Genomic DNA, 57,671 nt, shown 5'->3' with positions numbered 1-57,671 from the left:
TTATACTGCTCAACATTGACACAAGCATACATCTTCACCAAACCATTATCATCCTTTAATACCATAATATATGTCGGTGTACCATCAACATTGATTAATGATGGGAAAGATGCGTGATATCCCTTCTCTTGTACTTCACCTTCAGCTGAATGCATACCACTTCCTTCATCTGCACCAGAAGCTAGGATAAACTTTGTCTCAGATGTACGTTCATTTGCCATGATAAATCCGATATTACTAGAATCACCATTTACAGAGGTTACACCTGTATAAATCCAAATGTCTCCATCTTTTGCGATATATCCGTAGTCTGTACGATAACTCTTATCACCATCTTCATTCTTAATTTCTACGGTTGTAGTCTGTCTACAATCAATCTGACCAAAGATACTATTCAAGAATCCACGGTGTAATTTAGCAGAGTCGTTATACTGATCTACGATAAGATTTCCTGGGTAAATAATATCTGCCCAACGTGGAACATCTTTCACATCAAGCTTTGTCATTGTGCCATCAATTGGATTAACTAAGATAGCACCTGTAATCTTCTTACCACCAAAAAGAGAAATACTATTTGTATAAGTAGAAGCGATATACCAAGGATTACCTTCTTCATCAATTTCAAAATGAAGATTTGTAAACATTGTTGTTGGATATGTAAAACGAATATGTCTTTCTAAATTCTCGTTGAAATAAGCACTAGGTACATACTTCATCTTGCTTGTCATCGAAACATATTCCGCATCCATTGTGACTGGATTTACTTTTACATAACCAGGAATACCATTTTCATGGTTTCCAAACCATTTAAAGAATCCATCATATTGTAAAGGTGCTACCTTGATTGGACTATTCTGATAGTCAATCTGCATATACTCACCAACATTAAACTGTGAAACAACATCACTTAAGGAACCAATCTTACGATCACCAAGTTTCTCAGCACTTGCAGTATCCATTAAGGCAATGGAACTTGTTCCACTAACAGATGGAATATCTTCCGTACTTCCTTCAGCTACTTTCAAGATGGATGAATATTCCTTCGCGTGGAATAAGCGCATACTTGTAATACTACCTAGCACCATACATACAAAGAGAATACATTCCACAAGCGCAATCCTCTTTAGATTCTCCTTTTCTTTGCGAACAGAGAATACTAGTGCCTGTACGATAAGGTACACTGCACCAACTCCTAATAGAAATGTCCAGAATTGAATACTCTTTAGGTTAATTGCTGGCAAGAAAAAGTAGAATCCAACACATGCGATAACAAGTGTAATAACAATTCCTATCACATAACTCATCACAGTATTATTCTTTAAATTCTCTTGATGAAACTTCATTCTACTAAACTGATGAAACTGTGGGTTCTTCTGTACGTTCATTATTTCATCCCCCTTATTTTGTACATGCATTATATCCCGTAATATTCATTTCCCATTTCATGAATATTACGAAAAAACATTCTATTTTTAGCTATTATTACAAATTGTTAGTTTTTATCAACATAATGTTCAATCCAAAGTTGTAAAGAGTGGATTGTTTCCTCCATTTGTTTTAGTTGGTCTTGAATAATTTTAAAATCGCGGATTTCCTTATCATCGATTTTTCCATCCACTGTCATTTCAATCAATCTTACTTTCTTTTCATCCAAAGATTGTAAAGTCGCAAGCATCTCTAATACAATCTGAGATAAGTTCTTCTCTTTCACAACTTTCATGCCACGTTTAATTCCAACTGGGCATTCTGTTGCGCAGAATGTGCTACATAACTCTTTATCCTTATAGATTTCCGCAAGCTTTACAACTTCTTCAGGATGAATTTCGAGCTTACCAGTTTCAATCTTCTCAAGACGACTCTCATTGAAAAAACCATCTGATAAATCTGCTACTTTATTTCGTGTTAGTTTCAGCTTCATACGAGCTTCTTGAAACATACTTTTCTCTTTATTTTCCATAATGGCTACCCTCATAAATCTAATCTCTTATATAGATGATAGCATACTAATACTCAAACAAATTTATTGTTATTCGCCATCTTAAAATGTATTACTGTATTTTTCGATTTATACAGTGTCTTGAAAATAAACAAAACAGTTTTACAATTAACTTATATAAGTAACTTTAGAAATTATCCCCAGCTGTACATTTTTTTGTACATATCTACAAACTATAATACAAATATCAAAACCAATATCACATACAATTCATTTTGAATGAGGGACCAATCATATGAAGACTGATCGAGCAATTACAATCTGTTTACTACATGTTCTACGTGAGTACTCTGATGAAAATCACATTCTATCCATGCAGGAAATCCGACAAAAAATGCAGCTACTCTATCACATTCAACCTGATAGAAGAACCATTTACTCTTCAATCGCATTGTTAGTAGATCTTGGATATGACATTTCAACATTCGAAGATAACAAGATTGGCTATTATCTTCAAGGTCGTGCATTCGAGCAATCAGAAATTCTACTATTAACAGATGCAGTCTATGCATTCCCTTTTATCTCCAATAAACAGTCTTCTGATCTTATCTCAAAGCTTCAAAACCAACTCAGCATGCATCAAAGAAAGAAATATACACACTTAAAAGTAGTACGTTCGAGTAGAAAATCCGATAATCGACAAGTCTTCTTAAATATCGAAGTACTTGATGAAGCAATCCAAGATAAGAAACAAGTATCATTTTCGTATCTAAATTACGACATCAATAAAACCTTAAAAAAACGTAGAGAAAAGCCCTACATTGTTAATCCATATGGCATGGTATACATGAATGAACATTACTATCTAATATGTAATCTATCAGGAAAAATAAATACCAGTCTTTATCGTATTGATCACATGAAAGATGTTGTGATTCAATCTTCATCTTGGGATAAAGAATATGAAAGAAAAGAGGATGCCATGGATGCAGTCTATGCATTCTCCGGAAAACCCGAAGCTATAACAATGCGATGTGACGACATCATCCTAGATGATGTAATCGACCGCTTCGGAACAAATATCTTCATCAGAAAAACCTCTGACACAGAATTTGAATTTACAGTTCACGCACCACCTCGCGGTATTAAATTCTGGGCATTACAATACTTACAATATGCAGAAGTATTATCACCAAAATGGTTAAGAGAGCAAATCACATCTAGTATCCTTCAGAACAAATACATCACAAGTAAAACACAATAATAGTCAAAACGGAGGAAAATATTATGACTGACAACACAAAAAAATCCAACAACCTATTCAACTTTGCAACATCAGAACTTTCCCAAGATGCCTTTTTCTGCTGGAGTCTTAATTGGCTAGCTGTAAAGGAAGACACAGATGATCCATATTATAAATATGGAAAAGCTATGCTTGATTTATTTCTCGGTGAGAATAAAAAAGATATATATAAAGAGGTGAAAGTATTAAAGCAATTCAACAGAATTGATGTACTCGTACTATTTAAGGATAATCAAGATAATCAATATGCACTCATTATCGAGGATAAAACAAACACATCGGAGCATAATGAGCAAATTGAAAAATATAAGAATCAACTAAACGATGCATTATCCAAAGATGAAAAGATTGGATATAAAAATCTACCAGGAACCCAGATTTATACTGCATATATAAAAACAGGAATTATGTATTCTAAAGATATATTTATGAAGAATACTGTCGATACAGTGGTTGATTTTGATAGGCTATATAGTCTATTAAAGGCCTATTCTCCAGAATCTAAAGAACCGATTACTTCTGATATTTTCCTCGATTATTATCATTACGTAGAAGAAACTCAAGAGAGCCATAAAAAAATCGAAGAAATGATTGAAAAAAATCTATATGTAGAGGCTCTAAAAACTACATATGGTAGATACTGTTTCCTAAAAAAGATATTTTATGAAGAAAATGGAAAAATGGATTTGAATTGCAAAGATAAAACAAATGAAGCAGATATGAATGTAGAAACAATACAGTCTGGAAACAATAATGGGAAAGTGCCTTATGCTGAGTATACCATTTGGCATGCAAAGCATAATGATAAAATGGCGAAAACAGATCAAGATGAATATCATTCTATATTCTGGCGTATAGATTCTCCGAATAGTAAATCAGATGAAGAAATAGATGCACCTTATATTTCTTTACGACATTATGATAAATATACAAAAGTAAATGAAAATACAAGGAAACGGAAAAAGGATAACTATACACCTTTGCGCGAGCATGCAGATAAATTCCCTAATAGAAATTGTTTTAAACAAATTGGAAAAAGATGCAACTATATAGAAAGTGATCTTATATTCATCCCAATGAGTAATCTTCAAAATAAAGACTTTAAGGAGATAAAAAAATTAGTACGAGATATAACTGAGTACTTTATATCTTATTGCAAAGAAAACAAGAATATTTTTAGATAAAAAACACCAACCCCTATACAGATTCACGTACAGGGGTTTTCTTTATGATTAGGGTACCATTGGAGGTACTAGTTATGAGACCAAAATATAAAACTGTTAGAGTAACTAAAGATTATCAGATACGTATTCAGAGAGAAAACTTTGCATCTATCGATGCGTTAAATAATTTGTACTGTAGTGAGAATATTAAGGATTTTGCTATCATATATCACAACGATCAATCACTCACACTAATTAGTGCGTATATTGTATGTCCATATTGTGGATATTTACATCCAATTCGGTGTATCTATAATCCGAATCAATCACAAGTAAATTTAATATGTGATTGGTCTAATCAAGAATTAACCGTTGTACTTTCAAACGAAGAAAAGATAGAAACAAAATTTCAATCGTTAGGGATACATCGTTTTACTTGTCCTTATTGTCATAAAGAATCAAATGATAGACATCAGAAAACTACCATTTCTATTAAACAAGAGAAATATAAGTTAACTATCAAACATGAAATTAACATTCTACATGCCAAAAAACATGGATCTTATCTAGTTGACTTAAATTACATATTCAATGTTCCTATGTATGAACAAGTTGAATTCAATATTCGTAATGGACATTCATGCATACGCTATATTGGAAAAGATGACACTCCATTATATATACAAGACATTACAAATAAACCTACCATTCTATCAAATTGCTTTCTGAAAGAATGGTTTAATCGATTCGATATCATAAAACAAACAATAAAAGAAAGCATGCAAAAAATCACAAAAACAACCTTACCTGTAGATTTATCAAACACTTTAGAAAACTATGTATTTTTCTCTCGCTTTGTAGGATTTGATGCATCATTCTATCTGGCTATGCCATATCATAAAACTACATATATATTCCAGGAATACTTCACAAATCTTAAAAGATTGCATAACCAAAAGACTGCGTTAGAATATCTTGAATCTTTTTCATTTTCAAAGAAGAAATCAATACGAAAATTAATCTTTACAAATCAAGGTTTATTGTTTTATCTCCGCGAATGTACTGTTTTATACAATACAATTCATGATGTAAATGTATTTTGTAATATCCTAGCTAGCAAATATATATTTGATATCTTGATGTTAGTACATCGCCACCCTACTACATATACATTCTTTCGCGACTGTTGTAAGGTAAAGGGAGCTTCTGTACTGTCACATAAATTTTCTTCAACTAACTTTAGCTGGTACGATTTCCAAAATTACGTTATTAATTACTGTTCACTAAATCATATCGAACAAATGTCCGAACAAAAGAAATGGAAGAAAGGTTTTTGCTTCTTTAACGATATGATTTCAACACCATATTCACTGCCTTTGATTCATCGATTATCTAGTAAGGTGAATGCTACTATTCGTGGGTATAAATTTATTGCATTAAATAACACAGCCGAGTGTTATTACGCTGGAGAAGCACTACAAAACTGCTTACAAAGTTGGGGTGATTGTGATAGTGGTGTCGTTGTCGTAAAACAAAATAGTAAGTTTATTGCATCAATCGAAGTATTTAATCATGCGATTGTTCAAGCTCGATCTATCGGCAATCAGCGTATAAGTAAATATGATGGATTAAAAGAAGTAATCATAGACTGGTCCAAATCAAATAATATCAAGTGTCCATTTGATAAAGATGAATAAAGGCATTATCACAATATCGATAATACCTCTTTATTATTTAGTTGCTAAAAGATAATACTGATGGGCAAATCCATGTGCACCGATTTCGGATAATGCATGGATACCTGTCTTACCTAGTTTGAGTTTACCAATCACTAACATAGGTACTTCGTATGATTTGCTGAGTTGTCCTATCACATTCATCTCCATGAAATGGAAATATTCATGACTAAGGATGAGGTTGATTGCGTCATTCATAGATAACTGATTCTCTTCTGCCCACTTTGTAATTGACTTTAGGTAGAGGTTAATTTGATTGGTTCCAGATACATAATCACTGAAGTATCTTTGGTTACCAACAACATAGTCGGTATCTTTATCATTTAACTGTAGTCCTGATTCTGCGCAAATTTTGCGGAAATCATAACTACCATTAAACTTTGCGAATACTTTCTTTGCGGTTTCCTCACCCTTTTTCCAAGCTTCATCTACAATACGCTCCTTATCTTCTTCCTTGATCTTGTTATAACAATAATCATAAGTGAGTTCTTGATATGCAAGATCTTTGGTTGGGAAAGGATATGTAAATCCTGGCATATTAGCCATCAACTCTCTTTGTCGCAATCACAATCAGTTTTGTGTCTGCAGCGATACCGCTTAATTCAACACCACCGATTGACTTTATCTGCTCTGCATTTTGTAAACCAGATAAGTCAATGACACGCTTTCCTAATACGATATATAGGTTTGGTAGGTTTGCACCACCATCGTTATATTCCGTTAGTTCTTCAATCATCCAATCCACATCTGCTTGCCAGCTTGCAGCTGAAGATTGACGTGACCATGCATTCTTCTTTTGAAGACGAATAACACCTTCATCATCAATTAAACGTAGTGGTTTTGTTGTCTTCTTAACAAGACCAAAGAGTTTCTTTTCTGTAATGACTGCTTGTATTGCATACATACTTCCATTTTCCGCAGAAATTTCTAATGTTGATTTATCAACATTTAAGTTATGTGCAACTGCATCGAGTAACTCTTCTTTTGTTAGTTGCTTCTTAAGACGATCTTTACTACGTAATTCTGTAGCACCTACCGCAATTGCACGAATGATATTACGTTGTGTATCTACTTCAACAGATACTTCGACTGTATCTGGTGATGCACCGTTTTGAATTGCTTTTAACTCTGCTTCACGACGTACACTGATGATATCTTCCTCAGTTGGATTGGATACGGAACGTTCTACCATATCACGAACCATCGCTAGTGCGACACCAATTGTTGAGATAACTGGAGCGTTCTTTGCAATCTTGAATTGATGATTCATTGTTTCAGCTAGATGTGGCACAACGCTAGCTGCACCTCCTCCACCTCCAACGAATAATGTCGTACGTGGGTCCATCTGATAGTCATGCATTAAGTCTTTGACTACCTTACCATTCTTTTCTGCTGCGTATGCCATTACCTTCTTCGCAGTTTCTTCCACAGATAATCCCATGTTATCTGCTAGTGGTTGCCATGCTTTACGTGCAGCCTCTACATTACCATATGCATAATCTTCTGGATGTACATAACCTGCAATGTTGGCAGCTCCTGCCATTGTTAAGGATACCTTTGTACCATTACTACATTCAATGTATGCATACTCAGGGTCACCATTCATTGGTTGAATTGTCTTTAATACAGGATCTACGATTAAACTTGGATCTGTATATACTTCATATTCAAGGTTTGCGATATGAGCAGATCTTGGTCCGATATTAATAGCCTTACCATCTTTAATTTCAACCATTGATCCACCACCGATACCTACGGTACGTACATCAAGAGAATTTAAATATGTCTTGTGTCCACCAACTTCAGCGTACTTGATCATAACCTTACCATCTTTTACGCATGAAATATCAGTTGAAGTTCCACCTACTTCAAAGAAGATACCATCTGTTAATTTCTCATACATCAAAGCACCCGCAACACCCGCTGCTGGTCCAGATAGGATTGTTAGGATAGGACGATTTCTTACTTCCTCAACCGTCATAACACCACCATCACAACGCATAACCATCAGTGGATTCTTGATGCTTGCCTTCTTGATTGATTCATCTGTCATTGTGGCAGCTTCTAACATCTTAGGCATGATACTAGCGTTTACAACTGCTGTACGTGTTCTAATCTTTAAGCCATATAACTTGGAGATATCATTTGTGGCAGTTGAAGGAATATTATGTTCTGTACAATGCTTAATCACCAAGTTTTCATTTGTTGGATCATCTACTGAGAACGCTTCAGCTGCTACAATACTCTTACATCCCTTTTCTTGTAGGGATTTGATTGCTGCGATAATTGCTTCATCAATCTTTAATGAATCTGATGTATCTACAAACTCATTTTCAGAGTAGAGATACTTTCCTTTTGCTAATTCGATGTTGTCAATTGCTGTATCACTCTTTGATTTTGCACCTTGTAATCCTTTGCCAAGTGTTACAACACCTACCTTTACAACATCACCTTCTAGCAAGGCATTCGTTGCCTGTGTAGTACCATGGGCAATAAATACAACATCATCTGGTTTGATGTTATATTCCTCCATGATTTTATGTAATACTTGAACGATACCTGCAGCTACACCCTCTGGTGCAAAGTGTGTTGTAGGAATCTTAACAGTTCCAATCAACTCATATGTTTCATTGTTAATCGCAACTGCATCTGTAAATGTTCCACCTACGTCAATACCAATACGAACTTTCATATACCCTCCTCATATGACTATCTAAAATCAACACAAGTTAAACTTGTACTCATTTTAAATAACTGAGGGTACTTAAAGAATAAGCACCCTTCAGTTTTATTTAATTGAAAAATAATACGGCTGATAATACTACACCAAATACTGCGATTACCCATAGGTAAGGTAGTAATTTACGTGTAATGCTGTTGACATCTACTTCACAGAAGTTTGCTGTCCAAACGTTCTGTGTATTTGTTGGGTCACCACAACCCTGGATACGTTCTGCAGATAAGAATGCACCCATAACTGCTAGTGGAGATAATGTTCCTAAACCAATAATTAGTGCTGCGATACCAGAACCCAAACCGAATAAGTTCATTGGTCCACGGTAAAGTGCTAATGGCGCAAGTAGTGAGAAGAATAGGATGTATGCAACCTTAGACTTAGGTGTTACAGCTAATAAGAATGGATTGAGAACTTCTTTTACCATTGGGTGTGTAACTGCTAAGTAAAGGATACCGATACCTACCATTAAGATTACTGCTGGACCAGCATCTGTGATACCGTCGTAGCATGTCTTTGTAAGTGTGTTCATTGCTTTTGCAAAAGATGTTGATGTGAAGATTAATGCCCATGCAATACCAACCATGAATGCAGGACATACCGGAACCTTAAGACCTGCAACAAGAACGATTGGGATTAATGGTGTAAACATTGCTAATCCACCTCTAACACCAGTTAGTTGTGTTGTTTTAGCTTCTTGCTTAGCTGGAGCTGAGAATGCAAACTTGATACCGTTCTTCTTGAATTCAACGAAGATCAAGATTAGCGTAGCTACTGCTGTAGCAACCATGAGGTACATCTCAAAGTTACGAATCTGATCGATTTCAAGTGAGAAGATACCTGCGAACATCTTCCAATTTGCGATGTTGAATGTTAAACCTGTTGTGAATGACATTAAGAAGATTGATGCAGCTGATAAAGCTGGAACACCGATAGAGATCAAGATTGGTAATACGATAGAACCAACCATGATGATGGAACCAAGTCCACTTAATGTTGTGAAGAGTAATGCTACCGCAACACAGAGAATCAGTGTTACTACTAATGGCTTATCGCCACCTAATTCGGCGGATTTCTTAATGATATTTTCTGTAATACCTGTCTTGTTCATTAATTGACCTAACCATGAACCGAAAATAACCGCCATGATAGCTGCGCCCATACGAACAGTTCCAGCTTCTAGAACTGCCTGCAACCATCCGATTGCTACACCATCAGCGTTTACACCAATTGCTGGAACACCAGCAATCAAGCAGATTACAACTGCCATTAAAGGTAATGCTAGTAATGTAGGAATCTTTTTTGTCATCATCAATGCTGCGATGATAACGAAGGCTAAAATAATTAAAATACCTTGAAGCATATTCAAATCCCCTTTCCTATATGAACACGACATTTGTCGTTAGTTCCTAAATAAATAACAATTCATTTCTTACTTTCTCTGCCATACGTGGTGATAAAGTATCTGTTTCTTCTGTGTGAACCTGTATGAGTTCCACATCTTTATTCTGAAGTTTTAGTTTTTGATAGAACTGAAAATCTGTACCCATCATAAAGATTTTTTTGATATCAAACATCGTACATAACGTGTTCAATAACTGACTAACTTCCTTTGTACCTGTGTTTTCTGAGAGTAGTTCTTTACAGAATTCTGAGCGTAGCGGAACTTTCTGTCCATCAATCGTAACAGTTGTAAATACTTTCTCGCCTACCATCACGTGTGCACAGTTTACTTTTTCATGCAGCGTTTCTTCATTGAATGCATTGGTAATCGTAAAACTGCTACATGTCTCTTCACTAACAGGAATGTGTAATTGGCTGTTAAGTGCTCCCTGTAAACTGATTGTTGCTGATGCATATCCTGTATCGTAAATCGTATTTAAGTCACTCGGCTGTACATCATCATGCAGTAACAAACCAATCCCACGTATGTTTTGGTCTGCATGTATCTTTACAGTTTCTACCAACAATTCAAACAAGTCATTACCCGTTACTCTTTGTTTCGCAATGCATGTTGAGACAAGAGTTTCCAAACACATATCGAATAAGCAGAAGAATACTGAACGTCGACTGATTTCAAATACCGCAACACTTCCAAATTCTGCTGCGATAGATAAATCTTTACGACTTCTACCCTTTTCAACTGTCTGTGTACCCGTTTCTACAATGATACCTTTGCCTAGCAAATCTCCAACAATTGAACTGACTGTACTTGGTGATAAGCCAGTTTCCTGTGCAAGTTCAATACGTGAGATACTCCTTGCTTGCATGATCTGTTGCATGACTAAATTGGTATTCTGATTTTTAATGTCTTTTAAACCTTTCTTACCCATGCAAACTCCTTTAATTCGGACTCCGAAATAAATCGCACTTTTAAAATACACCTAACTTTCAATATTTGCAATATTAATTTGTAAACGCTTTCTATTTTTGTATTTAAAAAGTACTCCTGCTAGAGAGTACTTGATTTTAATTAGCGATATTCGCCTAACTTTTCAGCGATATCTTTGCCATCTAATGCATTGAGTGCCATATTCATTTGATTTGCCAATACTGTAGCCATACCCGCTGCTTCACCCATATCAATGCAGGTTGGAATAATTCTGACACTTGCCTGCATTAAGAATGTTGTAGAGATACATCTACCTGCCACAACGAGGTTTTCAACTTCATTTGTGACCATCGCACGATATGGAATTTCATAATAATCACCTGGTTGATAGGAAATCTGGTGTACCAAACTCTTATTTGCGGAATGGACATCGATGTACCAGTCACCACGCGCAACTGCATCTTCGTATCTAGCCTTTCTTGGATAGTCTTCTTCATGCATCAAAAGCTTACCTACGATTTGCCATGATTCACGAACACCTAACATGTTGGCTACCTGAACCAAATAACAATTCTCAAATCCAGGCATCATTTCTTTCAAGAAACGAACCAGACGACGAATGCACTGATGACCATATACGATAGCAGCAGATCTTTCTAGCGCATGCGTATTATTCTTTAAATTCACTAAGTGTGGACAGTTAAATGACATGACGCCTGTCTTATCAGGAATTGTAAAGTTTTGGAAATAATGTAAATCCTGTGGAATTAGAATACCTGCTTCTACACCCTTACGGAATAGTGGTTCCATCGCAAAGTTCTTACCAGCTACCATCGCTGATTCAAACTGGTCACCCTTGATACGATGAATACTGTAAGTATCATCTAGTGAGAATACATATTCACGATATTTTTCAATATCGATACCGCCTACTTCAAAACGTAGTGAAGTAATCTGATTATTTCCCTCTTCATCGCCACACAATACTTCTACACCAGATAGGCGTGATAGCACCGCATCACCACTAGCATCCACAAACTGTCTTCCACCAATCGCAACTAGGCCTTCAATCGTATTTGCGATAACATACTTAATCTTGTGATCTTCTAAAATCACATCACAGACAGACGCATCGTAAAGTAACTCACCACCACAGCTTATATAAAGACTTTCCCACGCATCTGCCATTGCCTCTGCAGAGAACCATCTTTGTGCAGTTCCGTGTTGGTCACGTGTTTCGCCATACTTCTTCATCTCATTTTCCAAATCATAGAAATTTTGATGATGATTTGTAAAAGAGCGCATCATCGGTGTTACAAGTGCGTTTGTGGCACTACCACCAAGACGGATTGCCTTATCAATGATTAATGTAGAAAAGCCATTCTTGGCTGAAGTATAACCTGCAGAACTACCCGCACTACCTCCACCGACAATGACAGTATCGTAGGTCTTTAAAACCTTTATCTCTCTTGTGCCATATTGAATTTTTGTTTCCATAATTTTCCATCCTTGTATTTGTTTTTAGTTATGCCCCAAAAAGAACAGATTGTCAAATACTCTTTGAAGTGTATACAATAAAACCAACAGGAGTAAAAACATATGAACGAAAAAAATAAACAAATTTTAGACGCAATCAAGGGACAATTGATTGTCTCTTGCCAAGCATTACCTAGTGAACCATTACACAGTAGTTATATCATGTCCAGAATGGCTTATGCGGCTTATTTAGGCGGTTCTAAAGGAATCCGCGCTAATAGCGTAGAAGATATTCTAGAGATTAAAAAAACGGTAGATTTACCAGTCATCGGTATTATCAAGATTGACTATGAAGATGCACCAGATGTTTACATCACACCAACGATGAAAGAAGTCGATGCTTTAGTCGAAATTGGTGTTGAAGTCATCGCAATGGATGCCACAAAGCGTACACGTCCTGGACAATTAGATCTAGATACTTTCTTCAAGGCAGTACGTGAAAAATATCCTGACCAGTTATTCATGGCAGATTGTTCCAACATTGAAGAAGGCATGCATGCAGCCGAAATTGGCTTTGACTTAATTGGCACAACAATGGCTGGTTATACAGAATATACAAAGGGATGCAGTTTACCTCCATACAGAATGATTAAGACACTTGTAGAACAGTGTGGTAAACCTGTTATCGCAGAAGGAAATATCTCTACCCCAGAACAATGCCGTCATGCGATGGATATCGGTGTACATGCAGTTGTGGTTGGTTCCGCAATCACTAGACCACTCGAAATTACCAAGAAGTTCAAGGCGGCCCTTGATGCGTAAGATTGTTACTCTAGACATCGGCGGCACAAACATCAAAGTTGGTATTTTCGAAGATGAAGTACTTGTCCAAGAAGCAGAAATTCCAACACTAGCCAAACAAGGCGCAAAAGATGTCATTGATCGCTGTATCACATTTATTAAACAATACATGCCCTGCGATGGCATCGGCATTAGCACCTGTGGACAAGTCAATAACGATGATGGTTCTATCCACTACGCAAACGAAAACATGCCAGGTTACACAGGCATGCAAGTAAAGAAGATATTCGAAAATGAATTCCATGTCAAAGTCACAGTTGAAAATGATGTGTACGCCGCTGCTCGTGGTGAAAATCAATACGGCGCAGGCAAAGGCTACAAAGATTTCATATGTCTAACATATGGCACTGGCATTGGTGGAGGTATATACCTAAATGGTCAGCCATACTATGGAGCAGGTAAATCTGCAGGTGTGATGTTAGGCGGCATGATATTGCAATCATCAACAGTTAAAAAACCATGGGATGGTAGCTACGAATCACTAGCATCCACAACCGCACTCATTCAAAGTGCACAACAAGTTAATCCATGCATTACAAATGGAAGAATCCTATTTGATCACTTAAATGAGCCTGAAATTAAAGCGATTTTAGATGCTTGGATTGAACAGATTGCGATTGGTTTATGTTCTTTAACACACGTATATAACGTACCACTATTCATTCTTGGCGGTGGCATTCTTGAACAAGAATATGTATTTAACAATATTAAAAAGGCATATCAAAAATATGTTATTCCAGGCTTTGATGGTGTACAAATCCATCAAGCAAAGCTTGGTAATAAAGCCGGTATATACGGTGCACTGGCATTAAATATCAGTAGATAAATACAACAAAAGGAGTTAATTCACTCCTTTTGTTGTTTATTCAGCGTGTGTTAAGTTACGTTCTTCTGCATCATAATATACAGGATTTACTAGACGAATATAACATTCATCACCCACTGCCAATACTTGATGGTGTGGTGCCTGAATCTTTAATTCCTGTGTACCTAAACTTACATAGTATTCTGTATATTCAGATAGGATAATACGCTTTGTGATCTTTGTCTTGATTCCCGAGTCATGATTGATTTCAATCTCACTCGGTCTTGTCGCAAGTTTTACAGCCTTATCCATGTGTTGAATTGTACATGGTAATGGTTGTGTTGTATCACCTTCGGCATATACCTTACCATCTCTATATTCAACCTTTGTAAAATTAGATTCGCCTAAGAAATTATGTACGAATAAATTTACTGGCTTGTTATAGAGTTCTTGTGGAGTACCGATTTGGATGATTTCACCCTTATTCATAACAAGTAGACGATCAGATAACGCTAAAGCTTCTGACTGGTCATGCGTTACGAATACGATTGTAAAGTTATATTCCTTTTGTAGACGCTTGATTTCAAAACGCATACTCTCTCTTAACTTTGGATCAAGGTTTGATAAAGGTTCATCTAATAATAAGATACCTGGGTTAACAACGATAGAACGTGCTAACGCAATTCTCTGTTGTTCACCACCAGATAAATCAGATGGGAATACCTTTGCTTGGTCTAATAAGTTCGTCTGTTTAAGCGCAAGATTTACACGTTCCTCAATCTCTGCCTTTGGGCGTTTTTGAACTTGTAACGGGAATGCTACGTTATCAAATACGTTTAAGTGTGGCCAAACAGCGAATGCCTGGAACACCATTCCTAAGTTACGGTGTTCAGGTGGAACGTATAAGTTCTTCGTCTTGTTGGATACAACTTTTCCCTCTAAACGGATTTCACCTTCGCTTAAATCTTCAAAACCTGCAAGCATACGTAGAGTTGTTGTCTTACCACATCCAGAAGGTCCTAAGAACGAGAAACATTCACCCTTCTTGATTGTTAGGTTGAAGTTATTTACTGCTGTCACTGTACCTAATGTTTTGGTCGTATAGTCTTTTCTTACATTTATTAATTCAATCTGATTCATACTTATACGCCCTTTCTTTCCTTCGTAATAAAGTTAATAATCCAGTTTACAACAACGATCAATAAGATTGTTAGGGTTGCAAGTGCTGAAGCTTGTGTAATATATCCATCACTACGTAACATGTAGATAGCTACACCTAATGTTCTTGTATATGGTCCATACAAGAGTGAACTTGTTGTTAATTCACGCATTGCTGGCAAGAAGATTAGGAAGAAACCTGATAACATCGCAGGACGGATGAGTGGAAGGGTAATATCCTTGAGGGATTCTGTATGAGAAGCACCGCAAGAACGTGAAGCCTCTTCCAATGATGGGTGTACCTGTCTTAAGGCAGCAGAAGCTGCGTTCATAGAGAAAGACAAGTAACGTGCGATATAAGCAATGAAGATAATCCATAGTGTGTTATATAGGTTGATATTCAAGATCTTTCCAGACCATGCAAGAATGACACCGATTGCAAGTACTGTACCTGGTAAAGAGTATGGAAGTGTAGCTAAGAATTCCAAAGCACCCTTTCCCTTTGGCTTGATCTTGATGATTACATACGCAATCATTACACCTAGTAACATTGCAAAGATACCTGAGCTTACCGCTAGGATTAAGGAGTTTGATACACCATCACGAACCATCTTGTTGTTGAATAAGATATTAGTATAGTTGCTGAAGTCGAAGTTACTTGGTACAAGTGGTAGACCATAAGACTTCAATAGACCAACTAAGAAGATCATTCCTAATGGTACAACAACGATGATAACTAATGTCACGATAGAGATAATCAAGAGAGGAATCTTAGCAGAACGTAATTTAATTACGGTTGGACGCATACTCTTACCTTTGATAATGTCATAGCTTCCAGACTTCAATATAGCCTTCTGTAATAAAAGTGCTACAGACACAACAACAACTAATAAGATTGATAGAATTGTCGCTTCACGAATACCCTGGAAATCACCAGCGGCACGGTTAATGAGCTGGAAGATTCGTGTTGGTAATGTGTAAATGTTCTGTGAGAATCCTAAGATAGAAGGGACACCGAAGTGTGATAATGATGAAATCATAATCAATAGTGCACCAGATGAAATTGCAGGCTTAACAAGTGGTAATGTAATCTTACGAATAACATATCCCTGTGAAGCACCGGCAATACGTGCAGATTCTTCGAGTGTTGGGTCCATTCTTTCTAATGCACTTACTACCTGCATGAATACAAATGGGAAGTAATAAGAAACTTCAACGAAGATAATTCCCCAGATAGAGTTGATGTTAATAGGTGCCTTTGTTAAATGGAATGTAGACATTAACCAGTTATTTAAATATCCACCTCTTCCTGATAACAATAAGTCCCAAGCCATGGCTCCAAAGAATGGAGGGAACATGTATGGGATACTAAATAATGCACGCATGAATCCCTTCATCGGAATATCACTACGTCCAAGTAACCATGCATAGAACAAACCCATGATAGTACCGAAAATTGTTACCCAGAATGCAATGGTGATTGTATTCCACATCGCACCGATGTTTTCTTTATTCAATAGAACTTTGAAGAAGCTATCCAATGCTAGCTTTCCATCTACGAATAAAGCATTCACAATAATGGAGGCGACCGGAACAATCGCAATAATCGCAAGAATGATAAAGCTTGCGATAATCATAATTTTATCTAAAGAAAACTTACGACCATCTAGCGCAGCTAAATCATTATTTAACGTTTTACGCTTAAACATTATGCCTCCTCCTTTTCATAATAGAACTTACGAACAAATTTCAAGCCAACTTCTTGGCCTTCCTTTGCCTTGCCGTACTTCATTACATCTAAAGCAGATTGTTGAAGACGGATTTGCTTATCACCTAATTGAATAAAGTAGTTTGTAATATTTCCTAGGAAAGTTTCTGTAACTACCTTACCCTTGATAGGACTTTCGTTATCAAATACTGCATCCATTGGTCTAAATGCTAATTGATATGCCTTTGTTGGATTTTCGAGTGCAGACTTTTCATCTAGCTTCACTAAACCATTTTGTGTATTGATGTATACGCCATCCTCCTTCGCAACTACGTCTACGAAGTTAGAAATCCCTACAAATTCAAAGATATAACGATCCTTAGGCTTCATAACGATATCGTAGTCGTTACCTAACTGACGGATGTTACCCTGTTGATCCATAATCGCAAGACGATCGCATAACTCTAAAGAAGCTTCTTGGTCATGTGAGATATAAACGATTGTTGTTCCAATTGTCTTTTGAATCTCACGAATTTCCTTCAACATCTCTTGACGTAGTTTCAAGTCTAAGTTTGTGATAGGTTCATCTAAAACGATTAATTCTTTTGATGATACAAGTGCACGAGCAATCGCAACACGTTGCTGTTGTCCACCGGACAACTGTGAAGGTAAGTGGTTTGCATAAGTTTCCATCTGTACCTGCTTGAGCGCATTCATTGCGATTTCCTGCATTTGTTTCTTATCCATTCTCTTCTTCTTTAATGGATACTTTACATTTTCCAATACTGTTAAATGTGGCCATACCGCATAGTCTTGGAATACAACACCAATATTTCTTCTCTCTGGTGGGATATTAATTCTCTTTTTAGCATCGAAGACACAAGTTTCTCCAATAAAAATGGACCCTGTTTCAGGCTTGATAAAACCACAGAGAAGTCTAATCAATGTAGTTTTACCGCACCCGGAGGGTCCAATTACACCCATAATTTCGCCATCATTTACTTCTAATGATAGGTTTTGGATAATCTTTTTGTCTCCATAGCTAAAAGATACATCGTTAAATTGTACTTTTGCCATGGTTTTCTCCTAGTTGTTTATTTGAAAATCTTGTCGAACTTCTCTAAGATTTCTGCACTCTGTTCAGCGATTGCCTTGTCATCCGCAACCATTGCACGAGCGATAATTTCATCTAATGATAGTGTGCCTTCCTTCTTAACATCTCCACGGATTGGCATTGTGTCATTCTTCGCAAGAATTTCTTGTCCTTCCTTAGAAAGGATGTAGTCATATAAAGCCTTACCACCTTCTGGGTTTGGTGAGTCTTTGAGTAATGCGATTGGACTAGATACAGCAATTAGATCCTTTTCTGGATATGTGAAACGAATTGTAGAACCCTTATCTGCTAGAGATTGTGTAACGTAGTCAACACCAATAGCTACCTTATAAGCAGCCGCAGCTACCTTTGTATGTGTAGAAGTTGTACCTGATTCTAATTCAGCACCGTGTTCCTTTAACTTCTCGAAGAATTCAACACCATATTCTGGGTTATTCATCAAGCTAGCTACTAAGTAGAATGTTGTTCCGGATTCACCTGGGTCTGTCATAACGATTTGGCCCTGGAAGTCATCCTTTAATAAGTCTTTCCAAGTCTTTGGAACTTCATTTTCTGGAACTGTATTTGTATTTGTTGTTAAGCCCATAACTACAAGACGTGCGCCTGTGTAGAAGTGTTCTGGATCTTTGAACTTTTCATCGATATTAGCAGCTTCTGGTGATTCATAAGCTTCTAAGATACCCTGTTCCTTAAATGTTACATAGTTGGATGGGTCACCAATCCATACTAAGTCAGTAGCGATTTGACCAGACTGCTTTTCTGTTGCAATCTTTGTCGCAACCTTAGATGTGCCAGCTGCGTAGTAGTCTAAAGAATACTCTGGGTGAGCAGCTTCAAATCCCTCTTTTAAAGCTTCTAATTGTTGTTCCTTTAATGAGGAGTACAGCATAACCTTTGACTTTCCACCTGAGTTTGTATTTTCAGTTGCTGTTGTGGAAGTTGTTGCAGGTTTATTTGTGCATCCAATTAACATTGCGGATGCCGCAAGTAGTAAGAAAAATTTTTTCATGATTTCTTTCCTCCTGAGTTCACTTACTAATCATATTGTAGGAATACTCAAACATATTTAAAACTTAAAAATTGTGATATTATGTGAATATCAAATATTTAAACATCCAGAAAAGTGCCTATTATATGAATGAATCCACAAAACTGCAAAATAGTATCGATAGATTACGCAAGCGATTAATTCTCATTGTCGCGTTATTTTTTATCTTCGTCAGTCTACTTTTACTCAAAAATATCAATGATTCTAGAAAAAAGAGTCTGATTGATTATCACTTAAGTACCCAAGAAAGCTTTAAAAATCTGATGGCCCACTCATTGGATACAGTTCGTTATGCTGCTTATAATACATTCTACTCCAGTGAAGCTATCAGTCTACGTAACGCAACAGATATCTCGCCTACCCAAGCCGCAAAGTACCTACGTACCCTTCATGCGCTGGATAGTACGAATCCATTTATTCATTCGATTTATCTTTTGAATAAGTCATCCAACACGGTATATACAACCAATGCAGGTTCATCTTCATTTGACCAATTTGACGATCAATCTGCGTTCACTCCAAATAACCATTTATTAAAGTTGCGTCAACTACCAAATCAAGTTTGGGTCTATACATTACAATTCACCGGTATTCGCGATACAGATGTATCCATGGTCGTCAATATTGATACATATCTCTTTAACCGTTCCTTATTTCGAGATACCGATGCGACAGAATTCATCTATGTCCCAGAACAGGATACCTATTTTAGTTCTACAGGAAATGCGTATCTTCCAATTGAAACCCTAAATTTTACATCAGATAATGATAGTCACTTTAAGACTATCGATGATGATGTATACTTCTACTCATATCAACCAGACTACAATCTCTATATCGCAAAACAGGTAAAATCAAACAGTATCATCAACCGTTTCTCTTCCTATGTTCCTTTATTCTTAGAGATTATTGTAATCAACTTTATCTTGATAGTGATACTAGGTTACTTTATTAATAAGTACTACTACACACCACTTTATGAAATTATGGATAAGTTTGAACTGAAGTCTTCTTCAAAAAACTCCGTTAATAACGCAGTTACACTTTGGATTCATGACCAACAACACAAGATGGAAGAAGCGACTCATAAAGCCAAACAGGATTATCTGACCAAGTTGCTCTTAAACCAAAAGCTACCTCTTCTAAGAAACTCCCTCGACTTTGATACAACAAAAGATATTTATATTTGTATCTTAGATAGTTTATCAAACAATCATATTCTCACTCTATTCGGTGAGAAAAAAGAAGTACATTCCATCAATAACCTCTATACTGTTATTACAAATGAAGTAAACGTTGAGGCACTATCGAATTACGCAAAAACACATCATATCAAAGTATTCCTAGGTGATGCTAAACCACTATCAAAAGTCTATACTTCATATCAAAAATTATCGCAATTATATTTCTTGCGTATTCTCGATTCCACAAAATTCTTCTATCGTGAGTCTGATATGCCTCACTTTATGACAAACTTCTCTACAATTCAAGAAACCGAACAACGTTTACTCTATACGGTTGAACACGGACGTGAGGAAGAAATTACCGCAACATTCAACGAGTGGTTTAGTCTCATGAAATCCTTACACTATAATTCCCTACAATTCTTCTATACAAAGTTATATTCTGGCTTACGTGACCGCATCCGTTCTATCTCTTCGATTCCAAGTTTACCAACGTATCAGTTTGAAAATAAACTGAGTACAACCACGGACATCCAAGAGATTAATCAGTATATTCTACATCTCATGCATGCATACAGTCAGTATCTTACGGATATGAAAGAAGAGAAGATACTCGATCTAATCTCTAATGCAAAGAATTATATCGACCAACACTTATGTGATTCTGATTTAACTGCAGATAGCGTCGCATTATCGATGGATTATAACGCAACGTACTTAAATCGAATCTTCAAATCACAGTATGCAATGTCGATGAAAGAATACATCAATGTCAGTCGTGTCGAACTCGCAAAGAAACTACTCGTTGAAACAGATTTATCCACATTAGAAATCTCATCAAAACTAGGTCTTGAAAACTCTAACTACTTCTATACGTTCTTCAAGAAACATACTGGTAGCACACCAAATCAATATCGTATTGACAATAAAGCATAAGAGATAATATTCTTATGCTTTTTTTGTCGTATTAACATATCTATTGTGTCATTTTACAACAATCATCTATTTCTCTTTTTCGTTTTTATTGTAAAATGATACCGAGCTATGAAACAAAAAAGAAGGGGGCTCATTTATGGAACTAAACTATAGAAAATGTGCAGAAGAAATCTTTGCGACACTTGGTGGTAAAGAAAATATTATCAGTGCTGCACACTGTGCTACACGCTTACGTCTCGTCATTGCAGACAACAGTAAAGTTGACGTAAAGACATTAGAGAACGTACAAGGTGTTCAAGGGGTATTTAATTCTAGTGGACAATTACAGATTATTATCGGTACCGGTACTGTGAATAAAGTTTACGATGAATTTATTGCGATCAGTGGAGTGACTGGTGGCAGTAAAGAAGATGTGAAAGCTGCGGCAGCTTCTCAAATGCCATGGTGGAAACAATTAATTAAAACACTCGGTGATGTATTCGTACCTATCCTACCAGCTATCGTAGCTGCAGGTTTAATGATGGGTCTTGTAGAGGCATTAGGTAAGGCAATTCCTTCCTTTGCGTCTACGGACTGGTATGCATTCTTAGACATGGCTTCTAATACATCCTTTGCATTCTTACCAGTGCTTGTTGCGGTATCTGCAGCACATGTATTTGGTGGAAATATCTTCTTAGGTGCAGTTATTGGACTGATGATGGTCCACCCTGCACTTACAAATGGTTGGAATGCCGCAAATGGATATGATGTTTGGTATCTATTTGGCAAGGGAATTAACATCTTTGGCTATACACTTGGACAAGTCAATCAGTTAGGTTACCAAGGACATGTTATTCCTGTTGTTATCGCAGTATGGGTTATGAGTAAGATTGAAATCAAGCTACACAAGATTGTACCTGAGATGATCGACTTATTTGTAACACCACTTACAACTGTTATCGTAACTGCTTTAGCTACATTCATGGTCATCGGTCCAATTTTCGCAACACTTGAAAGTTGGGTATTATCCGCCGCAACAGTGTTAGTTGCTAACCCATTCGGTGCTCTAGCAATGGGTGCTCTTTACCCAATCACAGTTGTCATGGGACTACACCACATGTACAACACAATTGAGTTAGGTATGCTCAGTACTGGTGCATTAAACACATGGATGCCAATTGCGTCTGCCGCAAACTTTGCACAGTTTGGTGCCTGCTTGGCTGTAGGTCTAAAGACAAAGAACGCTAAGCGTAAGACAGTTGCTATCCCATCCGCACTCTCTGCTTCCCTAGGTATTACAGAACCGGCAATCTTCGGCGTTAACCTACGCTTGATGAAGCCATTTGTATTCGCAGCAGTTGGTGGTGCAATCGGTGCCTTAGTTGGAGCTATCTTCCACATTGGCGCAACAGCCAACGGTGTAACTGGTATTCCAGGTTACCTTATCGCATCAAACCCACTTACATATACAATCCTACTATTAGTAGCAGGCGGAACATCCTTTGTACTAACATTCTTATTCTGGAAAGAAAATGATGGTGTAGAGCCAGAAACAACCACAACATCTACTCCTTCTCCAGTGGCACCACAAGCAGAAACAATTATCACAACAGAAAAAGGCATCGTCCTTTCCCCAGTAAAAGGAAAAGTTATTCCTGCAAGTGAAATACCTGATCCAGTCTTTGCAGGTGAAGCAATGGGTCAATCCGTTGGTATTGTCCCAACAGAAGGAACAGTATATGCGCCATTTGATGGAACAGTGATGATGCTATTCCCTACAAAACATGCAATTGGATTACAATCCAAGGATGGTTTAGAAGTACTCATCCACGTAGGTGTTGATACAGTACAGATGAATGGCGAAGGCTTTGAAGCATTTGTAAAACAAGATGATGTTATCCATGCAGGTGATAAACTAATTACTTTCGACCGTGCTAAGATTAAAGACGCAAATCATCCAGATACAGTTATCGTCGTATTAACAAATAGCGCAAATTTCGAAAAGATTGAAAAAGCCGCATAAATACTAAATATTATTTTTGAAAAGATATAGTAATTATTTTCATAAAACTATATCTTTTTTTCATATTTTTTACATTTTATATATAAAACTTCCAAAAGAATTTGGTATGATAAGGGCATTATAAAAAGGGGTATACATTATGGAACGTGAAAAACTCTCATCACGCCTCGGCTTTATCTTATTATCCGCAGGTTGTGCAATCGGCTTAGGCAACGTCTGGAGATTCCCGTACATCGTCGGACAATATGGTGGAGCGGCCTTCGTACTAATCTATATTGCGTGTTTAATATTACTAGGTCTACCAATCATCATTATGGAATACGCTGTCGGTAGAGCTAGCCAAAAAAGCATCGCTCTTGCCTTTAATGAATTAGAGCCAAAAGGAACTAAGTGGCATATCTACAAATGGTTTGGTATGGGTGGTAACTACTTACTTGCAATGTATTACACAACAATTACAGGTTGGTTATTACTATACTTCTTCAAAACATTGCGTGGTGACTTCAATGGTTTAGACGCAACTGCAGTTGGTGAACAGTTCGGTAGTCTAATGAACCAACCACTTACAATGTTTATCTTCATGGCAATTACAGTCATACTCTGTTTTGGCATCTGCTCTATGGGACTACAAAACGGGGTCGAAAAAATCACTTCTAAGATGATGGTCGCCCTACTCATCTTGATGGTAGCACTAGGTATCAATTCCATCTTCTTAAAAGGAGGACAGGCAGGACTTGAATTCTACCTCAAGCCAAACCTAGCAGCCATTCAAGAAGTTGGTATCGGTAAAGTTATCTTCGCAGCGCTAGGACAATCCTTCTTTACACTCAGTATCGGTATTGGTGCAATGACAATCTTCGGCAGCTATATTGATAAAAAACACGCACTCACTGGTGAAGCATTACACGTATTAGGACTCGATACACTTGTGGCAATCATGGCTGGTTTCATTATCTTCCCAGCTTGTTTCGCATTTGGTGTAGAACCATCGCAAGGACCAAAACTCATCTTCGTAACATTACCAAATATCTTCAACCATATGTTTTTAGGACAATTATGGGGAGCACTATTCTTCCTATTTATGGCATTTGCGGCACTCTCTACTGTCATTGCCATCTTCCAAAATATGATTGGCTTTAGTTCCGATCTAACAAAAGTATCCGTAAAGAAATCCTCACTCATTAATGCAATCGTCATTATTGTATTATCACTACCATGTATATTAGGATTTAATGTATTGCAAAACATTACACCGTTAGGTGCAGGCACAAATATTATGGACTTAGAAGACTTTATCGTTAGTAATAACCTACTACCAATTGGCTGTCTAATCTATCTCATATTCTGCACAAGCAAATATGGATGGGGCTTTGGTAACTTCCTTGCAGAAGCAAATGAAGGAAAAGGCATCAAATTCCCTAAATGGGCACGCCTATATGTGACCTATATTATTCCACTTATCATCATGTGGATCTTTATCCAGGGATATATCAGCACATTTATGAAATAAACAAAGATAGTGTAGAATTTTCTCTACACTATCTTTCTTTATGAATACTAATTTTAATACTGCATTAATTGTTTATAACCTTGAGCCCTAAACTATTGGCAGCCTCTTCTGCCTTTGATCCCTTTGGTGTACGAATCTCGACATCTGGATTATTACTTGCTGTGAAATAAAATACATCTGTAATTTCTGTTACACTTGCTGGAATTTCTATATACTTAATTACTTTTGCATTCGCAAATACATTAATTCCAATTTCCTGCATTCCTTCTGGGAACTTAACGAATTCTAGGGAATTGCATCCGTTGAATGCATTATCACCTATACGTTCTAAAGAACTACCTAAATGGATAAATTTTAGATTTACATCAAGAGTAAATGCAGATTTAGAGATAACTCTAACTGTATCTGGTAATACGATTGCCTCACAAGTTTGATTATTTGCTAAGCCACGCTCTGCAATCGCAATGACTGGTTTTCCATTAATGGTTTTTGGTACATTAATTACCTTATCTTCTGAACTACAACCGTAGATAGCATAACCTTCTTGCCACTCTTCATATGTGAAGTACTTTTCATCTGTCTCTGGGAAGTCTTTAAAATTCTTTTCAGTTACTTCAGAGTTGTTTGTAGTTGTTGTGTTATTTTCAGTTTCCTTTGTTTCATTTGTTGATGTACTTGTTGTAGTATCTTGTTTTGACTCCTTAGGTCCACATCCTACTAAACCCGATAAGAGTACCACTGCACATAAGCCTGATAGTAATTTCTTGTTCATACTATTCCCCTTTAGTTATTTACTACTTTAAGACCTAGACTATTCGCAGCTTCTTCTGCAGCCGATCCTTTTGGTGTATGAATTTCTACATTCTTATTTGAATTTTCTGGGAAGTAAAATAAGTCTGTTATTTCAGTTACACTTTCAGGTATTGTGATCGATTTGATTGATGGTGTGTCTGAAAATACCAATTGACCAATTGATTTTGTTCCTTCCGGAAATACAACAGACTCTAGAGAACTTGCTCCTAAAAATGCGTGATCATCTACAGTTTCTAAAGATGTTCCTAAATAAATGTACTTCAATGCTTTATCTCGACCAAAAGATGACTCTCCAACATATCTTACTGTATCTGGTAAGACGATTGCCTCACATTTTTCAAGATTTGCCATACCACGCTGTGCAATCGCTATAACAGGTTTACCATTAATGTTTTTTGGTACACGAACAACCTTATCGTCAGAAGTACAACTATAGATAGCATAACCTTCTTGCCACTCTTCATATGTGAAGTACTTTTCATCTGTCTCAGGGAAGTCTTTGAAGTTCTTCTCTGTTACTTCAGAGTTATTTGTTGTAGCTGTGTTGTTGTTTTCTGTTTCCTTTGTTTCTGTAGTTGAAGTACTTGTTGTAGTATCTTGTTTTGGTTCCTTAGGTCCACATCCTACTAAACCCACAAGCATGATTCCTGCACATAATCCTGTTAATAATTTCTTGTTCATAAGAATACCCCCTATATTTTCATGAATAGTATTAATAATATTTTGTTGTTAATATCAATTAAACTGATTTAATCTTCTCACAATTATATATTGTTGAACATATTGAAATCCTTAAGTCTTTATAATTTTAAGATCATTATTACTTTCATTTTCCTAAAAAATGCCGAAGGCACCACAAATGATATTCACGTGTTTCCTTTCGGCTTTTATTTACGTTTTACTCTTATTGTTTCACAAATTTTAGGATTTCTTCGTACTTATATACACGTAAGTAACATAGAGCACATACCACAATCACAAGTGTGATAATACCACCTACAATACTGTGGATGATTCCTAACACAACACGATAAGCTACCATCGCAAGTACTGTGTAAATCAAACCGTTTGTTATCTTTTGTCTCCCAGTTGCTTGGTATAAGTACCATAGACCACCAATCACTATTACTAAACATGTAATGTTTAAGAACAATCTAATAATCGCTAACCAACCTAGTGGTGTACATAATATAAGTGCTCTAAGGATTGCGGCAGCTACCAACATATTAATTCCAACACGATATTTATCCATATCATTCCCTCTATCTTTCTGTTTCTTTAAACGATTCATGTACTTCTGTCGCAACTTCTCGCCCGTCTTTAATTGCGGTTGCGATAGATTGAGGACCTAAATATGCATCCCCTGTTATTAGTACATTTTCTATTGTACTCTGATGTTGACCGGAAGTCAAATTCAGTTTTTCATCCAGAACACTAAAGTCTACTTTTTGTCCAATCGCTGCAACGACAAGGTCACATGGAATGATATGTTCACTACCTTCTACTTCATGGGTTGATCTTCTTCCACTTTCATCTGGTTCACCTAGTTCCATTGTAATAACCTTCACACCAGTTACTTTTCCCGTCTCGTCACGCAATACTTCTTTAATATTCTCTAAGAAATGGAATGTAACTCCTTCATTGCGTGCATCTTTGATTTCTCCCTTGTGTGCTGGCATCTCTGCTTCGCTACGACGATAGATGATTTTTACATCATCCATGATACGCACAAGACTTCTTGAGCAATCCATCGCAACGTTACCACCACCCCACACAACGGCGTGTTTGTAATTTTCCTTGTAGAAATCATGCATGTGCTTAATGTTTAAATCATGCAGTAAGGTTAACCCTGCAATACAGCCACCCTTCGCTTCTAAACCAAACATATTTTCTACCTGGGCACCGATTGCGACTACAATACGGTCAAACTTCTTTTGTAAGTCACTAAATGGAATATCTTTTCCAATTGTTGTTTGGAAATGAAATTCTACACCTGCAGATGTGAGTTCATCCATCAACTTATCGATAAAACTTGTATTGAAGCGAAACTGTGGAATTCCTGTATAACAAGCCCCACCTGCACGATCATTCATATCAAACACTTCAACATCGTATTCACCAAGTTTTAAAAGTGTCTGAATACTATATAAGGTCGCAGGTCCTGCACCAATATATGCAATTCTTTTCTTTGTCATCGTATATTCCTCTAGTTTCTTACTTTCCCTGTTTTGCGTCTTTAATATCTGTCACAAACCACTTACCATCATCTTGTTGTTCAAGAGTGATAATCGAATCCTCATTGTTATACTTCTTATCTTTTAACTGTTCTGTATAAACAGAATAAATCTTATCTACAAGCTGTTCCATCATATACTTTTTAGCAGCCTCATCACCATCTTTTTTCTGCATTTCCGTCGCTTCAACAGATAGTGTAGATATTAATGCTTTATACTCTTCACCTGTAAAATATTTTCTAATATCAGCTGTATCTAAAAAATCCATTGAGAAAGTAACTTCATACTTTCGATCATTTACTTCTTTCACATCTTTAATTTTTGGATTTTCAAAAGAGGAAGTTCTAATTTCTTTTTCAATTTCAGCTAGCTTTTTCTTCGCATCATCAGATAAATCTGTTGATGAAAAACTTGCTGGTGTTTTAAAGGAAGATTCAATCGCATCGCACATCTTTTGAACATCTTCACTGGATTGTTCCTTCGCTTTTTCTGTATCCCCAGAATCTAATGCATTTATAAATGTCTCTGCGGTTTTCTTAGCTTGTGCTTCAGGTGTTGCCTTACCACATCCTGCTAATACCAATAATACTGCCAACATTAACTTTGTTAATTTCATAGTATACCTCACGTTTTTCTGTATTCTACTGTATCATATTTCTGACTAATATGATTTGAATTCAGTATCGATATTACGTATAATAATAACATCGCCGACATAGCTCAGTTGGTAGAGCAACGCACTCGTAACGCGTAGGTCGCAGGTTCAATTCCTGTTGTCGGCACCATAATACTGATACGCCCTAATCAAAGGGCTTTTTTCATAAAAAGCATCTCCCCCTTGTACGCATAACATGCATAGTATATGGAAGATGCTTTTATTTTATTTCTCGTTATATTTCTTTAATTCAAGATTTACACACTCGACATCCGACATGACCGGAATATACTCTGTACCACGTTTTTGACGTGTTTCTGCGCCCTTACCTGTAATCAAGATAACTGTGTTGCCTTGCACATTTGCGGCGTCTTTAACTGCACTTGCAATAGCTTTTTCACGGTCAATGATGATTTCATATGGTGCCTTTTCTTTTTCAACAGCTCTTGCGATTTCCTGGGCAATTGCGAGTGGATCTTCTTCCCCAGCATCCTCTTCTGTTAAATAAATATAGTCAGCGTACTTACCTGCAATTTCGCCTAAGTCATGACGACGATCTTGTGCCTTTTTACCCGGGCAACCAAAGATAATCGTTACACGATATCCAGGATACTCATTTCGTACAGATTCAAATAATTTCTGAAAAGATAATTGGTTATGTGCATAATCTACGATTGCGGTAATCTTTTTATCATTCGATGTATAGATTTCCATACGTCCAGGAACCTTCGCATGATAAAGACCAGACTGAATATCACTGACAGGAATGTCATATAAACGTGCTATCGCAATCGCACAAAGCGCATTAGATACATTGAATAATCCCGGCATTGATAACTTAAACTCTTCATCAAAGTCACTTCCACGTACTTTAAAGACAATATCATTTCCGACTTTATGAACATCGTAGCCATAGAAGTCGGCAGTATCATTTGCTTCGGAGAATGTAATTACCTTCTCAGCAGCTTTGGCTGCTTCTAGAATCTCTTCACAGTGATCTGAATCTAGATTCACTAGTCCATATGTGCATTGCTCAAAGATACGTAGTTTAGACGCAAAGTAATCTTCCCATGTTGGATGTTCCACGGAAGATACGTGGTCATAGCCAATATTTAGAAATGCCGCAACAGAGAAATTCACGCCTACGACACGGTCATATTTCAACGCTTGCGAAGATACTTCCATCGTTACAAAATCAATCTTCGATTCAACCGCATTTCTGAAGTGTCTTTCAAGGTCGAGTGGCTCTGGTGTTGTTAAGTGTGATTCAAAACGCTCAACACCATCATAGGTGCCAATCGAAGAGATCACTGCACTTTCATTTTTACCAATACGTTCAAGATATGTATCTAGAATTGCCTTTATATAGTATGTAGTCGTTGACTTTCCTTTTGTGCCAGTAAGTCCAATCACATTTAATTCCTTCCATGGATCGTTGTAGTACATCGTCGCAAGGTTTGCCATTGCGTAACGCACATCTGTTAGTGGAATCCACGGAATATTCACTTCTGGATATTCTACTTCACTGAGATATGCAAAGGCACCTTTATTTACCGCATCTTGTAAATACTGTGCTTTAAAGTGTACGCCTTTGCACAAGAATAATGTATTCCTAACAACCTGTTGTGAGTCACAAGACACAAGTTCTACAACAGTATTCATGCATGTATCAGATAAACGAATATCTCCTAATACATTCTTCTCTTGTAAAAAAGAGATATAATCCTTTAATAAATATTTTTTCATCTAAACCTCCTATACATGCAATGGTTCACGGTCAAAGAAGCGAATACATTCCTCTGCTAAAACCTCCATCGCATCGATATAGAATGAAGGTAGTCCATGGTATTCACGGTATACAGATAATTCTGTACAGCCAAGAATTGCACAGTCACAGCCAGCATCTCTAACTGCTCTATCAATTGCCGCAAAAGTATGACGGTTGCCCTTTTCTCCACGTTTGATTTCATCATAGATTAAAGACATTACCTTCTTTTGAATCTCAGCATCCGGTTGCCATGCTTGCATACCTGCCGCTTCGATTTCGCGACGATAAACACCAGTCATAATCGTACCATCAGTCGCAAGAATCGCCACCTTCTTATGATTTGTTTTTACCAAACGCTTTACTGTTTCGCGTGGCATATGAATAATTGGAATAGAGATTTCCTTTTGCAAACGATCCGCGAAGTAGTGTGATGTATTACATGGAATCGCAATACAACAACTACCGCAACCCTCTAATAAATGACAATCATGCAACATGCGTTCATATACGACATTCTCATTACCAGATAGAATCGCAGCTGTACGATCTGGCATCTTTGTATCAGATAGTATCATAGTTGGAATATGATCTTGATCACAAACCGCATCGGTGCGGTCTAGAATCCATTGATATAAGATTTGTGTTGCCTGTGGACCCATTCCACCTAAGATACCTAATTTATCTTTTATCTGTTCCATACATGACACCTCTATGATTTCTTTACTGCGTATGTCTCGTAATTCTTTCTTTGTCGTTTTAAATCATACCAAACCCATAAACGATGGAAGATATTCTTTTCTCCTTTATATACAAGGGAGTTTGTCATCTTGCCTTCTTTTTCTAGTTGTCTCATCTTATCGTGGTATGAAGATACGATAAAGTCTCTTGCGACATCGGATGGTACAACCTGCCATAAGCTTTCATTCTCGCAGATTTCAAATGGAAGTTCTTTATTTTCAATGTAATCTTCCACTAGATAGCGTGCGATATTAAAACCTGCACCTGTTACATAGTAATTACTTCTACCTTGACGGCAGTTAATTTCAAATAGTTTCAACTTACCATCACGTTCATCATATTTCATATCAAAGTTAGAGAATCCAACGTAGTGAATATCCTCGAGGAATTTCTTAAGTTTCATACAGATTTCCTCATTCTTCTCTGTCATGATAACTGCGTGGTTTCCTAATCCATGTGGTGTATGTTCTTCCAGTAAGACATGGCCTAAGCACATCATCTTTACCTTGCCATTCTTATCAGAATAGTTCGTTAATACACGCATGTAGGAATCATCACCAGGAATACAATCCTGAATAATCATCGTATCTGGATAACCAGCCGCATAACAACGATCTAATACATCGTATAATTCTTCCATTGTCTGTAAGAGGAACACTTTATCATTGCCTTCAAACGGATGTTCCCAATAGGTTACAGAATTAGAAGGTTTACAAATGAATGGCCCTGTAAATGGCAGCGTAAAATCATGACCCATCTCTTTATGATAGATAAACGTTGCTGGATGGTCTAAGCCATACTGATCACACATCTCATAAAACTTCTCTTTATTGATAAGGGTATTTAAAAGTTTAGCGTCGATTCCTGCTACGATACAGTTCTTTGGAAATAGATGCTTATTTTCAGCAGCCAATTTTACATACGCATCACCACAACCAATCACAAATACCTTTCCATCTTGATGACTGTTCGCAAAAGTCAAAACATTCTTTACATACGCATCCGCATCTTCATTATTTTCACATGCATGATAATCAATGATAGAACTACGATATGCAGGTCCAGATAAATATTTGCCAAAACATGTAGAACGCAAACCATACGCTTCATGAAACGCTCTTGCGACAGAATATACGTTTATATCACCACCAAATAACAATGGATAGATTTTTTCCTTCATAAATAGCCTCTTTTCTTTCAATATACTTTGTCTATTATACTACACAGTTGTTTAGTTGATTAGAATAGTCCAGAAATCATGATGATAGAAAATAGAATCGCATTAAAGCTTATCACCGCGATCAAAATTCCAACTCCAATCATAGTAGGATTTACCCTCTTTGCGATAAACACACTACAACCATCTAATGGCTGCTCATCCACCCTAAATAGCTTATCAATCAAAGGCATATTCTCCATATCCGTATTACGTTGAATACTCAACAGATAGTTACCTTCTTCTGCCTCAAACCAAAAGTACTGTCGAGCACGATAGGAAAATGAACTGCTTTCAACTTTGAACGTCTCATGATGGATTGGGATTTCCCTACCGGTTTCCACCTCATTTACCACAATATTCAATCTTGGGTAAGAAAATGTACCTCTTGGCACTCTGAGCCAAATCGCATAACTTCCTTGTTCTGTGATTGTAAACTCATCACAATCAAGCGTAGCTTGCATTTCAAAGATACTCTTTTTAAATTGTTTAAAACGTAATACAAACACAATTGTACCAATGAGACACAATATGCCTACTAGTACTATTAATATCACTAGAGTCTTCATGATTCCTCCATAACATCCCCTTTATTTTATCAGTATTATGCCTTTGTTTCATAGTTATTAGCAGAGATATTTTTATACATCTATGCTATACTTGTCCTGTATATCTAAGCATATTGAGATGACGAGGTGAATATATGTCTGCCAGATCAAAACAAGAAAAAAAGAAAGGTGGCGTTGGTAAAGTCCTACTCATACTCTTAGCAGTTGTGAGTATTATCGCCATCGGTATTTATATCGCAGGTGTTATCTATTTCCAACAGCACTTCTTCTACCGCACAACAGTCGGTAATACAGATGTTAGTTTCATGGATGTAGACACAAGTGTTAGTACACTTACCAATGCCACAAACACATACAAAATTAAGATTACTGCTCCTGGAGATAAGGTTTACGAAGTAAAGGGTAAAGATATCTCATTAAGCCTTGCAAGTAATGCGAAGTCTTCTGTTGAAAAAGAAATCAAATCACAAAATGTATTCACTTGGCCACTCTCTTTATTACAGCCAGAGCACAAAGAAATTCAAGTAGAATATAGTGAATCAAAACTTCACAAACAATTAGAAGACTTGTTGTCACTAACAAAAGATCCAGTTAACGCAACGATTACGATTAACGACGATAACTACAAGGTTATCGAGGCTAAGTATGGTGCTGATACAGCAGCTGTACAAAAGGAAATTGATACTGCGATCAATAACCAAAATTATCAATTAACGCTAAATACCGCAAACTTCACTGCCCCAGAAATCACATCAAACTCTGAACAGATTACAAATGCAGTAAAGAAGATTGAAAGTTACTTAAAGAGTGCCGTTTCCTATACGATCGGTTCCTCCAAAAAAGTCATGGATAAAGCATCTGTATTAAAAGTATTAAGTATCTCTGATACATACGATGTAACTGTTGATGACACAAAGTTACAGGCTTACGTAGAAGAGCTAGCCTCAAACTTTAATACCTACGGTAAAGTTCGTACATTTAGAACACAAGCTGGCGATGATATTCAAATCGGTGGTGGTGACTACGGCTACATCCTAGATAAAGATTCTGAATTTACACAATTAAAGTCTGATCTTGAATCTGGAAAGATGGTTGAAAGACAACCAATGTGGTCACAAACAGCACAAGGAACTTTAGAGAATGATATTGGTGATACTTACGTAGAACTTGATTACACAAACCAAGTAATGTACTACGTGCTACATGGCGAACGTGTATTTACATCCGATATCGTATCGGGAAATATCAATATGGGTAGCGGTTCTCCAGATGGAGTCTTCCGTATTAAATACCGTGTCACAAACACAAGTTTAAAAGGTACAGATTACGATGGCTCAGAATATGATTCCCCAGTCAATTACTTCATCGTATTCGCATACAACATTGGCTTCCACGACGCTCCATGGCAACCATGGTTCGGTGGTAACCGTTATACATATGCAGGATCACATGGCTGTATCAACTTACCAAACGACTCCGCTGCATATATGAATGCGAACGTTCCAAATGATATTGCGGTTGTAGCGTACTATCGTAATCCAGTAAATCTAACCGGTACCGCTAACGCCAACTCAAACGCATATTCCTATCACGGATAGTATCAATGCCACTACACAGTGGCATTTTTTAATTCCTACAAAAAAAGTTCTCATTACTGAGAACTCTAATATAACTTCAGTTCAGCTTCCTGCTTATCCCAGATAGCGTAATCCGCCTCTCCACGATGATCAGGAATATGATACTTCTCTTTTAAAATCTTACCAAAATAAGCATTAACTTTCTTTGAGCCATTCATATTCAAATGGTCTCCACGGTCTAAAGTATCTGTTGTCCAATCAAGAGCGAGTACGTTATCCAACTTATTTAAATCATAATACGTAACATCATACTGATTGCATAACTCCTGAATCGTATCATGTCTTGCGTCACTCCAGTTCTTTGGAGATGGGACACTTACCACAATAAGTTCAACGTTATTTTCCTTACACAGCTTCGCAATCTTTTCAAAGTATTCTAGTGTTTCCGGATAGAGAGTCGTATCACGCTTGTTGGTCTTCATATACTGATCAGAGCCACGATATGGACGAATTCTCACACGCGCATAATAGCCTTTACATTGATCCGCATATGCGTTTTCCTTGGTTGCACCAAGTAAATTAACACTAAGATTGATTGTCTTATAGATATTGTGATGATGCAGTACAGGGAATAACTGTTCTGCCCACATCAACACGGAATCATCCTGGTTATAAACCGCATTCTTGCGGAATAAAGTATTGGCTTCTAACACCAATAGTTTTGGTTTCTGATGTTTCAATACGTCTTCTAGAACGGTATAGCAGTCATTTAAACGTTGTGCACTACCACCTAGATTATAGGAAGCGATACCCTGTTCTTTCCAATACTGGAAAGGAGAGAATGTATTACTGGCCTCACTGTCACCCGTAAATAGGACATCCAGCGTATTCTCTTTTTCTTGGCTCACTGCATTAATTTTTCGATTTACCAACTGAATGTCATATACATTTTCATATCCCCTTGGTGTTACAAGATATGAAGTAACCATCAGTAAACATATCAAAACCAATAGAAACGCAACTGGTTTCAATGCTTTCTTCATACATACTCCTTACTGTTTAAAAAATAAGATACAACTTATTCAGCTTGTAATCTTTGTACCATCGCAAGTAACGCAGCGGCACTGTTAAAGTTTGCTGGTACGATGTCAGATGCTGGAATCTGAATGTCATAATGATCATTCAAAGCACTGATGATTGATAAAATATCAAATGAATCTAATACAGCATCATCAATCAATGTTGTGCAGTTTTCAAAATCCGCATCATCTTTAATATCGTTTAAAATCTCTAATAGTTCTTCCATGTTTTTTCTCCTTTTGACGCTAGAATCCAGCGTACATCATTTTGATAATATCATATCCCGGTCCATATGCACCGAAGAATATAATATAGAATATCACAAGATACAAAATACTCCATCGTATAACGAGTGGTTTTGTTTCAAATACTTTACGAATTGGATAACCAATTTCTTTTAAGACATCCACAATCACCACAATCACAAACGCAACCCCAACGGTGATGTAATCCCACGCATCCATGCCAAGATATGGAATGGTTGACCAAGCATCCGCCCAATCAAAGCGTGTAAACAGGGATTGAATCATCGTGATAATCTGTGCTCCAGAAGAAGCCGCAAATACCATCTCACCAAAACATACGATAATCATTAACTTTATAAAACGGAAGATACGATAGCCAAATCCGTTTTGGTTGATATGGAACTTCTTACAGAAGTTCTCGGTTGGTTTCTCCATAAATAATTCTACGAATATCAAGATGAAGTAGTAAATGCCATACAGAATATAATTCCATTGTGGACCGTGCCACAAACCATTTGATATCCACACACAGAATAACGCAATCGCAGGTCCAATATATTTTGCGACGGTCTTACCCAGATGCTTTTTACACCACTTCGTCAGCTTCATCACTGGCTTTGAAAGGGATACTGGATAGAAGATATAGTCTCTAAAGAATGTACCTAATGTTATATGCCAGCGATGCCAGAAATCCGAAGCACCTTTGGCAAAGAATGGCTGTGTAAAGTTCTCTGGTAATACGATACCAAAGATTCTTGCACTACCAATCGCAATATCAATTGATCCTGAAAAGTCCATATACAACTGAATCGTACAGAAGATTGCGACAACTAGTACAAGCCCACCAGATGAATCATGTGAGGCAAAGATGGAAGATACGACAGGTGCCAAATGATCCGCAATCGCAACCTTCTTAAACATACCCCAAAGAATACGCTCAAATCCAATAATCATATTCTCCTGTTCAATCGGCTTTCCTTCTGTCAAAGTTTCACCAATCTCAGAGAAACGCGCAATAGGACCTTCCACCAACGTTGGAAAGAATGTCGCAAACAACAATAACTTTGCATAACATTGTACCGGTTCAATCTTTCCACTATTGATATCCGCAAGATAAGAAACAAGTTGTAATGTATAATAACTAATTCCAATTGGAACCAAAATCTTTAACGGTGTAAATGATTGCTGGAACACCGCAAAAATACCTGTCGCAAAAAAGTTTGTATACTTGAGGGCTAATAACACCGCAAGGTTTAACAAAATTCCAGCTGTTAAAATACGACTCTTCTTTTTCTTAAATACTTTTTTATCTACACCTTCCGGTGCCTTTTTCATCTCACCTAATTTCTTACCGATGAAAAAGGTAATGAGTGTTGTAACCAAACAATATACTACCAACCACTGTGACCAGACCCCGAAGAAGATAAGATTTGCCAGTAACAACACAATCCATCGATACTTCTGTTTTACAATCTGGTATAACAACATCGTAATCGGCAGAAATATAACCAAATAACCTAAAGCGTTATACGATAAATTCATAAGTTAATATCTTTCCATTCCTACAGAATAACATTCAATATTATAAATTAGTTTTCTGAAATTACACTATTTTCTACTGAAAAATTATTAATTTTTTGCATATTTTCACATATTTCCCACTGTCATCACATATTTTGAACTATTTTATAAAAAAAGGGCTATAATATATATAGAGTTAGTCATTGCTAACCAGGAGGTAAGATAATGAATCAACAACAACTAGAACGAATGCATTCAGATTTAGGATTTATTGCTGCCTTGGACCAATCTGGTGGATCAACACCAAAAGCTTTACTCGCATATGGATTAGACCAAACAGCTTATGCAAATGACGAGGAGATGTTCGACTGTGTACATCAAATGCGTACACGTATTATCAAAACACCATCCTTCAACAAAGACGGTATCTTAGCCGCAATTCTATTTGAAAATACAATGGACCGTACAATTGATGGCAAGTATACCGCTGACTATTTATGGCAAGAGAAAGGAATCGTTCCAATCTTAAAGATCGATAAAGGCTTGGCTGAAGAAAAGAATCACGTCAAACTGATGAAGCCAATCCCAAATCTTGCAGAAACACTCAAACACGCCGTTGAAGATCGTCATATCTTTGGAACGAAAGAGCGTTCTGTTATCTACGACTACGATGAACAAGGTATTCGCGATGTCATCGCACAACAGTTTGATATTGCTCTACAAGTATGGCATGCTGGTGCAGTCGCAATCATTGAACCAGAAGTCGATATTCATAACCCACATAAGGCAGAATCTGAAGCCTTTATGTTAGAAGTCATCAAGGAACATCTAGCAAAACTAGGTTCAGATGTAAAAGTGATGTTTAAGTTAACAATTCCAACTGTGAATAACTTATATGCGGATTTAATGAAAGATCCACATGTAGTACGTGTCGTTGCTCTATCAGGTGGATACTCACAAGATGAAGCTTGTCACCTACTATCACTCAACCACGGTATGATTGCGTCCTTCTCACGTGCCTTTGCACAAGATTTACGCTATCAACAGACAGACGAAGAATTTGACGCAACTGTAAAAGCAGCCATCGCCAAAATCTACGCAGCTTCTATTGCATAGTCATCCATTCTATCAGAAACAAAAAGAACTATGGCACAGTTTTGTGTAATAGTTCTTTTTTCATATATGCATGTATAAACTATTTAATCAGTTCTATATAACTGCCGTATCCTTCCGCTTCCATCTTCTCAATTGGAATAAAGCGCAAGGAAGAACTATTGATACAGTAACGTAAGCCACCCTTATCACGCGGCCCATCCGCAAAGACATGTCCTAAATGACTATTCGCATAACGGCTACGCACTTCCGTACGAACCATACCAAACTGTAAATCAATCTTCTCAGTAATCACATCTGGAATAATTGGCTTAGAGAATGCTGGCCATCCACAACCAGACTGAAACTTATCCGTGGACAAAAATAATGGTTCTCCTGAAACAATATCCACATAGATGCCCTTCTGAAATAAATCATCATACTCATTTTGATAAGGGTGTTCTGTCTTTGCATTCTGTGTTACTTCATACTGTAACGCAGTTAACTTCTCTTTCAACTCTTCCTTTGAAGGTTTGTTATATTCCGTTTCTAATATATTTTTTCTAATTTTTTCGTTCATAGGATTACCTATCACTTTCTAACTAATTTTTTGTATAATGAAAATACGAGGTATGATATGGAACTGATTACAGAACTCATGGATCAAGCACAAATCGAGCGTTCCCTAACACGTATCGCTCATGAGATTATCGAACGAGATAGTTCATCTCCAAATGTATGTTTAGTCGGCATCAAGCGTCGCGGTATTCCACTCGCACAAAAGCTAGCTGAAAATATAAAAAAATATACAAGTGTAGAACTTCCTGTTGGGGAAGTGGACATCTCTTTATATCGCGATGATTTAACGGAACTAAGCGAAACCCCAAAAACAACCAACATCATTTTGCCCGAGAATATTCAAGATTATGTTGTAATCCTTGTGGATGATGTTATTTACACTGGCAGAACGATTCGTGCAGCGATTGATGCAGTATTCTCGCATGGTCGTCCAAAGGCAATCCAACTTGCAGTACTGATTGATCGTGGTCATCGCGAATTACCAATACGACCAGACTTCGTAGGCAAGAATGTACCAACCTCTCGTGATGAACTCATTGATGTTTCCATCGATGGTATCGATGATGAAACAGTTGTAAAACTCTATAAACTATAAAACATCGGCGAACCGATGTTTTCTTTTCGTTATAACGCCGCAATTGCAGACTTGATCTTAGCGTGGTCTTCTTCCGTTCCCTGAACATCAACCTTAGCGATTAATACACCACCAAAGTCCTTTACAATCTTATCCCCAGCCAAAGCAAATGTATCCGCATGACGAGCCATAGAACCAGTCGCCACAACACCCTTTAGGCCAGCCTTATTGTTTTCTAGGAAGCTTTCAACTACACCTGGAACTTCACCATAGCCATCCGTATATGTGAAGAGCACATAGTCTCCCTCAACCTTTTCACTACCATCAACGATTAACATCGCATCTGAATAACCTAACTTCTGTCTTACTAATTCATCTGTATTTCCCATTCTTGTCACAAAAACGATTTTCATTTTATATTTCTCCTTCTGTAAGTTATCACTAACTGATGTCTATAACGTACCATCACTCATGAATCTTTGCAAAATATATGCTCATGCCTTCTGGAGAACAATAACTTGTTTTGTACAAATATGATATTGTTTTACAAATGACTCTACATCCTTAAAATAGTTTGACAAATAATTTGTATAATCCGATTGATAATATGCGCACTGGCTAACTAGCTTAATATTTTGATTCCCATTAAGAATAAACTGTTTGATGGATGATTGATCAACCAAATAGGATTCATTACTTTCTCGTAAGATAGACTGTCGACCCCAAGTTACGTGTAATAAGATGTTGTATAAATCATCTACACTTGCTTGCATTATATTTTTCTCCACAACAACTTCAGATAAAAAAACCGCATGTTCAGAAAGTTCCTTGATCCACTGTTTCACTTCGTCTATCTTTGTTGGAATCACTTCAACTCTAGCAAGGGTTTTATCTTCTGGTGCACACCAATCACGAATAATTAACTTTCCATGCTCGCTCAAATGAGAGAGCACCACATTCATCGTACTAGCTGCTTCATTACGAGAAAGATACGAAAGTAATTCATGAAATACGCTCGACATAAAGATAATATCAAACTTTATATCAGTACTCTTCAAAAAAGTAAGGTCGATACAACGAATCCCTTTTTCCTCTAGTAATATCTGTACTTGTCTTGAATTATCTAATGCATAATAATCCGCTTCAAAATATTGTACATACTCATAAACATCTTCACTTGGTCCTGAGCCAAAGTCCAATACACGCATTCCCTTTTTAACTTGCCCATCCAAAGCACGCAACTTATCACTCATCGTTGAACGCATGCGTGCATAGTATGATTGTTCATTATGCATGTACTGATTTTCCTAACTCTAATTTATCTAAAACTGGACGAAGTACACGCATCATTGTCGGAATGATAATACCTGCCACTATCATCTCCAAAATACCATTACTTGTAATGACAGTAATAATCACGGTCGATACCGCTAAGCCTGTTACACTAGCGTAAACTTGCCCAAAGAATAACCAAATTAATCCCATGACCATTAATGTATGCAATAGTGTCATACCAATCGCAATCAATGATTCTACAGCAAAGTTATTCTTCTTTGCTTTCTTAAATATGTTATATAACAAACCAGAAAGATACCCAAGTAGAATACGTGGCGCAAACGCAATGAGTAAGCTCCAGAAATTGCCATGAATATCACCAACGGAATAGAATGGTGAAAAGCAAAAACTCGTTATCATTGGCGCAAAGGTTGCCTTTAAAAAACTAGTCATTCCAAAGACAAATCCTAAAATTGCGCCTTCTGTTGGCCCAAGTAAGATACCCGCAAAGATGACAGGTATGTGCATTGTCGTAATGGAAATTGCACCTAAGTTAAGATAACCGATTGGTGTCATTGCCATAATGAGTTCAATCGCAATAAACATACTGAGAATCGTCATTTTTTGAATTCTTGTTTTATTACCCATTTGAATGCCTTTCTATATCTTATACTCCACCCATTTCCCTTGATGGAAACGAATTCGTAATAATGTAAACCTTGTCAACTGATCCGATAATACGCCTAACCAAATACCCACTAAACCGAGCGAGAATACAGAGGTCAATACCCAAGTTAAAATTGGTCGGATAATTGCGACACTGATCAATGCCACAACCAATGTATATTTTACATCACCGGCACCTCTTAAGCACCCACCATAAATAATTTGTGATATCTGAAATAGTACGATAACTGCCACAAAGCGAGCAATCATAACACCCATTTCAATTACGGATTCATCCGCAAAGAAGAACTGATTTAGTGTTCTTCCACCAACGAATAAGACCATCGCAAATATAACCGATATCACTACACCAATTAACTGGCATGCATGCCCATAGGTCTTTGCTAAGTCTGGTTTCTGTTGTCCAAGACTCTTTCCAATTAACGATACTGCCGCTACTTGCATACCATCCCCAAACGCAAAGCCCAACGATAAGATATTCATACCAACCTGATATGCCGCAAACTGGTCAGTGCCTAGTTTTGCCGCAAGTACAGCAGTCGTCATAAAACCTACACGCATAGCCCAGTTTTCAAACAGAATATTCGCACCCAACTTTTGAATCGCATTAAATGCTTCAAAATCTGGTTTAATCTTCTCCTCAAGAATATAGGGAATCGAAACATAACTATCTTTCTTAAATAATGACTGGATACTCATACCACAAGCAAATACAGTACCTAGTACCGTCGCAAACGCCGCCCCAAATAGCCCCCATTTCGGAAAACCAAAGTTACCACCAATCAATAGATAGTTAAAGATGATATTCACGATGGAAGATGTAACATTTGTGACCATCGCAATCTTTGTGTTACCGGCACCACGTTGTGCAGCGTTAATCACTAGTGATAATACATTGAATATCATTCCGATCTGTATCACCCTAAAATAAATTACTGCACCCTCATGTGTATCCGCATTAGAACCACATAACGCAATGAGCGGATCAGCAAAAATCACTGTTATAACAGTTAACGCAATACATAACAGTATAACGACCGCTACTGATGTCACTAATACCTGATTTGCGTTTCGTCGATTATTCTGTCCAAGTCTTCGTGCAACTAAGGCAGATACTGCGACGTTAATCGCAAAGAAGAAACTAAGACTGAGAAACTTCGGTTGTAGAATCAACCCTGTAGCTGCTACCGCATATGTGCCCATAGAGGAAACCATAAGTGTATCGATAATACCCGCAAGAGACACAAAAACACTTTCCAGCACAGCTGGCCATGCCATACGTATCGCTTCTGTATACTGTTCCCTGGCGATATTCTTCAACATTTCTCATCCCCCCATTGACTTGAAACCTCACTCCAGATGAAGTGAGGTTTTGAATTATGCGTTTAATTTCTTTTCGATATCTTCAATATCGTTCTTTAACTTCTCTAAGAAAGCTTTCTTTTCTTCAACTTGACGTTGAATACTACGAATTCTCTCATAGTCACTTGTTTCATATTCCTGTTCTTGAAGTCTATTGATTTCTTCTCTTACGACTGGAAGTTGTGACTTCTTATAGTCGAAGGCTTCCTGCAGACGCTTTTGACTATCTTCACGCTTACCATTCCAGAATACTTCTTTTTCCTGTGTAAATGTTTCCCACAATGCGTCATTCTGTTCACTACCAGAATATCCAGCAGCACGCCATTCCTTATCAAGCACCTTCATACGATCTGTCTTCTCACGACCATAATCCTTTGTAGCAGCGATTGTCTTCGCTTCTTCAATTAAGGCATTCTTGATACGGATACTTTCCTTCTGCTTTTCATCACGCTCTGTAAAGAACGCTGTTCTTTCATCATAGAAGCCCTGACGTGATGCGTTAAACGCATTCCAAAGTTCATCATCCTTATCACGGCCTGCACTACCGATTGCCTTCCATGCGTCCATAAGACCATTCATCTTTTCAGATGTCTCACGGAAGTTATCAGTCTTCTTTGCTAATTCTTTTGCCTGCTTGATTAAATCAAGTTTCTTCTCTTCATTTTCAGAATGTACTTGTGTTAGATTATCAAAATAGTTACGACGCTTATCATTGAATTGGTTACGATAGCCCTTAAACTGTTCCCATAAGGAATCATCTTCTACACCTGCATTACCAAGTGTTTCCCATTCATCCTGCAGGTTTCTAAATTCTGCCTGTGTTTCTTTCCAGTTTGTGGAATCTGCTAAACTAGCAGCCTTTTCAATTAACTTCTTCTTTTCTTCTGCATTTGCACTTTGACGCTGACTTCTAGCATTGAACTTTTCTAAAGTCTTGCCAAACCAAATTGCATACTCTTCATCTTTTGGAGTATTCCAGTTTTCGATTGTTTCAAATTGCTTACGAATTTCTTCGAACTCTTCTACTGTAGAAATATTCTCTGCTTGGCGGCATAATTCCTGCTTCTTACGAAGATCATTTTCCATATCTTCAAGTGCAGTATCATTATGAGAAGTACCGTATTCTACGCCACCTCCTAAATATGCAGGCTTTTGCCAAGAGAACATTCTGTATTCTCCATTTGTTTCGATACCAAACCATCTACCATGGCCATCATTTTGGTCCTCTTTTGGTAATACAAAATTACCATTTTCGTCTTTTGCACCGTATAGAACTTCCACTACCTTACCATCAAAAGTCTTATGTGCTTTAAAGCTGACCTTTGCTAATTTCTCATCAAATCCTTCTAACGTTTTCCAATTCATTGTAATTCCTCCTATTTGTCGTGTAATACGAAAATCTCTATTAAATATTATACATGATAATTAAAGTGTTTGATGTTCGCGTTTTACATGTTCGTAAACAATTTTCGCGATATCCTCAACATTTTCTTTCTTACCATTGCGCATCCACACAGTATAGATGTTAAATAACGCACCCGAATAATAATACAAGTGATATCTACGCAACTCATCTTCACCCTGTTCAAATACGTAACTGTCGATATAGTAATTTAATCCATCCTGTAAGATTGAAGATAAATTTGATTGATCCAAACACTCAATAAAGCGTTCATAATAACAGAAATATAAAAATCCTGCAAGAATCATCTCATACGATCGTACTTTTAAATCCTTTGCACGTTGCACGCGAACGAATTCATCCACAATCATCTTCATGTAATCACTGAATATCTCGCGTTTACTACTATAGTTTCGATAATACGTCATACGCGATACACCTGCCATACGGCAGATCTCCGTTACTGTAATATCATCGTATGCTTTGGTTTCCATCAAACGTATTAGTGCCTCACTAATACATTGACGATTAAATGCATTTTGTTGTTCCTGTTGCATAAATTCTCCTGATAGTTGTATTTTAACATATTTCGATATCTTCCTACTATGTCCAATCCCCATCAAGCATAAACAAAAAGAATATTGAAACCAATCGATTCCAATATTCTCTCGTTTATTTATAACCAAGAACCATGTTTTTTGATATAGAACTTCTTCACGATTTCAATCGTAGTACTATAGAGTGCCAGGATAATAATCAAATATACAAAGTATTCAAATGGCATTTCTGTAAATACAGTATTCTTCAGATTATCAAATAAATATGGAATTGAAATACCTACAAAGATACCAAACGCAGATGCTAGAGCCAGTCTAGAATCACACTTTGAATCAATGATAGGACGCTTTGATGTACGGATAAACTGTACAATCAAGATCTGAGAAATCAGACCTTCAATAAACCAACCTGTCTGGAAGTAATTCTGCATGGCTAGTGTATTGTATCCTAAGATAAACCACAATACCAAGAACGTCAGTACATCAAATACAGATGAGAAACCACCCATGACATTCATGAATGACACAAGCGAAGCACTATTCCACTTATGCGGTGTCTGTAGGAACTCATCATCGACGTTATCCCATGGAATCGCAATCTGTGTAAAGTCGTAAATCAAATTCTGAATCAAAATCTGTAGTGGCAACATCGGTAAGAATGGCAAGAAGATTGAGGCAATGAGTACCGAGAAAACATTACCAAAGTTACTGGATAATGCCATCTTCATATACTTCAAGATATTTCCATAAATACGTCTACCTTCATAAATACCATTGAGAATAACCGTCAAACTCTTTTCCAACAGGATAATATCCGCACTGGCTTTGGCAACGTCAGTTCCATTATCAACCGAAATACCTACATCCGCATCATGTAGACTTGGTGCATCATTTACACCATCACCCATATAACCAACTACATGACCATTATTGCGTAACGCATCCACAACACGCTTCTTTTGCATTGGCGATAAGCGTGCAAAGATATCATTCTTCTCCACAACAGAAGCTAATTCCGCATCACTCATATTCTCTAAATCAGAACCTGTAACAGCACTCTGATCACCAACCTTCATACCAACAAGCTTGCATACATGTTCAACGACAACAGGCGCATCACCAGATATAACCTTTACATGTACACCAGCATCATACAAACCACGAATTGCTTCTTTTGCGTCTGGTTTTGGTGGATCAAGGAAGGCAATGATTCCTAAGAACGTCATATTTGTTTCATCTTCCGCATGGAAGACTGTTGTATCACCTACATTTTTCTTCTTTGCGGCAACACCGATGACATGCATACCTTCTTTATTTAGTTCTTCCGCAAGAGCGTTGATTTTCGCAAGATCTTCTTCGTGAATATCCATGTATTCCTTCTTCACGCGAATACGACTGCAACACTCTAATACAGACTCCAAAGCACCCTTTGTAATAAGTACCTCATCCTGTGGCATCGGAAGAATTTCTTCAACGTTTCCACCTAGGTGTTCACCACCAGGATTAGAAATCAAAACACTCATTCTACGACGTTCAAAGTCATATGGAATCTCATCAGACTTCACATAACCACCAGCGTATTTATGCGCATCATTCTCTTCGCCATAGGCTAAGATTGCACGGTCAATCAGATTTTTAACTCCCGTAGAGTAGTATGCATTCATCCATGCATAATTCAATACTAAATGTGAATCCTCACCATTTACATCAAGATACTTCTGAAGTACAACATGATCCATCGTTAGTGTACCAGTCTTATCGGTACATAGAACATCAATGGCACCTAAATTCTGAATCGCAGACATATTCTTAACAATTGTCTTCTTCTTCGCTAGGAATTTAGCACCCTTGGCAAGTGTTCCGTTAACAATCATCGGTAACATACCTGGTGTAATACCTACCGCAACAGAGATAGAGAATAAGAACGCTTCTAACCAATTCTTCTTCACCAAACCATTAATCAATAACACGAAGATAACTACTACAACCATGTAAGTAATTAAGATTCTTGTAATCTTCGACAAACTCTTATCAAAATCCGTCTCTTTTTTCTTTGTATGAATTGTAGAAGAAATCTTACCTAGATAAGAACTTTTCCCGGTACGTACTACAACACCAACACCTGTACCGGAATTCACAGTAGAACCACCCAAACAGATATTATTTAACTCTGCCGCATTGACAGTTCTATCATCAACACCTTTATATTTTTCAACTGGAATGGATTCCCCTGTAAAGGCAGAAACAGAAACGAATAAGTCCTTACTTTCAAGAAGATATAAGTCACCACTGACAATATCTCCAGACCCAATCAATTGAATATCACCAGGAACCACTTCTTCCACCGGTACTTCTCTTACCTCAGTACCATCTTCCGTTGGAACCTGGATTCTAACCGTATCGTGCTCCATCTCTTTTAACTTCTGCATATCACGGTAAGAACCATAGTCTTGGAAGAAACGAATTACTGCACTCATACATGCTAGTGCAAGAATAATTGTTCCAGATAAGATATCCGACTCCACAACAAAAGTCACAATCGCTAATACAAGTAAAACGATAATAAACGCATCCGCAAAACTATGTACAAGGAAATACGCCCAACTATGTTTCTGCATCGCAGATAAATCATTATAGCCGTACTTCTCTAATCTCTCTTCTCTTTCTTCATCGCTAATACCATTTCGTGTACAAGCTAATTCCTGTAGAAGACTAGATTCCTCTGTTTTCGCAATCTGTTGAAACTCTTGTTCAACACCAGTCGATTTAGGTGTAGGGCCTAACTTCTTCTCATTATTTAGAATCATATCTCCACCTCCTTTTTCATTTACACAACAATCTTAGTCACTTTCACACTGTACGTCAATGAATAATCCATCAAAAAAGCCACAACAAAGTTGTGACAAATAACGCTATTTTAATGACTCTAAATACCGGTTGGCATCTAAACGAGAACGGAAGATATGAATGTCCTTTTCCTTATATTTTGAAAGAAGATTTAAAACTTCCGGTCTATCTTCCTTCTCATAATTTTTGACAAATTCAATCAAATCTTCATCAACTTCATCTTCTACCCATGGCATATCAGTACGAACCTTACCAACGCGTCCATAAATGCCTTGTATACACACATCCACTGGATAATCCAAGAAGAATACAGTATCACATGCTTGCATACGCATTTCCATAGAAGAACCATAGTTACCATCAATGATCCATGTATCTTTTTGAATCAGTTCTTTAACACGTTTCAAGAATACCGTCTTTTCTACCGTTGTTTTATCCGTATTCCAATTTAACTGATCCAAGTGAAAAAGTGGAATTCCAGTACATGCATGCAGATGTCTTGCAAATGTACTTTTACCACTACCGCAACATCCAATTACAATTACTTTCTTCATCTTACCTACTCATCTTTATCCTTATAATAACATAATAGGTCAATTGGACCATAAACCGCATGATTCAATCCCTTATGTTCCTTCCCCTCATACACAAAGCCTAGCTTTTCAATTAATTTTAGAGAGGCTTTGTTGTAAGGAAAACAGGATACACCAAACATCTGTACTAAATTATGCTCAAAGTAATAATCTATCACAGCCTGTACTGCTTCATATGTATATCCTTTTCTTCGATAGTTTGGATTCATCACAAAACCTAACTCATAAGAAGAAACTGCTCTATCGTCATCTTGAAGGTTAATCATTCCTATCATCTTTTGATTATCCTTCAAGATGATACTGAATCTTTGTTGCCGACATAGAATTTCCATCAAAGCTAGATACTGCTTATCTTGCGACTTACTTGCATGATAACCACCATCATCTAAACTGGTCTGCTCATCCGACATGATTTCAAATAAATCATCTTTATCAGAGAATTCAAACTGGCGAAGAATTAAACGTTCTGTTTCAATTCTATCCATGTTACTTTCCTTTCGCACTTTCATAGCCAGTCTCAAAACTGAAGACACCAGTATTAATCTTAAAGTTCACATTAAATTTGCGTTGGTTAGAGCCTTCTTTATTTTCTCTTTCCATCAGTGCTTTCCCACGTGAGGTAATTTTAGCATTTGGAAGTTTTTTCTCCAGTTGACGTACATCAAAAGAAGAAACCATCGCATTTTCAATCAGATACTGATAACCATCTTGTAATTCTTTTTCACTAATGCCCCATTTAACCTGTTGAAAGATTACGCCTTCTTTAAGTTGGTTAATCATATCCATCAGAAAACAAAGACGAAAACGAGAGACTGGTGGTTTTTCACATTCATCAGGAATTACCCATCTACCTCTTTCATCCTTCTCTGCTAACGGAATCACACCATCCGCACATAACTTCGTCACTGTCTTTACAGAACATCCCCATTTTTGAGCAGCTTGTTTTGTGTTCATACTAAACTCTCCTGTATATTCAAATTATAGCATTTCCCAGGAAAACAAAAGATACTCTCTCGAGTATCTTAAGTAAGATTATTATTTAGCTTCAGGAAGAGCTACAAGATTCTTTGTAGTGCCTGTAGTTAGAATCTCATTGAAGTTATCCATTGAGTATTCAATCATATTTGCTAAAGCTTCATCTGTATTAGAGCCAATATGTGGTGTTACCAATACCTTTGGATACATCTGTACAAGTTCACGAACAGTAGGATCAGAAATCTCTGCAGCACTAGCTAACTTCTTGAAGAAGAATGATGTTTCGTTAGCGAATACGTCTGTTCCATATCCATCTAACTTACCAGACTTAAGAGCAGCTAAGATTGCTTCATTATCCTGTAATTCACCACGAGCAGTATTTAAGAAGATTGAACCATCCTTCATCTTGCTGAAGAATTCAGCGTTAGCCATCTTATCGTTTTGACCAGGGAAGTAAGGAACGTGCAAGCTAACGATATCAGACTGTGCAAGTAATTCATCCAGAGTTACGTAGTCAAGTACTTCTCTGCATGCATCATTTTCATACACATCATAGCCAATAACCTTAGCACCTAAGCCCTTATACATCTTAGCTTCTGTGAAGCCAATTCTACCTGTACCGATAATACCCACTGTACAGTTACGAATTTCCTTAGAGAAATATGTTGGTGAAACAACGAAGTCACCAGCAGCAGTTGCACTAGTAGCAGCAGCTGTATGACGTAATAACATCATACCTAATGTTAAGGATAATTCAGCGATAGCGTTTGGAGAATATCCAGGAACACGTGCAACGATTAAACCTAAATCTGCAGCAGCCTGTAAATCAATATGGTTGAACCCTACAGTACGTGTAAATACATACTTGATTCCATATCCCTTTAACTTCTCTAAGTTCTGACGATCCGCAACACAGTTACCACGTAATAAGACTGCGTCAGCACCTTCACACTCAGTGATATTCTCATGAGTTGTCAAACCCTCAACAAGCTTTAAGTCATAGTTATACTTATTATACTTGTGGAAAAACTCTACTTCATTTGGACGAACACCATAACATACTACTTTAAATGACATAATTTTACTCCTTCTGTTTATTATTTATGAAAGCGGGATATTTATCCCGCTTTATTATAATACTATTCTTAATTAAAAGATTCCTAAATGTCCAATTAATTCAACGATAACGATCCAAATAGGAGCCATAATAACAGCTGCTAATGTCGCAATCAATGAAGTGTTAGACGCAACGAGGGCACCCTTATCAAAACGAATTGCATAAGAAGCCGCAACTGTTGCTGGAGGTGTAGCCATCATAATAACTGTTGTACCTAAAGAAACAAGATTAACTGGTAAGATATGAGTTACTGTTAAGATTGCTAATACAACGATGTTGAATGCAGGGATAATCAATAACTTAATAAATGTATAGTACAATGCCTTCTTGTCTGTCATCGCATCCTTGAAGTTTACTGAACCAAGTGTAGAACCAATTGCTAACCAAGCAAGCGGAGAAGCTAAACCAGCCAAGTAAGTTAAAATCTGAGTAATCTGTGGAGATGTAAGGTCTAAACGCATGAATGAAACTGACTTATTCACCATTTCACCTGACGTTGCATCCTTAACAGCTACAGTAACCTGTGGTAAATATGCTTGTGCCAACCACAAGAATAGTCCTAAGAATGTAGCGATAACGATTGGATTTAAGAACATAGACTTGATGTTCTTAGAAGTCATCTTTAATCCACTCATCTTAATATATCCATAAGAATATAAGAAGATTCTGTAACCAATGTTGAAGATAGAAGCGTATAACGCACCTTCTGCACCATAGATTGCACTTACAATAGGAATTCCGAAGAATGTTGTAGAACCGAAAATACTTAGTACACGTAAAGCATCCTGTTCATCACCTTCAAACTTCGCATAGAGCGGAATCGTTAAGAAGATGAGTAAGATATAAATTACGATACCCCAGATTAATACATTTAAACCTTGTGTAAATGTTTCTGGTTTGATTGGCGCCATAAATGACTTAAATGCCAATGCAGCAATTGATACTGAAAGTACAACCTGTGTTAATACTTTCGCTGTGCGATCATCGAATACCTTCTTGCGACGCATAACATAACCTAATAGGATAATAGCTACGCTAGAAATAATAGCCGAATTGATCTTTTCATTTGATAATGTCTTTATAAAGATATCAAAGAAATTCATGTAATAGTCCCCTTCTTTCAAATATATATTTCAATATTTACGCGACTTAGTATAGCAAACCTCGACTTCCATTTCAATCCCTTATACAAAGTTGAATATCACACAATCTAACAACCAATATTTTATGATTGTTTTCCATACAATATAAACATGCATGCATAAAAATCCATTCTTTGTGCGCGAATGGATTTTTTTCACAAAAAAGCTTTTCTAATATAGATGCAATTAGCAAACCATAAATTACTATAGTACTCAACAAATCTTTACTTGAATCCTTATTTGTATCATACGCACTATAAATCTTCCTTAAAATACTGTTTTAACTTTTCCTCACTCTTTTGAATTCGATTAACAAATTCTTGGTAATTATCGCATGCGCATGGAATGCTCAAGCCAACTTTCTTTACACCAATATTTTCTCTAGGACTTACACTATTTTCAAATGTAACTCCTTGATTCAGCATCAATTCTTTGACATTTGAATTGTAAATATCCGGATAAATATAATATCCCCATTTCGCATCAAATCTGAACATATAAGCTAGTACTTGCAGATAATCGCCACTTGCAATATTTCTTATTGGTTTATACTTTGCGTCCACTATTATTCTATTTGCAGAATTCTTTCCAATAAAATCCGGATAAATCAATCCTGAACCATCAGAAAAAAGTTTTTGCTGTCCACTTCTAGCTTTATTCATAGGATGATAGAACTGTTCTCCAATGAGAGTATTAATATATTCTTCCCATAACCAGGCCCCATCAAATAAGATTCCGTAGATTCGCCTATTCCCAAGTCCAAACCTATGTTTTTGATTTTGCAGAATCATAATACAAAGCTTTTGTAAGCTCCTGTATTCGTGGTAATACGCATGGCTTAGTTTATTCTTTTTATTTTCTTCTATGATTGTTCTTCGTTCTGATGCACAATACCCCTGTGTTGATTCCACAATCAATTTCACTTCATCCTTGACATTTTTCAAAAGTGCATATCCATACGATTTCCCTTTTATATACTCAATCGTATGTCGGATAAGTTCCATTAGATAATTATCAAAAGAATACTCTCTTTGGTTATACGATACATTTCCAATAAAAGGAGTATTCAATCGTATATGTCTTGCTATATCAATTACACCATTTATATTTCTATCATTGTATTTCTTACAGATATAAGTTTTAAAAGGACCTTTTCGCATTGCACTCTTAAGATAATATGGAAATAAAAATAACAACAGGTGATAGACCATATCATCTTGATTCATATCTGTATATAAATTTACAAAATTAGGATAATCTACGACTTTTTCTAATAGATACTGAAAGAAATAATCCTTGTCTCCTACACTAAACCTAGATTCGATAACAATTCTTTCCGATTCCATTCCAAGAAAGCCCATTACGTTTCCAGTACAGTACTTATCATTATAACTTTGAAGAATAAACTGTTCTCTGGTAATATCCTTTGCGTCATTCATACACTCAGGAAACACAAAAATCCCTTCATTTTGAAGATTGCCTAATGTCTTATCCGCAACACGCTTTACAATACTTGCAACTTCAGAAAAACTTTCTTTCTTTTCATATTGATTATCTTTAATTTTCAATTGCTTCATCTGCATCACCTTCATCTGAAGCCTGGTATCCATATGCTTTGGCAAATCCCTTCATGATACCTTGTTCATCATATAATCCATGCACATAATCCTGTAATAAAGGTTTTAGATAATCATTCCATAAGTCATCAAAACTTATATTTTTAAGCTTAAGGAAATATGCTGCTCCAATCTGATAGTTTTCATTTAAATCATCAACTTTGAGAATCTCTTCATTTAATCTATCCATTCTTGCTAAAGCCTCTCTTCTTAGTTGCACATCTTCTAACAGATCAAGCATATTTTGAGTCGATTCAGCTTTCACTTCAATAAATCTAAATCTTCTTCTCATCGCAAAATCAAAACTATCAACAGACCTATCAATGTCATTCATTGTTCCAATGATAAAGACATTTTCAGGAATATAAAATTTCTCATTTGGATATGCATGCATGTTAGAATATTGTGTTGCTACTTCGCCAGATTTTCCACGATACCCAGGATCGATAGCGAAGAATAGCTCCCCAAGAATTTTAGAAATTTCACCACGATTAATTTCATCAATAATAAAAATATATTTCTTTAACTCTTCTGGCGCCACATCAGTTTTAGTTACATTTAGCGCTTTCGCTTTAATCGCCTTAAATAGCGCATAGTCATAGGAGTAATTCTGTGTTGCAAACTGTTTGCCAAAAAAGCTAGTAATATCACTCACTTTTTCAAAATCCAATCCGGATTCAAGCATCCTACGTATCTCGTCAATATTTAAACTTAGTTTATCAACTGTTTCGTTCCCCGGAATCGCTATATAGATACGTTTGTCATCAATATTAGTGATAGTGAATTTGCTTCCTTTAATTGTTTTAAATTCATCTTCCTCTAGTCTAATATTCGAAAAGAAATTAGTCATGATTGTATTTACTGATGCTTCTCGCTCCCTAATTTCTTTTGGTTTATGTGAATTCTCAAAATTTTGTCTTGCTTTTTCAACAAACGATTTAAAAACTCCATCTCGCAGTTCAAATCCAATACTTCCATCCTCATTCATCTTTGGACGCAGACCTTCCACAAAATCAGAATAGTCATAACTTGGATGAAATTGAACAAACTCTATTTGTTGCTTTTGCTCATCTGTCAACTCAGTGTACTGTTCTGTATATCCATCACTTATAATATCTGCAGCAATTTGCTTTGCTAAGTATGATTTCCCAGTTCCTGGTGCACCTCTAAATACAATATTTTTAGATTCTAATAGTAATTTGGAATATGGATTTTTGTAGTTTCCAAAACCCTTTCCCCCGTCAATATCCTGACTTTCATTTAGCTCACTACTAATCTTTGTCTCTTCATTTTTTTCTTGTTTCGTCTGAATTTTGAATCCATGTGATTCAAAATAATTCTTAGCTTCAACCGCATTATATCCAGTTGTTACAATCTCTCCCCCATTTTCAATATGATTTGCTACTGCTATTACATACTTTGGTGGATATTTCTTATCATCGCTGCTAATGAGTTCATATTGTGTGCTTTTGTGTTTGTCCGGAATACCATGTTCATCTAAAAATTTTAATGCAGATAATATACTATCTTTTCGAATCTTTGGAATAGCCATCACTTTCTCTCCTTGTAATATTATTTATCTTATCGTTTATAACTGTGTATCTTTATTTTGATTATATGTGTAGCCACAAACTCTTTCAACTAAGTATGGTATTCGCAATATACATTACGTATTTAAAAACCCATTCTTCGTATCAGAATGGGATAGTTTCACAAACTTATAGTACCTTGCCGCTTGGGACATATTCATCTTTCATGATTGTCTTCGATATCTTGTCATGGAAGAACCGATACTTCCCTTTATCCATCAATGCCATAATTAGCGAAAGGACACTACTAATTGCACTAACGATATAAATGATACGACTGATATCTTCTGCCATAAAGATGCCGAAGAAGATTCCACTTAGAATGACTCCGAAGGCATCATAGAATAAACCCTCACATAAAACGGAGCCTACGAAGTAACGTAACGCAAAGTCCTTCATTGTCGCTGGTTTATCATCTTCACGCACAACTTTAATCTGCATTACCTTCTGCATCATTGTTGAACCACCTGTAATCTTGGCAGGCACAAAGACGAAGTAGAAACCGTGTGCAATAAGCATACTGAACAATAACACAAGAATCTGTGTTGTTTGGATACCTTCAAAACCATTGAGAATCTGAATATTTCCATTATTCATCAATCCATATACAATCCCCGTCACAAATAGTGACAAACGATTTGTGATAATAAAATCGATGACAAACGCAAATCCTCTTCTTGCAAGAAAGGCATTTTGATTATTTTGTGTAGTTTCTGTTGTTTTCTTTCTTAGTTGCTTATTTTTACTCATGCTTATAATCCTTCCGCAAATAAGATCTCCTCTTCCGCGATGATCTTAAGTGTTTCAATACTCATTAACTGATCTTCCGCATGAACCAACAACAAATTCACACTGATATTCTCACCATTTGCTTCTTGTGTAATCAGCTCCGCATGTGCTTGGTGTGCTTTATTGAAAAACTCCTCTGCCTCCTGCATACACTTCTTGGCTTCCTCCACATTTTTTCTCTTCGCATGACGATATGCATTCAAAAGAGAATTTCTTGCTTCTCCTACCGACGCAATAATTTTAAAGCAGATTAACTCTAAGCCTTCCATTTTATTTACCTCTCAATTCCTGTACGATACTTCTTACCTTTTCCAAACTGACACAATCATAGTCATCACTTTCGTGATAAGCATAACTTACATTTCCAACTGTTGTAGTAGGATCTTTACACCATTCCTTACAGCTACCATGGAATTGATGTAATCCTGTTTGTTCTTTTAACGCTCTAATATTATTCGCATTGATTCCACTACCCGCAAGTAGTTCAATCTGATCACCAAACGCACTCTGTAATTTTTCAAGCACTGATGTTCCCTGCATCGCAGTAGGTTGTAACCCGCTTGTTAAGATACGATCAACACCACAATCAATTAATTGTTTGATCGCATGCATAGGGTCATCGACACAATCAAATGCACGATGGAACACTGCTTCCTTTTGATACTGATGGATTAACTCCACCATCTTTTTTGTTTCTGTCACATTGATTGTCGCATCAGAATTTAGAAAACCAAAAGAAATTCCATCTGCTCCATTCTCCAATAAGATTTTAGCATCTTCAAACATCGTCTCTATTTCAACATCATCATAACAAAATCCAGCTGCTCGAGGTCTATCCATGCAGATAACCTTAAGTGATGTCTTTTCTTTTACAAGTTTTAACATCGCAAGACTAGGTGTTAATCCACCAAGATGTAAAGCACTATTTAATTCAACACGGTCTGCACCACCAAGTTGTGCATTGATACAATCCTGTACACTTCCAGCACATACTTCAAATAAATCTCTTTTCATTCTGAAATCGGTGCCATCCTTTCTTGCATGTATTGGTCCATCCACTCTTGACTAGCAGCTGTAATCACCGTCTTACCATCGATACAATTTGCGAGATATACTTTCGCTTCTTCGTTTTCACGATATATCACAAACGAGAAGTTTTGAATATTCGTAGCACAACCGTAATTACCATCTTTATCAATCGCCACAACACTAAGGTCACCCGCAAAACCACGGCTCTTTTTCAGTTTTGCGTCTAACTCATCTACCGTTCTTTGACAAGCTTCTTGCGGTCCCATTCCTTCTTTCATCTTACGAACGATTTCATAAGAGATACATCCCTTCATTAAATCTTCCCCAAGACCTGTTGCAGTAGCTCCACCAACTTCAGAGTCTGCATAGAAACCACCACCAACGATAGGAGAATCCCCAATACGTCCAGCCTTTTTCATAAATAAACCACTCGTAGAAGTTCCTGCAACAATCTTTCCTGCACAATCCAGTGCAACTTCACCAACAGTATCGTGACCATCATATGGTTTTAGCTCCTGCTCGCGTACTTCTTTGACACGTTTACGATAATGCTGCTTGGCTCTATCTGTTAACATTGTCTTTCTTTCAAAGCCTTTTTTACTTGCATACTTTTCAGCACCCTCTGCGACAAGTACGCAATTGACAGTATCTTTCGATAACTCTTTGGCAATGGAAATTGGATTTGCAAAATCCTTAATACCAGCTACAGCACCCATCGCCATTGTATTTCCATCCATATATCCTGCATCAAGTTCGACAATCATCTCTTCATTTGGCAAACCACCATATCCAACTGATTTATAGTATGGAAAATCCTCTACACAGCGTATTGCATGTTCAACTGCTTCCCCACTGCTCTTACCTTCTTTTAATAAGTTACCTGCTTCCTGTACACCTTCCAGTGCCATTCGCCAAGTCGCAATTATCGCCCACATTCAAACATCCTCCTAGTCTATCGGTTTCCGATAGAAACCACCATAGAAATCATCCGTTCTATATACATTTATGATTGCACGCGGATCAA

Annotated in this window: 54 protein-coding genes and 1 tRNA gene (2 of these 55 cut by a window edge); 12 read left to right on the top strand and 43 right to left on the bottom strand. The window is 36.9% G+C overall.

What is annotated here, in order from left to right; genetic code table 11:
- Positions 1–1,385 carry the 5' portion of a hypothetical protein gene (locus tag RWM19_RS03735; RefSeq protein ID WP_313983859.1) on the bottom strand. The gene continues 313 nt to the left of window position 1, outside the view, so 1,385 of the gene's 1,698 nt are visible here — the first part of the coding sequence; it begins with the start codon at positions 1,383–1,385; its stop codon lies beyond the left edge, outside the window.
- A 107-nt stretch (positions 1,386–1,492) separates the two neighbouring features.
- Complete coding sequence (locus RWM19_RS03730; RefSeq protein WP_313983856.1) at positions 1,493–1,957, bottom strand: helix-turn-helix transcriptional regulator; 465 nt, start codon at positions 1,955–1,957, stop codon at positions 1,493–1,495.
- 274 nt (positions 1,958–2,231) lie between these two features.
- Between RWM19_RS03730 and RWM19_RS03725 the strand changes: the two genes are divergently transcribed.
- The 3 genes from RWM19_RS03725 to RWM19_RS03715 all read left to right on the top strand — a co-directional run bounded on the left by RWM19_RS03725 (position 2,232) and on the right by RWM19_RS03715 (position 6,099).
- Complete coding sequence (locus RWM19_RS03725; RefSeq protein WP_313983853.1) at positions 2,232–3,200, top strand: WYL domain-containing protein; 969 nt, start codon at positions 2,232–2,234, stop codon at positions 3,198–3,200.
- A 23-nt stretch (positions 3,201–3,223) separates the two neighbouring features.
- On the top strand, positions 3,224–4,423 hold the full coding sequence (locus RWM19_RS03720; protein ID WP_313983850.1) for a PD-(D/E)XK nuclease family protein: 1,200 nt from the start codon (positions 3,224–3,226) through the stop codon (positions 4,421–4,423).
- Between the two features lie 74 nt (positions 4,424–4,497).
- Positions 4,498–6,099: a hypothetical protein gene (locus tag RWM19_RS03715; RefSeq protein ID WP_313983847.1), complete on the top strand. Its 1,602-nt coding sequence runs from the start codon at positions 4,498–4,500 to the stop codon at positions 6,097–6,099.
- A gap of 33 nt (positions 6,100–6,132) precedes the next feature.
- Here the strand turns inward: RWM19_RS03715 and RWM19_RS03710 are convergent, their stop codons facing one another.
- The 5 genes from RWM19_RS03710 to RWM19_RS03690 form a co-directional block, all read right to left on the bottom strand.
- Positions 6,133–6,684, bottom strand: coding sequence for a hypothetical protein (locus RWM19_RS03710; RefSeq protein ID WP_313983844.1), 552 nt, complete (start codon positions 6,682–6,684; stop codon positions 6,133–6,135).
- Positions 6,677–8,830, bottom strand: coding sequence for a hydantoinase/oxoprolinase family protein (locus tag RWM19_RS03705; RefSeq protein WP_313983841.1), 2,154 nt, complete (start codon positions 8,828–8,830; stop codon positions 6,677–6,679). Before RWM19_RS03705 ends, RWM19_RS03710 begins: the two co-directional genes overlap by 8 nt.
- Before the next feature lie 100 nt (positions 8,831–8,930).
- Positions 8,931–10,235 carry a C4-dicarboxylate ABC transporter gene (locus tag RWM19_RS03700; RefSeq protein ID WP_294025207.1) on the bottom strand — a complete coding sequence of 435 codons (1,305 nt, stop codon included), beginning with the start codon at positions 10,233–10,235 and terminating at the stop codon, positions 8,931–8,933.
- A 46-nt stretch (positions 10,236–10,281) separates the two neighbouring features.
- Positions 10,282–11,205: a winged helix-turn-helix domain-containing protein gene (locus tag RWM19_RS03695; protein ID WP_313983837.1), complete on the bottom strand. Its 924-nt coding sequence runs from the start codon at positions 11,203–11,205 to the stop codon at positions 10,282–10,284.
- A gap of 140 nt (positions 11,206–11,345) precedes the next feature.
- Positions 11,346–12,701 carry an FAD-dependent oxidoreductase gene (locus tag RWM19_RS03690; RefSeq protein ID WP_313983833.1) on the bottom strand — a complete coding sequence of 452 codons (1,356 nt, stop codon included), beginning with the start codon at positions 12,699–12,701 and terminating at the stop codon, positions 11,346–11,348.
- Positions 12,702–12,803: 102 nt separating this feature from the next.
- Here RWM19_RS03690 and RWM19_RS03685 point away from each other — a divergent pair, with 102 nt between their 5' ends.
- Positions 12,804–13,502: an N-acetylmannosamine-6-phosphate 2-epimerase gene (locus RWM19_RS03685; RefSeq protein WP_028077673.1), complete on the top strand. Its 699-nt coding sequence runs from the start codon at positions 12,804–12,806 to the stop codon at positions 13,500–13,502.
- Positions 13,495–14,367, top strand: coding sequence for an ROK family protein (locus RWM19_RS03680; protein ID WP_313983831.1), 873 nt, complete (start codon positions 13,495–13,497; stop codon positions 14,365–14,367). Before RWM19_RS03685 ends, RWM19_RS03680 begins: the two co-directional genes overlap by 8 nt.
- Before the next feature lie 36 nt (positions 14,368–14,403).
- Here the strand turns inward: RWM19_RS03680 and RWM19_RS03675 are convergent, their stop codons facing one another.
- The 4 genes from RWM19_RS03675 to RWM19_RS03660 are packed head-to-tail and all read right to left on the bottom strand — an operon-like array spanning position 14,404 to position 19,335.
- Positions 14,404–15,486: an ABC transporter ATP-binding protein gene (locus RWM19_RS03675; RefSeq protein WP_294022603.1), complete on the bottom strand. Its 1,083-nt coding sequence runs from the start codon at positions 15,484–15,486 to the stop codon at positions 14,404–14,406.
- Between the two features lie 2 nt (positions 15,487–15,488).
- Positions 15,489–17,213, bottom strand: coding sequence for an iron ABC transporter permease (locus RWM19_RS03670; RefSeq protein WP_037403538.1), 1,725 nt, complete (start codon positions 17,211–17,213; stop codon positions 15,489–15,491).
- Positions 17,213–18,289, bottom strand: a complete 1,077-nt coding sequence (locus RWM19_RS03665; RefSeq protein ID WP_313983827.1) for an ABC transporter ATP-binding protein — start codon at positions 18,287–18,289, stop codon at positions 17,213–17,215. The genes RWM19_RS03670 and RWM19_RS03665 overlap by 1 nt, the downstream gene beginning before the upstream one ends.
- A 17-nt stretch (positions 18,290–18,306) precedes the next feature.
- The gene (locus tag RWM19_RS03660; protein WP_313983825.1) at positions 18,307–19,335 is read right to left on the bottom strand and encodes an ABC transporter substrate-binding protein; all 1,029 of its coding nucleotides are present in this window, start codon (positions 19,333–19,335) and stop codon (positions 18,307–18,309) included.
- Positions 19,336–19,460: 125 nt separating this feature from the next.
- On the opposite strand from RWM19_RS03660, the gene RWM19_RS03655 reads away from it, so the two are divergent.
- The 3 genes from RWM19_RS03655 to RWM19_RS03645 all read left to right on the top strand — a co-directional run bounded on the left by RWM19_RS03655 (position 19,461) and on the right by RWM19_RS03645 (position 25,006).
- Positions 19,461–21,494, top strand: a complete 2,034-nt coding sequence (locus RWM19_RS03655) for an AraC family transcriptional regulator (RefSeq protein WP_313983822.1) — start codon at positions 19,461–19,463, stop codon at positions 21,492–21,494.
- A 136-nt stretch (positions 21,495–21,630) separates the two neighbouring features.
- Positions 21,631–23,496 (top strand): glucose PTS transporter subunit IIA, encoded by a 1,866-nt coding sequence (locus RWM19_RS03650; protein ID WP_313983819.1) that lies wholly within the window; start codon positions 21,631–21,633, stop codon positions 23,494–23,496.
- Between the two features lie 139 nt (positions 23,497–23,635).
- Entirely contained in the window at positions 23,636–25,006 is a 1,371-nt protein-coding gene (locus RWM19_RS03645; protein WP_313983817.1) for a sodium-dependent transporter, read from the top strand.
- Between the two features lie 64 nt (positions 25,007–25,070).
- Here RWM19_RS03645 and RWM19_RS03640 read toward each other — a convergent pair whose 3' ends face one another.
- The 5 genes from RWM19_RS03640 to RWM19_RS03620 all read right to left on the bottom strand — a co-directional run bounded on the left by RWM19_RS03640 (position 25,071) and on the right by RWM19_RS03620 (position 28,669).
- The gene (locus RWM19_RS03640) at positions 25,071–25,778 is read right to left on the bottom strand and encodes a leucine-rich repeat domain-containing protein (protein WP_313983815.1); all 708 of its coding nucleotides are present in this window, start codon (positions 25,776–25,778) and stop codon (positions 25,071–25,073) included.
- A gap of 11 nt (positions 25,779–25,789) precedes the next feature.
- Positions 25,790–26,500: a leucine-rich repeat domain-containing protein gene (locus tag RWM19_RS03635; RefSeq protein ID WP_294022611.1), complete on the bottom strand. Its 711-nt coding sequence runs from the start codon at positions 26,498–26,500 to the stop codon at positions 25,790–25,792.
- 223 nt (positions 26,501–26,723) lie between these two features.
- On the bottom strand, positions 26,724–27,071 hold the full coding sequence (locus tag RWM19_RS03630; RefSeq protein ID WP_313983812.1) for a hypothetical protein: 348 nt from the start codon (positions 27,069–27,071) through the stop codon (positions 26,724–26,726).
- Between the two features lie 10 nt (positions 27,072–27,081).
- Positions 27,082–28,014, bottom strand: coding sequence for an FAD-dependent oxidoreductase (locus RWM19_RS03625; RefSeq protein ID WP_313983809.1), 933 nt, complete (start codon positions 28,012–28,014; stop codon positions 27,082–27,084).
- Between the two features lie 19 nt (positions 28,015–28,033).
- Complete coding sequence (locus tag RWM19_RS03620; RefSeq protein WP_294022614.1) at positions 28,034–28,669, bottom strand: hypothetical protein; 636 nt, start codon at positions 28,667–28,669, stop codon at positions 28,034–28,036.
- A gap of 93 nt (positions 28,670–28,762) precedes the next feature.
- On the opposite strand from RWM19_RS03620, the gene RWM19_RS03615 reads away from it, so the two are divergent.
- Positions 28,763–28,838: transfer RNA gene (locus tag RWM19_RS03615), tRNA-Thr, on the top strand.
- Positions 28,839–28,933: 95 nt separating this feature from the next.
- Here the strand turns inward: RWM19_RS03615 and RWM19_RS03610 are convergent.
- Genes RWM19_RS03610 through RWM19_RS03595 form a run of 4 tightly spaced genes read right to left on the bottom strand, consistent with a single transcriptional unit; the run spans position 28,934 to position 32,999 of the window.
- Entirely contained in the window at positions 28,934–30,454 is a 1,521-nt protein-coding gene (locus RWM19_RS03610; protein ID WP_313983806.1) for a UDP-N-acetylmuramoyl-L-alanyl-D-glutamate--2,6-diaminopimelate ligase, read from the bottom strand.
- A gap of 9 nt (positions 30,455–30,463) precedes the next feature.
- Positions 30,464–31,174, bottom strand: coding sequence for an amino acid racemase (locus RWM19_RS03605; RefSeq protein ID WP_313983804.1), 711 nt, complete (start codon positions 31,172–31,174; stop codon positions 30,464–30,466).
- An 11-nt stretch (positions 31,175–31,185) separates the two neighbouring features.
- Positions 31,186–32,394: an ATP-grasp domain-containing protein gene (locus RWM19_RS03600; protein WP_313983801.1), complete on the bottom strand. Its 1,209-nt coding sequence runs from the start codon at positions 32,392–32,394 to the stop codon at positions 31,186–31,188.
- A 59-nt stretch (positions 32,395–32,453) separates the two neighbouring features.
- Positions 32,454–32,999 (bottom strand): hypothetical protein, encoded by a 546-nt coding sequence (locus RWM19_RS03595; protein ID WP_313983798.1) that lies wholly within the window; start codon positions 32,997–32,999, stop codon positions 32,454–32,456.
- Between the two features lie 134 nt (positions 33,000–33,133).
- Here RWM19_RS03595 and RWM19_RS03590 point away from each other — a divergent pair, with 134 nt between their 5' ends.
- Positions 33,134–34,597, top strand: a complete 1,464-nt coding sequence (locus RWM19_RS03590) for a peptidoglycan binding domain-containing protein (protein WP_313983795.1) — start codon at positions 33,134–33,136, stop codon at positions 34,595–34,597.
- 65 nt (positions 34,598–34,662) lie between these two features.
- On the opposite strand, the gene RWM19_RS03585 is transcribed toward RWM19_RS03590, so the two are convergent.
- Genes RWM19_RS03585 through RWM19_RS03575 form a run of 3 tightly spaced genes read right to left on the bottom strand, consistent with a single transcriptional unit; the run spans position 34,663 to position 37,443 of the window.
- Positions 34,663–35,619: a hypothetical protein gene (locus tag RWM19_RS03585; RefSeq protein WP_313983792.1), complete on the bottom strand. Its 957-nt coding sequence runs from the start codon at positions 35,617–35,619 to the stop codon at positions 34,663–34,665.
- Between the two features lie 35 nt (positions 35,620–35,654).
- The gene (locus RWM19_RS03580; RefSeq protein WP_294023362.1) at positions 35,655–35,882 is read right to left on the bottom strand and encodes an acyl carrier protein; all 228 of its coding nucleotides are present in this window, start codon (positions 35,880–35,882) and stop codon (positions 35,655–35,657) included.
- 19 nt (positions 35,883–35,901) lie between these two features.
- Positions 35,902–37,443: an MBOAT family O-acyltransferase gene (locus RWM19_RS03575; RefSeq protein ID WP_313983788.1), complete on the bottom strand. Its 1,542-nt coding sequence runs from the start codon at positions 37,441–37,443 to the stop codon at positions 35,902–35,904.
- Between the two features lie 204 nt (positions 37,444–37,647).
- On the opposite strand from RWM19_RS03575, the gene RWM19_RS03570 reads away from it, so the two are divergent.
- Positions 37,648–38,538, top strand: a complete 891-nt coding sequence (locus tag RWM19_RS03570; RefSeq protein ID WP_313983786.1) for a fructose bisphosphate aldolase — start codon at positions 37,648–37,650, stop codon at positions 38,536–38,538.
- A gap of 79 nt (positions 38,539–38,617) precedes the next feature.
- Here RWM19_RS03570 and msrB read toward each other — a convergent pair whose 3' ends face one another.
- Positions 38,618–39,094 (bottom strand): peptide-methionine (R)-S-oxide reductase MsrB, encoded by a 477-nt coding sequence (msrB, locus tag RWM19_RS03565; RefSeq protein WP_313983783.1) that lies wholly within the window; start codon positions 39,092–39,094, stop codon positions 38,618–38,620.
- 57 nt (positions 39,095–39,151) lie between these two features.
- Between msrB and pyrR the strand changes: the two genes are divergently transcribed.
- On the top strand, positions 39,152–39,688 hold the full coding sequence (gene pyrR / locus RWM19_RS03560; RefSeq protein WP_294021514.1) for a bifunctional pyr operon transcriptional regulator/uracil phosphoribosyltransferase PyrR: 537 nt from the start codon (positions 39,152–39,154) through the stop codon (positions 39,686–39,688).
- A gap of 29 nt (positions 39,689–39,717) precedes the next feature.
- On the opposite strand, the gene RWM19_RS03555 is transcribed toward pyrR, so the two are convergent.
- The 19 genes from RWM19_RS03555 to RWM19_RS03465 all read right to left on the bottom strand — a co-directional run.
- On the bottom strand, positions 39,718–40,080 hold the full coding sequence (locus tag RWM19_RS03555; protein WP_294023358.1) for a class Ib ribonucleoside-diphosphate reductase assembly flavoprotein NrdI: 363 nt from the start codon (positions 40,078–40,080) through the stop codon (positions 39,718–39,720).
- A gap of 81 nt (positions 40,081–40,161) precedes the next feature.
- Entirely contained in the window at positions 40,162–40,962 is an 801-nt protein-coding gene (locus RWM19_RS03550) for a hypothetical protein (protein WP_313983778.1), read from the bottom strand.
- Positions 40,955–41,590, bottom strand: coding sequence for an ECF transporter S component (locus tag RWM19_RS03545; RefSeq protein ID WP_313983775.1), 636 nt, complete (start codon positions 41,588–41,590; stop codon positions 40,955–40,957). The genes RWM19_RS03550 and RWM19_RS03545 overlap by 8 nt, the downstream gene beginning before the upstream one ends.
- A 12-nt stretch (positions 41,591–41,602) precedes the next feature.
- Complete coding sequence (locus RWM19_RS03540; RefSeq protein ID WP_313983771.1) at positions 41,603–42,952, bottom strand: MATE family efflux transporter; 1,350 nt, start codon at positions 42,950–42,952, stop codon at positions 41,603–41,605.
- 54 nt (positions 42,953–43,006) lie between these two features.
- Positions 43,007–44,356 (bottom strand): DUF349 domain-containing protein, encoded by a 1,350-nt coding sequence (locus RWM19_RS03535; protein ID WP_313983769.1) that lies wholly within the window; start codon positions 44,354–44,356, stop codon positions 43,007–43,009.
- Positions 44,357–44,416: 60 nt separating this feature from the next.
- Positions 44,417–44,950 (bottom strand): helix-turn-helix domain-containing protein, encoded by a 534-nt coding sequence (locus RWM19_RS03530; RefSeq protein WP_313983766.1) that lies wholly within the window; start codon positions 44,948–44,950, stop codon positions 44,417–44,419.
- Between the two features lie 119 nt (positions 44,951–45,069).
- Entirely contained in the window at positions 45,070–47,757 is a 2,688-nt protein-coding gene (gene mgtA / locus RWM19_RS03525; protein WP_313983763.1) for a magnesium-translocating P-type ATPase, read from the bottom strand.
- Positions 47,758–47,862: 105 nt separating this feature from the next.
- The gene (locus RWM19_RS03520; RefSeq protein ID WP_294021502.1) at positions 47,863–48,351 is read right to left on the bottom strand and encodes an adenylate kinase; all 489 of its coding nucleotides are present in this window, start codon (positions 48,349–48,351) and stop codon (positions 47,863–47,865) included.
- A gap of 5 nt (positions 48,352–48,356) precedes the next feature.
- Entirely contained in the window at positions 48,357–48,875 is a 519-nt protein-coding gene (locus RWM19_RS03515; RefSeq protein ID WP_313983759.1) for a GNAT family N-acetyltransferase, read from the bottom strand.
- Position 48,876: 1 nt separating this feature from the next.
- Positions 48,877–49,344: a hypothetical protein gene (locus RWM19_RS03510; RefSeq protein ID WP_313983756.1), complete on the bottom strand. Its 468-nt coding sequence runs from the start codon at positions 49,342–49,344 to the stop codon at positions 48,877–48,879.
- 81 nt (positions 49,345–49,425) lie between these two features.
- Positions 49,426–50,442 carry a 2-hydroxyacid dehydrogenase gene (locus tag RWM19_RS03505; protein WP_294021497.1) on the bottom strand — a complete coding sequence of 339 codons (1,017 nt, stop codon included), beginning with the start codon at positions 50,440–50,442 and terminating at the stop codon, positions 49,426–49,428.
- Positions 50,443–50,514: 72 nt separating this feature from the next.
- Positions 50,515–51,585 (bottom strand): AEC family transporter, encoded by a 1,071-nt coding sequence (locus tag RWM19_RS03500; RefSeq protein ID WP_313983752.1) that lies wholly within the window; start codon positions 51,583–51,585, stop codon positions 50,515–50,517.
- 293 nt (positions 51,586–51,878) lie between these two features.
- On the bottom strand, positions 51,879–53,201 hold the full coding sequence (locus RWM19_RS03495; RefSeq protein ID WP_313983749.1) for a 5-methylcytosine restriction system specificity protein McrC: 1,323 nt from the start codon (positions 53,199–53,201) through the stop codon (positions 51,879–51,881).
- Positions 53,182–54,792, bottom strand: a complete 1,611-nt coding sequence (locus RWM19_RS03490) for an AAA family ATPase (RefSeq protein WP_313983746.1) — start codon at positions 54,790–54,792, stop codon at positions 53,182–53,184. The genes RWM19_RS03495 and RWM19_RS03490 overlap by 20 nt, the downstream gene beginning before the upstream one ends.
- 166 nt (positions 54,793–54,958) lie before the next feature.
- Positions 54,959–55,579 carry an RDD family protein gene (locus tag RWM19_RS03485; protein WP_313983743.1) on the bottom strand — a complete coding sequence of 207 codons (621 nt, stop codon included), beginning with the start codon at positions 55,577–55,579 and terminating at the stop codon, positions 54,959–54,961.
- A gap of 2 nt (positions 55,580–55,581) precedes the next feature.
- Positions 55,582–55,887 (bottom strand): PTS lactose/cellobiose transporter subunit IIA, encoded by a 306-nt coding sequence (locus RWM19_RS03480; protein ID WP_294020141.1) that lies wholly within the window; start codon positions 55,885–55,887, stop codon positions 55,582–55,584.
- Position 55,888: 1 nt separating this feature from the next.
- Positions 55,889–56,632: a copper homeostasis protein CutC gene (locus RWM19_RS03475; RefSeq protein WP_313983739.1), complete on the bottom strand. Its 744-nt coding sequence runs from the start codon at positions 56,630–56,632 to the stop codon at positions 55,889–55,891.
- The gene (locus RWM19_RS03470; protein WP_313983736.1) at positions 56,629–57,582 is read right to left on the bottom strand and encodes a N(4)-(beta-N-acetylglucosaminyl)-L-asparaginase; all 954 of its coding nucleotides are present in this window, start codon (positions 57,580–57,582) and stop codon (positions 56,629–56,631) included. The genes RWM19_RS03475 and RWM19_RS03470 overlap by 4 nt, the downstream gene beginning before the upstream one ends.
- A gap of 12 nt (positions 57,583–57,594) precedes the next feature.
- Positions 57,595–57,671: the final stretch of a YitT family protein gene (locus RWM19_RS03465; RefSeq protein ID WP_313983733.1), read on the bottom strand. Its footprint extends 805 nt past the window's final position; only the last 77 of its 882 coding nucleotides appear in the window; the start codon falls outside the window, past its right edge; the stop codon is at positions 57,595–57,597.

The sequence above is a fragment of the uncultured Solobacterium sp. genome, from assembly GCF_963517755.1.
Lineage (GTDB): Bacteria > Bacillota_I > Bacilli_A > Erysipelotrichales > Erysipelotrichaceae > Bulleidia.
The sequence above is the reverse complement of the archived record's forward strand: the minus strand, read 5'-3'. Positions and strand labels throughout refer to the sequence as shown.

Coding starts and splice junctions, on each gene's coding strand:
- RWM19_RS03730 (WP_313983856.1), bottom strand. CDS start 1,957: ATGGAAAATAAAGAGAAAAGTATGTTTCAAGAAGCTCGTATGAAGCTG.
- RWM19_RS03725 (WP_313983853.1), top strand. CDS start 2,232: ATGAAGACTGATCGAGCAATTACAATCTGTTTACTACATGTTCTACGT.
- RWM19_RS03720 (WP_313983850.1), top strand. CDS start 3,224: ATGACTGACAACACAAAAAAATCCAACAACCTATTCAACTTTGCAACA.
- RWM19_RS03715 (WP_313983847.1), top strand. CDS start 4,498: ATGAGACCAAAATATAAAACTGTTAGAGTAACTAAAGATTATCAGATA.
- RWM19_RS03710 (WP_313983844.1), bottom strand. CDS start 6,684: ATGGCTAATATGCCAGGATTTACATATCCTTTCCCAACCAAAGATCTT.
- RWM19_RS03705 (WP_313983841.1), bottom strand. CDS start 8,830: ATGAAAGTTCGTATTGGTATTGACGTAGGTGGAACATTTACAGATGCA.
- RWM19_RS03700 (WP_294025207.1), bottom strand. CDS start 10,235: ATGCTTCAAGGTATTTTAATTATTTTAGCCTTCGTTATCATCGCAGCA.
- RWM19_RS03695 (WP_313983837.1), bottom strand. CDS start 11,205: ATGGGTAAGAAAGGTTTAAAAGACATTAAAAATCAGAATACCAATTTA.
- RWM19_RS03690 (WP_313983833.1), bottom strand. CDS start 12,701: ATGGAAACAAAAATTCAATATGGCACAAGAGAGATAAAGGTTTTAAAG.
- RWM19_RS03685 (WP_028077673.1), top strand. CDS start 12,804: ATGAACGAAAAAAATAAACAAATTTTAGACGCAATCAAGGGACAATTG.
- RWM19_RS03680 (WP_313983831.1), top strand. CDS start 13,495: ATGCGTAAGATTGTTACTCTAGACATCGGCGGCACAAACATCAAAGTT.
- RWM19_RS03675 (WP_294022603.1), bottom strand. CDS start 15,486: ATGAATCAGATTGAATTAATAAATGTAAGAAAAGACTATACGACCAAA.
- RWM19_RS03670 (WP_037403538.1), bottom strand. CDS start 17,213: ATGTTTAAGCGTAAAACGTTAAATAATGATTTAGCTGCGCTAGATGGT.
- RWM19_RS03665 (WP_313983827.1), bottom strand. CDS start 18,289: ATGGCAAAAGTACAATTTAACGATGTATCTTTTAGCTATGGAGACAAA.
- RWM19_RS03660 (WP_313983825.1), bottom strand. CDS start 19,335: ATGAAAAAATTTTTCTTACTACTTGCGGCATCCGCAATGTTAATTGGA.
- RWM19_RS03655 (WP_313983822.1), top strand. CDS start 19,461: ATGAATGAATCCACAAAACTGCAAAATAGTATCGATAGATTACGCAAG.
- RWM19_RS03650 (WP_313983819.1), top strand. CDS start 21,631: ATGGAACTAAACTATAGAAAATGTGCAGAAGAAATCTTTGCGACACTT.
- RWM19_RS03645 (WP_313983817.1), top strand. CDS start 23,636: ATGGAACGTGAAAAACTCTCATCACGCCTCGGCTTTATCTTATTATCC.
- RWM19_RS03640 (WP_313983815.1), bottom strand. CDS start 25,778: ATGAACAAGAAATTACTATCAGGCTTATGTGCAGTGGTACTCTTATCG.
- RWM19_RS03635 (WP_294022611.1), bottom strand. CDS start 26,500: ATGAACAAGAAATTATTAACAGGATTATGTGCAGGAATCATGCTTGTG.
- RWM19_RS03630 (WP_313983812.1), bottom strand. CDS start 27,071: ATGGATAAATATCGTGTTGGAATTAATATGTTGGTAGCTGCCGCAATC.
- RWM19_RS03625 (WP_313983809.1), bottom strand. CDS start 28,014: ATGACAAAGAAAAGAATTGCATATATTGGTGCAGGACCTGCGACCTTA.
- RWM19_RS03620 (WP_294022614.1), bottom strand. CDS start 28,669: ATGAAATTAACAAAGTTAATGTTGGCAGTATTATTGGTATTAGCAGGA.
- RWM19_RS03610 (WP_313983806.1), bottom strand. CDS start 30,454: ATGAAAAAATATTTATTAAAGGATTATATCTCTTTTTTACAAGAGAAG.
- RWM19_RS03605 (WP_313983804.1), bottom strand. CDS start 31,174: ATGGAACAGATAAAAGATAAATTAGGTATCTTAGGTGGAATGGGTCCA.
- RWM19_RS03600 (WP_313983801.1), bottom strand. CDS start 32,394: ATGAAGGAAAAAATCTATCCATTGTTATTTGGTGGTGATATAAACGTA.
- RWM19_RS03595 (WP_313983798.1), bottom strand. CDS start 32,999: ATGAAGACTCTAGTGATATTAATAGTACTAGTAGGCATATTGTGTCTC.
- RWM19_RS03590 (WP_313983795.1), top strand. CDS start 33,134: ATGTCTGCCAGATCAAAACAAGAAAAAAAGAAAGGTGGCGTTGGTAAA.
- RWM19_RS03585 (WP_313983792.1), bottom strand. CDS start 35,619: ATGAAGAAAGCATTGAAACCAGTTGCGTTTCTATTGGTTTTGATATGT.
- RWM19_RS03580 (WP_294023362.1), bottom strand. CDS start 35,882: ATGGAAGAACTATTAGAGATTTTAAACGATATTAAAGATGATGCGGAT.
- RWM19_RS03575 (WP_313983788.1), bottom strand. CDS start 37,443: ATGAATTTATCGTATAACGCTTTAGGTTATTTGGTTATATTTCTGCCG.
- RWM19_RS03570 (WP_313983786.1), top strand. CDS start 37,648: ATGAATCAACAACAACTAGAACGAATGCATTCAGATTTAGGATTTATT.
- msrB (WP_313983783.1), bottom strand. CDS start 39,094: ATGAACGAAAAAATTAGAAAAAATATATTAGAAACGGAATATAACAAA.
- pyrR (WP_294021514.1), top strand. CDS start 39,152: ATGGAACTGATTACAGAACTCATGGATCAAGCACAAATCGAGCGTTCC.
- RWM19_RS03555 (WP_294023358.1), bottom strand. CDS start 40,080: ATGAAAATCGTTTTTGTGACAAGAATGGGAAATACAGATGAATTAGTA.
- RWM19_RS03550 (WP_313983778.1), bottom strand. CDS start 40,962: ATGCATAATGAACAATCATACTATGCACGCATGCGTTCAACGATGAGT.
- RWM19_RS03545 (WP_313983775.1), bottom strand. CDS start 41,590: ATGGGTAATAAAACAAGAATTCAAAAAATGACGATTCTCAGTATGTTT.
- RWM19_RS03540 (WP_313983771.1), bottom strand. CDS start 42,952: ATGTTGAAGAATATCGCCAGGGAACAGTATACAGAAGCGATACGTATG.
- RWM19_RS03535 (WP_313983769.1), bottom strand. CDS start 44,356: ATGAATTGGAAAACGTTAGAAGGATTTGATGAGAAATTAGCAAAGGTC.
- RWM19_RS03530 (WP_313983766.1), bottom strand. CDS start 44,950: ATGCAACAGGAACAACAAAATGCATTTAATCGTCAATGTATTAGTGAG.
- mgtA (WP_313983763.1), bottom strand. CDS start 47,757: ATGATTCTAAATAATGAGAAGAAGTTAGGCCCTACACCTAAATCGACT.
- RWM19_RS03520 (WP_294021502.1), bottom strand. CDS start 48,351: ATGAAGAAAGTAATTGTAATTGGATGTTGCGGTAGTGGTAAAAGTACA.
- RWM19_RS03515 (WP_313983759.1), bottom strand. CDS start 48,875: ATGGATAGAATTGAAACAGAACGTTTAATTCTTCGCCAGTTTGAATTC.
- RWM19_RS03510 (WP_313983756.1), bottom strand. CDS start 49,344: ATGAACACAAAACAAGCTGCTCAAAAATGGGGATGTTCTGTAAAGACA.
- RWM19_RS03505 (WP_294021497.1), bottom strand. CDS start 50,442: ATGTCATTTAAAGTAGTATGTTATGGTGTTCGTCCAAATGAAGTAGAG.
- RWM19_RS03500 (WP_313983752.1), bottom strand. CDS start 51,585: ATGAATTTCTTTGATATCTTTATAAAGACATTATCAAATGAAAAGATC.
- RWM19_RS03495 (WP_313983749.1), bottom strand. CDS start 53,201: ATGAAGCAATTGAAAATTAAAGATAATCAATATGAAAAGAAAGAAAGT.
- RWM19_RS03490 (WP_313983746.1), bottom strand. CDS start 54,792: ATGGCTATTCCAAAGATTCGAAAAGATAGTATATTATCTGCATTAAAA.
- RWM19_RS03485 (WP_313983743.1), bottom strand. CDS start 55,579: ATGAGTAAAAATAAGCAACTAAGAAAGAAAACAACAGAAACTACACAA.
- RWM19_RS03480 (WP_294020141.1), bottom strand. CDS start 55,887: ATGGAAGGCTTAGAGTTAATCTGCTTTAAAATTATTGCGTCGGTAGGA.
- RWM19_RS03475 (WP_313983739.1), bottom strand. CDS start 56,632: ATGAAAAGAGATTTATTTGAAGTATGTGCTGGAAGTGTACAGGATTGT.
- RWM19_RS03470 (WP_313983736.1), bottom strand. CDS start 57,582: ATGTGGGCGATAATTGCGACTTGGCGAATGGCACTGGAAGGTGTACAG.